Raw genomic sequence first — 56,044 nt, forward strand, 5'->3', positions numbered from 1 at the left:
GAAGACCACCCATCCACCCTGACCTCCCGCAACAACCTCGCCTACGCCTACGAGGCAGCCGGAGACCTGGGCCGCGCCATCCCGCTGCACGAGCAAACCCTCACCGACCGCATCCGGGTCCTGGGCGAAGACCACCCCGACACCCTGACCTCCCGCAACAACCTCGCAGCCGCCTACGATTCGGCCGGGGACCTGGGCCGCGCCATCCCGCTGCACGAGCAGAACCTCACCGACCGCACCCGGGTCCTGGGCGAAGACCACCCCGACACCCTGACCTCCCGCAACAACCTCGCCTACGCCTACAAGGCGGCCGGGGACCTGGGCCGCGCCATCCCGCTGCACGAGCAAACCCTCACCGACAGCATCCGGGTCCTGGGCGAGAACCACCCCGACACCCTGACCTCCCGCAACAACCTCGCAGCCGCCTACAAGGCGGCCGGGGACCTGGGCCGCGCCATCCCGCTGTACGAGCAAACCCTCACCGACCGCATCAGAATTCTCGGTGAAGATCACCCCACGACTGGCATCGTGCGGGACAACCTGCGTGTGGCACGTGCCGATCCAGACTGATACTGGCTCGTACAGCGCCCAACTCTGCCCAGCTGTCGAAACTTGTCTTCACTTACTCAAGGGCGCGCCTTGCGGCGCGCCGGGCGGTCTGGCCGCCCCGCCGGGCTGCGGCGTGGCCGCCGGTCCCGGCGGACGCCCACCGCCCACACCGCCAGCGCACGCGATCGCTCACCGAGAAGCCGACCGCCGTTCGGGGCGGGGACGTTGTGGCTGGGGCCGACGGCCTACGCGGTTTTTAGGCAGCCACCACGGGGCGAGCCTCCAAGAACAGGGGGCCGATCGGTCGCAAACGCGGGCAGGATCACAGACCCGCCCGATTCGCCGGGCCAGCGTAAGGCCCCCTGTTCTCTCGCCCCGTGGCAGCTCCCGCCCAAAAGCCGCTACGGCCGGCGGCGTGCCCACAGCGCACCACCCACGCACCGCACGCACCCCACCGGCCACCCCGATCACCCCGATCACCCCGCCCTGCCCAGCCGGGCCGCCGCCACCCGAGCCAGCATCGCCACCTCACGCGCCGACGCCGCCGACAACTCCAGCCGCACCGCCCCGGAGCCGTCCGCGCCCGAAGCGGCACACAGCCGCACCCCTGCCGTCTCCACGCCGACGAGCCGCAGCGCTTCGCCCAGCTCGACCGCAGCCTCCCGCGCGTCCCGCCAGCCGCTCAGGTAGTCCACTCCGCGCACCCATATCCCCGCCTCCAGGTCTGCCGCTTCTCCCTCGAACCCGTCGTCCCCTGGGCCGCACATTTGGTCAAGTCCCTTTCTCTGCAAGCCAACTGACAATCAACGACCGGGCCACGTCGAGCGGGAGCACGACGACGACCCCGGTACCATCGGCACCGGGGTTCGTGATCGATCCCCAGCCGGACCACCCCGAGCTGTCCAGGCGGAGGGGTGGTCCGGTGTTGCTTCTTCAGTTGTTGCGCGTGATTCCGTCCGAACCGACCTCAGTACTTGTGTCGGCCACCCGGGTAACGGACCGGCTTACGGCACTCCGGCGCGTCCTCGGGTGCAGGCTCGCCGCCGAGCGCGTAACACAAGGCGGCATGCAACTGCTCTGCCTCCGCCACCGTCAGCGCCAGCGGCGCAAGCGCGAGGTGCTTTCCACAGCGGGCCACCGCCAGAGGCAGCACAAGGTGGCCGTCCTTTTCACGGCGCAGACCCAGCCCCGGCACGGCACCGACGTGCCACTCCTTCGAGGCCCCGGGCAGAGCCCTACTCATTCGGCCTCCCACCCTCATGCGCAGAAGGGCCATCGGGGCGATCGTGCGACTCACCGTCAGATAAGGCAGGCAGCCGCCCGCCCCGACTCTCGGCGACCCTCAGTGTGTCCCGCAGCCCTTCACACAGGCGCTTGACCAAGAACCGCATCTCAACCTCGCCCGCTTTGGGGTCAGCAAGCAACATGCCCGCGCGGCCCAGTAGCTCGGATGCGGCGTGGAGTTGTACTGCCTCCATCTCGTCAGCGAGTTGCGACAGCGGACTGTCGCTGTCATCCGTCACCAGGTAACAGGGCCGCCCTGCCGTGTTCGGCCACGGCAGTAAACGGGGCCGCGTACTCATCGCGTGTTCACCTCGCCGGGTTTCCCTCACGTTCACGACATGGACCGCCGTCTCCGATCACATCTGCCGAGACCCTCCCGGCAGGGTGACCCGAGGTTGCACCCCACGTCCCGGCCGTCGCTCCCCCCTCTTGGGGACCCCCCTCGTGGGTACACTCGCGAGACGAGAGGGCACACAGATCAGAAGGAAGATCGGACCAGAAGAGACGTAGGTCAATCACGATGGGGAAGTGAGATGACCGAAGCTGCACCGACACCGGCAGCTCTGCCGCCTCATGTACTGGAGCGCGCGGACGTGCGGTCGGCGATCGCCAACCATGACTTCGGCGAAGTCTTCAGACTGGCCAAGATCCACGGAAACATCAGCTACGCCAAGATCGCCGAAGCCGTCGGCTACAAGCGCGAGCACATCGGCAAAATGGCCCGGCCCGAGACCGACGGCAAGGGCGTTCGCCCACGGATCACTCAGTTCCACAAGATCCTTGAAGTGGTGGACGGTCTGCGCATCCCCGGTCACCTCGCGGGAGTCGCCCCGCGTCCCTGGGAGCTGGCACGCCCCGCCAGAACCACTCAGCTGGAGGACCCGAGCACCCTGATCTCACAGGGTGGCGCTGGCCTCTGGGACATCGCGGAGATGCTGCGGCGCACGGAGATGTCCAGCATCAACAGCGCGGCCCTGGAGTCGATCGAGGAGGGCATTGACCAGTTGGCCCGTGCCTATCCCTACGCCGATGCCGACTACCTGCACGACCGCACCCGGAACGGCTTGCAGTACGTCACCAAGCAGCTCGAAGGGCGGATGACTCTCCGCCAGCACCGGGAATTGCTCGTGGACACCGGATGGCTGTTCCTGCTGAACGCGTGCGTCCAGTACGACCGGGGCCAGCGCGAGGCCGCCAATCTCAGCAAGGCCGCCGCGCTCCGGATTGGCGAGGAGGCAGGGCACAGCGAGATCAAGGCTTGGGCGTGGGAGATCGAAGCGTGGTTCGCCCTAACACAGAGCCGTTGGCAAGACATGCTCGGCGCCGTCGAGGCCGGGCATGTGGCGGACCAGACACACTCTGTCGGTGTCCAGCTCTACGCCCACAAGGCACGCGCCGCCGCGCGTATGGGAGACGCCCGACTCGTCCGCGAGTCCCTCGACGCCGGGCGTGCCAGGCTGGACCGACTTCCCAGGCCGGACCACCCCGAACATCACTTCATCATCGACCCGGACAAGTGGGACTTTTACGAGATGGACGCCTACCGTCTCCTCGGAGACGACGAGCGCGCCGCCTCCCACGCCCGCTCAGTGATTCGCATCAGCACCGGCCCCGACGGTACCGAGATCTCGCCCATGCGCGCCGCAGAAGCCCGCCTCACCCTCGGTGTCGCCGCCGCCCGCACGGGCGAGATCGAAGAAGCCATCGGCATGGGCACCACGGCCCTGGAAGCCGACCGCAAGTCCCTCCCGTCCCTGCTTTTAGTCGCCGACGAGTTGGACAAGGAACTGCGCGCAAGGTACCCGCGCGAAACCGCCGCACGAGACTTCCACGAACAGATCATGACCCTCAAGCGAGGCACATCCAGACCCGAGCTCCCGTTCTGAACCCAGCACACATGATCCGGGCCCTGCATCCTCTTGGAGCAGGGCCCGGATCAACTCCGCGAGGCGAATCCCTCAGCGTGCAGCGAGCAACTTTTCCACAGCCGTGCGGATCGACTCCTCCCGCTTGCAGAAAGAGAACCGGACGAGCCACTCCGGAGCGTCAGCGCTCTGGTAGAAGGCCGACGTCGGGATGGCCACCACGCCCGCCCGCTCAGGTAGTTCACGGCAGAACGTCATGCCGTCCGCGTAGTCCCACGGCCGTACGTCCGCTTGCAGGAAGTACCCGGCATCCGCCCGGTACGGGCGCAGTCCGGCCCGCGTCAGGCCATCGCTCAGCAAGTCCCGGTTGTGCCGCAGGGTCTCGCGCAGGGTCTCGGCCCACTCCTCCACCGAGCCAAGGGCATGCGCCAGCGCTTCCTGGTACGGCGTCCCCGACGCATAGGTGAGGAACTGTTTCGCGGAGGCGACCGCAGCGACGAGCGGAGCCGGACCGCAGACCCAACCGATCTTCCAACCCGTGACGCTGAACGTCTTGCCCGCCGAGGAGATCGTCAGCGTCCGCTCCCTCATGCCGGGCAGCGAGGCAATCGGGAGGTGATCCAGGCCGTTGTACACCAGGTGTTCGTACACCTCATCCGTGACGACCGTCAGCGAGTGCTCCCGCGCCACCTCGGCGATCATGGCCAGCTCATCGGCCGTGAACACCTTGCCCGTGGGATTGTGCGGCGTGTTCAGCAGCAGGACCCGCGTCCGCGCCGTCACAGCCTCGCGCAGCGCGTCCGCGTCAAGGGCGAAGCCGTCACCGTCGCTCACCAGAGGCACGGCTACCAGCCGAGCACCAGCCAGCCGAGCATCCGCCGCATACGCGTCGTAGCAGGGGTCAAAGGCCAGGACCTCGTCACCCGGGTCGCAGAGCGCCAGCAGAGCCGCAGCGAGTGCTTCCGTCGCGCCCGTAGTGATCAGCACCTCACCTTGGGGGCGGTAGTCGAGGCCGTACCGGCGTAGCTGATGTTCCGCGACAGCCTCACGCAGCGCCGGGAAACCGGCAGCGGGCGGGTACTGGTTGTTACCCGATATCACCGCTACGACAACGCCCTTGAGCAAGGTCTCAGGGCTGCCGAGTTCCGGTACACCCTGCCCGAGGTTCACCGCCCCCGTACGGCGCGCCAGCTCCGTCATCTCCGTGAAGATCGACGTGCCCATATCCCGCACCCGCGCCGCAGGAGCCCAGTCCGCCGTACCCACCCTGCCGCGTGCGTCAGTCGTCCCGCTCGTCCCCATGCGCCCCTGCTTCCCGTGCGTCCGTCCAGGAGGTTCGACCCTCACGATAGGCGCAGACGGCCGGGCACCGGGCCGCTGGTGGCCAACGCCAAGCCATCACCCGAGGTCAAAGGACATGCGCAAGGTGTGTGCGAACAGGGGTTGACCTGGATCACCGCCACCCCGGAGCTGATCACCGCGGTCCGCTCCGCCAAGCAGTACCTCACCTATGTCTCCGCGGGCCCCTTCCAATACGCGGTCGCCGAGGCCCTCCGCCTGCCGGAGACCTACTTCCACGGCCTCCGCGAGGACCTGCGCACCAAGCGCGACCTGCTGGCCGACGGCCTCACCGACGCGGGCTTCACCGTCTTCCGCCCGGCCGGCACCTACTTCATCACCACCGACATCCGCCCCCTGGGCACCTCCGACGGCTTCGCCTTCTGCCGCTCCCTCCCCGAACGCTGCGGCGTCGTGGCCGTCCCGAACGCCGTCTTCTACGACCACCAGTCCCAGGGCGCCCCCTTCGTCCGCTTCGCCTTCTGCAAGCGGAAGGACGTCCTCACCGACGCCGTGTCCCGCCTCAAGGCCCTCTCCGGCTGACCCGGGTGGAGGGGCGGGTCATTCGGCGGTGTTCAGGGCGGTGGCCGGGCCCTGGCGGAGGGCTATGCGGGTCGTCAGCACTCCGGTGACGAAGGCGAGCAGACCGGCGCCGCCCACGATGAGGGCGAGGGTGGCCGCCGGGAGGGCGGGGTAGGGGGAGCCGGTCAGGGCCTTGCTGAACACGGTCAGGACCATCCCCGCCACCGTCGCCCCGACCAGCAGCGCCGCGAGCACGGTCACGGCGTTCTCGGCCCGCATCATGCGGGCCACTTGGGTGCGGGTCGAGCCGACGAGCCGCAGCAGGGCGAACTCGCCCGTACGCTCCATGGTCGTCATCACCAGGGTGTTCACGACCGAGATCGACGTGAACACGGTCACGACGGTCAGCAGCAGGTAAGTGGCGGTCATCGAGGCGTCCTGCCGGCGCCGGGCCTCGGCCCGGTGGGCGAAGCGGTCCTGGACCTGCCAGGACGGCCGGTCCCTGGTCAGGGCCGCCAGTTGGGCGGCCACGTCGCGCTGCCGGCCCGGGAGGGCGCGTACGTACACCGTGTCCAGGCTGGGCGGTTCACCGGGCAGACGGTGGGCGGCGGCCATGCGGCGCGGGAGGATCACCTCCCCGAGGCCCCGGTCGCGGGTGTAGACCGCGGCCACCCGGGCGCGTTCGGTGCGGTCGTCGTCCAGGGCCAGCCACACCGTGTCGCCCACGGCGGCGTGGGCCCGGTGGGCCATGCTCCGGCTCAGCGCGATGTCGTGCGGTCCGAGCCGGTCGAGGCCACCCTGGGCGGGGGCCAGGTCGAGCACCTGGTCCAGCGGGCCGTCCGTGATCGCCTGGGCGATGCCGTCCGGGCCCTGGCCGTCCGGGTCGTCGCTGGTGAGCACGGTGGCGTGGGTGCCCAGGGTGCCGATGGCCGCGGCGACGCCCGGGAGGTCGCCGACCGCCCTCGCCGTCGAGTCGGGCAGGCCCTCCAGCTCCGTGGTCCCCACCAGGTAGTCGGCCAGCAGCCGTTCGCGGTCCTGCCGCTCCAGCTCGTGCCACTTCATCTGCGGTACGAACAGGGCCACGGCCGCGAAGGCGACGGTGAGCGCGAGCGGGGTGACGGCCGCGCCCAGCCGCCGGTGCCGAAGGCTCAGGTTCGCCCGGACCAGCGATCCGGTCGCCGGCAGCAGCACCAGGCACGCGACGCCGAACACCGCTCCGGCGAGTTTCCCGATCCACGGGCCGAGCAGCGACACCGCGATCATGAGCACCATGACCATGGCGACCGCCGAATTGGCGGCGTCGGAGCCGCCCCACTCGTCGATGGCCGCCAGTCCCCAGACGCCCCCGGCCAGCACCGCGAGGCCCAGGGAAGTGCGCACCACGCCCACCCGCCGGGGCGGCACCGCCGCCTCCCCCAGCGCCTGGGCGGCCCGGACCCGTGAGGCGCGCCTGCCGCTGCTCCGCACCGCGAGCTGGGCGGTCACGCAGCAGATCGCCACCGCGATCGCCAGGCTCCAGGGACCGAAGTCCAGGGGGAAGGCGTCCGGCACCCAGCCCTGGTGGATCAGCCAGGCCCGCAGCGCGGCGGCGAGGAGGACGCCCAGACCGCATCCGGGGACCGCCGCCGCGGCGGTGACCACGAACGCCTCGTACGCGATCATCCGGCGCACCTGACGCGGGGTCGCGCCGACGGCGCGCAGCAGGGCGACTTCCCGGGTGCGTTGCTGGACGGAGAGGGAGAAGGCGCCGGAGACGGCGAAGGCGGAGACGAACAGGCAGGTGAGGCCGAACGGTACGACGAAGGACATCACCTCTTCGCCGCCCTGGGCCGGTGCCGCCCTCGCGCCCGCGTCGAGAAGCACCGCGCACATCGCCACCAGGGCCTGGGCGCTCGCCATCGCCACGAAGGACCCGGCGAAGGAGACTTTCCGGTTGCGTACGGTCGACCAGGCCAGCCGGAGCAGCACCTCCTCATGCCTCCAGCCCGGCGCGCCGCCGTAATCGATCCGCTTCCGTTCCGGCGTGCTCGTTCATCCGCGGCCTTCCCGCCTCACGCAGTGGACATGGCAAGAGCCCGGCCGCGCGCCGTCGCCTTCAGGGGCGGCGCGCCGACCGGGCTCGGGGACTCTTTGGGCTCAGGCCTCGTCGTCGCCCGGCTTCTCGTCGTCGCCGGACTCGACGTCGGTCTCCAGACCGAGCTGCTCGACCAGCCAGCGGTCGAACTCGATCGAAGCCCGCACCCAGCTGACCGTGCTGGATACGAAGTGCTCCAGGCTGACGCCGGTGCCGATCAGCATCTGCGCTTCGCCGATCAACCGGACCGTGCCGTCGTCATTGGTGTGGCTGTAGACCTTGGGCCACAGGGTGCGGCGGTTCCAGTCGTCGGTCACCTCGAGCAGCTGCGGCTTCACTTCGATGCCGTGCGGCCGGTCGTAGAACGTCCGGACGGAGAAGACCTGCTGCTCCTCCTCACCGCGGAACATGAAGTACGTGCGGAACTGCTCCCACGGCGCCGCGAGGTCTCCCTCCTCGTCGACGACGTACTTCAGCTCCATCTGCTCCAGCAGCTGCTTGACCAGGTCCTGGTCGGGCAGCACGGGGCCGCTCGCACCCGCCGGTTCGGGCTCGGGCTGGCCCCCGAAATTCGGAATCGAGGACGGGTCGATGCTCACCGTGGATTTCCCTTCGTATGGATACCGCCATCCTCCCTCACACCGGCCCCCGACGTGCAACCCCGGACGCACCTTGGCGCGATCAAGTCCGCCCGGGGGGACGCATCACTGTGCCGGGCCCACCAGAAGGCCGTCGCCGACGCGGTCGACCCGGACCGTGTCGCCGTCCCGGACCTCGCCGGAGAGGATCTCCCGGGCCAGCCGGTCGCCGATCGCGGTCTGCACCAGGCGGCGCAGCGGGCGCGCCCCGTAGGCGGGGTCGTTGCCCTCCTCGGCGAGCCAGGCCAGGGCCTCCGGGGTGACCTCCAGGCTCAGCCGCCGCTCGGCGAGGCGCCGGGCGAGCGCGGCGATCTGCAGTTCGGCGATGCGGGCCAGCTCGTCCTGGCTGAGCGCGGAGAAGACCACCAGGTCGTCCAGCCGGTTCAGGAACTCGGGCTTGAAGGAGCTGCGCACGGTCTCCAGGACGCTCTGCTTCTTCTCCTCCTCGCCGAGCAGCGGGTCCATCAGGTACTGGCTGCCGAGGTTGGAGGTGAGGACCAGGATGGTGTTGCGGAAATCCACCGTCCGGCCCTGGCCGTCGGTGAGCCGCCCGTCGTCCAGGACCTGGAGCAGGATGTCGAAGACCTCGGGGTGGGCCTTCTCCACCTCGTCCAGCAGCACCACGCTGTACGGGCGGCGGCGCACCGCCTCGGTGAGCTGGCCGCCCTCCTCGTAGCCTACGTAGCCGGGCGGGGCGCCGACCAGCCGGGCGACGCTGTGCTTCTCGCCGTACTCGCTCATGTCGATGCGGACCATGGCCCGCTCGTCGTCGAAGAGGAAGTCGGCGAGCGCCTTGGCCAGCTCGGTCTTGCCGACGCCGGTGGGGCCGAGGAAGAGGAACGATCCGGTGGGCCGGTCCGGGTCGGCGATCCCGGCCCGGGTGCGGCGCACGGCGTCGGAGACGGCCCGTACGGCCTCGGTCTGGCCGATCAGCCGCTTGCCCAGCTCGTCCTCCATGCGCAGCAGCTTCTGGGTCTCGCCCTCCAGCAGCCGCCCCGCCGGGATGCCGGTCCAGGAGGCGACCACATCGGCCACGTCGTCCGGGCCGACCTCCTCCTTGACCATGGTGCCGCGGTCCTCGCGCTGCACCTCCTCCTCGGCCTCGGAGGCCTCGGCCAGCTCGCGCTCCAGGGCCGGGATCTCCCCGTACAGCAGCTTGGAGGCGGTGCCGAAGTCGCCGTCGCGCTGGGCGCGCTCGGCCTGGCCGCGCAGCTCGTCCAGCTTCTCCTTCAGCTCACCGACCCGGTTGAGGCCCTGCTTCTCCTTCTCCCAGCGGGCGGTCAGGCCACGCAGCTCCTCCTCCTTGTCGGCGAGGTCGCGGCGCAGCTTCTCCAGCCGCAGCTTGCTGGCCTCGTCCGTCTCCTTGGCGAGCGCCATCTCCTCCATCTTCATCCGGTCGACGGAGCGCTGCAGCTCGTCGATCTCCACGGGTGAGGAGTCGATCTCCATGCGGAGCCGGGAGGCGGCCTCGTCGACCAGGTCGATGGCCTTGTCGGGCAGGAAGCGGGAGGTGATGTACCGGTCGGAGAGGGTCGCGGCGGCCACCAGCGCGCCGTCCGCGATCTGCACCTTGTGGTGGGCCTCGTACCGGCCCTTGAGCCCGCGCAGGATCGCCACGGTGTCCTCGACGGTCGGCTCGGCGACCAGCACCTGCTGGAAGCGGCGCTCCAGCGCGGCGTCCTTCTCGATCCGCTCGCGGTACTCGTCGAGCGTGGTGGCGCCGACCATGCGCAGCTCGCCGCGGGCCAGCATGGGCTTGAGCATGTTGCCCGCGTCCATCGAGGAGTCCCCGCCGGCGCCCGCGCCGACCACGGTGTGCAGCTCGTCGATGAAGGTGATGATCTGGCCGTCGCTGGACTTGATCTCGGCGAGGACGGTCTTCAGCCGCTCCTCGAACTCGCCCCGGTACTTCGCGCCCGCGACCATCGCGCCGAGGTCGAGGGCGACCAACCGCTTGTCGCGCAGGCTCTCCGGCACGTCGCCCTTGACGATGCGCTGGGCCAGCCCCTCCACCACGGCGGTCTTGCCGACGCCCGGGTCGCCGATCAGCACCGGGTTGTTCTTCGTGCGCCGCGAGAGCACCTGCACCACGCGCCGGATCTCCTGGTCCCGGCCGATGACCGGGTCGAGCTTGCCCTCGCGGGCGGCGGCGGTGAAGTCGGTGCCGAACTTCTCCAGCGCCTTGTACGTGCCCTCCGGGTCGGGAGTCGTCACCCGCTGTCCACCCCTGGCCTTCTCGAACGCGGCGAGCAGCTTCTTGGCGCTCGCCCCCTGCTGGTCGAGCAGCTCCCCGGTCCGGCCGCCCTTGGCGGCGGTGCCGATCAGAAGGTGCTCGGTGGAGATGTAGTCGTCGCCGAGGTCCTTGGCGCGCTGCGCGGCGTCCACCAGGACGGCCTGCAGGTCGCGGCTGGCCTGCGGCGGGGCCACGGTGGAGCCCTGCACGCTGGGCAGGGCGGCGAGCAGCCGCTCGGCCCCGTTCCGCACGACGGCGGCGTCGGTGTCGACGGCGGCCAGCAGATCCATCACATTCTCGTTGTCCTGCCCTTCGAGCAGGGCGAGCAGCAGATGGGCCGGGGTCAGGTCGGCGTGCCCGGCGGACACCGCCCGGTCATTGGCGGCGCTCAGTGCCGCCCGGCTCTTGTTGGTCAGCTCGGCGTCCACGTTCTGTGCTCCTCCTCGTCACGCGGCGGCGGCCCACAATCCTGCCCTGCACAACATGCGTAAAGTTGAGTCTATTCCACTCAACTGTGCTTCCGCCAGCGTTCTGGCCATAGGTTCCCGTCCATGGCCCTCGATCCCCGTCACCCGGACCCCGCGTACCTCGCGTTCTGGCGCGAACGCCACGTGTGCACCCTCACCACCCTCCGCCCCGACGGCACCCCGCACGTCGTCCCGGTCGGCGTCACCTACGACCCCGGCGCCGGGCTCGCCCGCGTCATCGCGAGCGGCCACAGCCGCAAGGTCGCCCACGTCCGGGCGGCGGGCGAGGACGGCGCGCGGGTCGCCGTCTGCCAGATGGCGGGCAAGCGATGGGCCACGCTGGAGGGAACCGCGCGGGTACGCACCGAACCCGAGCTGATCGCCGACGCCGAACGCCGCTACGCCGAACGCTACGAGCGCACGCCCCGCCCCAACCCGCACCGCGTCCTGATCGAGATCACGATCACCCGTGCGATGGGCCGCGCCTGACCGGCCCCGGGCTCAGCGCTCCTCGTCGTACCGGTGGTACCCCCGGGGGTGGCGCACCCTGATCCAGATGTCGCGCGCCCTGCGCCCGGCCTCGGTGCGGCTCTCCGCCACCGCCGTACGGGCCTCCTCCTCGGTCTCCACCATCGGGCCCGAGCCGCGCAGCGGCTTCCCGGCCGTCTCGTACAGGAACAGGGCCGCGACCAGGCCCACCACACCGGCCGCCATCAGGTAGTACGCGGGCACCAGCGGATCGCCCGTCGACTCCACCAGCGACGACGCGATCAGCGGTGTCGTCCCGCCGAACAGCGACACGGAGATGTTGAACGAGATCGACAGCGCGCCGTAGCGCAGCCGGGTCGGGAACAGCGCCGGAAGCGTGGCGGCGCTCGTGCCCGCGAACGTGACCAGCAGCAGCCCCAGCACCAGGCAGCCGATCGCGGGCAGCAGGATGCCGCCCTCCTGGATCAGCAGGAAGGCGGGAATCGCCAGCAGGATCATGGCCCCGCTCCCGGCCATGAACATCGGACGCCGCCCCCAGCGGTCGGAGGACCGCCCGACCACGGTGATCGTCAGCGCCACGACCACCATGGTGCCCAGCACCAGCAGCTGGGCGGTGGTGGCGTTCTCGCCGAGCGTGGAGGTCATGTACGTCGGCAGATAGGACGTCACCATGTAGTTGGTGACGTTGTACAGCAGCACCAGACCCATGCAGATCAGCACGGCCTGCCAGTGCCGGGTGAAGATCTCCTTCAGCCGCCCCTTGCCGGACTGCCGCGCGTCCTCCACCGGTACGGTGCCCCCGCCGGCCGCCGCGGCCTTCGCCGCCTCGGCCGCCCGGTCGGCCTCCTGCTGGAACGCCGGGCTCTCCTCCAGCCGCAGCCGCATGTACAGACCGATCGCGCCCAGCGGCCCGGCGACCAGGAACGGAATCCGCCAACCCCAGTCCACCATGCCGTCGTCCCCGAGCACGGCGGTGAGCACCGTGACCAGGCCGGAGCCCAGCGAATAGCCGACGAACGTGCCGAAGTCGAGCCAGCTGCCCAGGAAGCCGCGCCGCCGGTCGGGCGCGAACTCCGCGATGTACGTGGTCGCCCCGGCGTACTCACCGCCGGTCGAGAAGCCCTGCAGCACCCGGCACAGGAGCAGCAGCAGCGGCGCGGCGAAGCCGATCGAGCCGTACCCCGGCAGCAGCCCCACCGCGAAGGTGCTGACCGCCATCATGATCATGGTGGTGGACAGCACCCGCCGTCGCCCGATGCGGTCGCCCAGCGGCCCGAAGACCAGCCCGCCGAGCGGACGCACCAGGAAGGCGACCGCGAAGGTGGCGAACGTCGACACCACCTGGGCGGCCGGGGAACTGGACGGAAAGAAGACCTTGCCGAGGGTGACCGCGACGTACGCGTAGACGCCGAAGTCGAACCACTCCATGGTGTTGCCGACCGCGGTCGCCGTCACCGCGCGCCGCAGCCGGGGCCGGTCGACGACGGTGACGTCCTCGTAAGCGAGCGACTTCTTGCGGCGGCGGAGCAGGGTCCGCAGCATGCGGTCGGTACGTGCGCTGCCGCCGCCTCTGGCCGGGCGGCCGCCCTGGTTCGGGGGTGTGGGGCCAGTGCTCATTTCTTACCTGTCGACGGATCCGGGCTGCTACGCGTTACCGGCACCGCGCCCCGCCAAACCCCGCGGATCAGGCTTCGGCCCGCTCCAGCCGCGCATAGGCCTCGGCCATCTCACCGCCGGTGTCGTACACCACCACCTGCTCGTCACCGACCACCCACGCGTCGTGACCGGGCGGCACCACGTACGCGTCGCCGGGACCCACCTCGGCCTCGGCCCCGTCGTCCATGCGCAGCCGCATCCGCCCCTTCATCACGATCCCGGCGTGGCGGACCTGGCAGCTCTCCGTCCCGGCCAGCGGCCGGATCGACTCCCGCCAGCGCCAGCCGGGCTCGAAGGTGCCCACGGCGAAGTCGAACCCGGTCAGGTGCAGCGTCTCCAGATGACCACCGGGAAAGTCCCGCCGCTCATCCGGCTTGTCCATCGTCTTGATCTCCAACATTGGCGGTACCTCCTCCCATACCTCCATGGTGCGCCACCCGGCCGCACCCCGGGCATACGAGCGGCCCGGCGGCCGGAGACCGGCCGCCGGGCCACCTGGGCACGCGATGAGGGACGCGCTATTCGCCGCGCCGCTTGGGCTTCGGACGCCAGACGACCAGCGCGCTGCCCTGGTGGACGTCCTGGTAGGGGACCAGGTCGCGGCGGTACGAGGCGTGGACCTGGGCCTCGCGCTGCTGCATCGCGGCGGCCGCGCCCTCGACGGCCGACTGCAACTCGGCCACGCGCGACTGGAGCGCGGCGACCTGGTTCTCCAGTTCGATGATGCGCTTGATCCCCGCGAGGTTGATGCCCTCGTCCTGGGACAGCTGCTGCACCTGGCGCAGCAGCTCGATGTCGCGCGCGGAATACCGCCGGCCGCGGCCGGGGGTGCGGTCCGGGGAGACCAGACCGAGGCGGTCGTACTGACGCAGGGTCTGCGGATGCAGGCCGGAGAGCTGAGCGGCGACCGAGATGACGTACACCGGCGATTCGTCGGTCAGCTCGTACGGATTGCGGGATCGGCCGGCTCCCCTGCCTCCAAGGCCCCCTCGGCCGTGCGTCTCCATCGGGTCATGCTCCCTTCGCGGCCTGGAACAGCTCCGCCCGCGGGTCCTCGCCCGCGGTCGCCTCCCGGTAGGACTCCAGCGCCTCACGAGCCGAGTCGCTGAGGTCCTTCGGCACCGTGACCTCCACGGTGACCAGCAGGTCGCCGCGGGTGCCGTCCTTGCGCACCGCGCCCTTGCCGCGGGCGCGCATCGTCCGGCCGCCCGGCGTGCCGGCCGGCAGCTTCAGGGTGACCGGCGGACCGCCCAGCGTCGGGACCTTGATCTCGCCGCCGAGCGCCGCCTCCGGAAGGGTGACGGGGACGGTGACGGTCAGGTTGTCGCCGCGGCGGCCGAAGACCGGATGAGGGTCCACGTGGACGATGACGTAGAGGTCACCGGCCGGACCGCCGGTCTCGCCCGGGGCGCCCTTGCCGCGCAGCCGGATCCGCTGGCCGTCGCTGACGCCCGCGGGGATGCGGACCTGCATGGTGCGGGCGGAACGGGCCCGTCCGCTGCCCTTGCAGGTCTCGCACGGGTCCTGCGCGATCAGACCGCGGCCCCGGCACTCCACGCACGGGTCGGTGAGCGAGAAGCCGCCCCCGCCGCCCCGGCTGACCTGCCCGGTGCCCACGCAGGTCGGGCAGACCCGCGGGGTGCCGTTCTTGTCGCCGGTGCCGGAGCACGTCTTGCACGGGGCCTGGCTGGACATCCGCAGCGGAACGGTGGCCCCTTCGACGGCCTCGGTGAAGCTGAGCGTCACCTCGGACTCGACGTCCTGGCCGCGCCGCGGCTGGGTACGGGTGGCCCCGCCGCGGTTGAAGAGCCCGCCGAACACGTCGCCGAGCCCGCCGCCGAAGCCGCCCGCGCCACCGGGGCCGCCCTGGGCGCCGCCGAAGAGGTCGCCCAGGTCGAAGTTGAAGCTTCCGGTGGAGCCCGCCCCGCCCGGCCCGGGGCGGAAGCCCCCGTTGCCGAACAGGGAGCGGGCCTCGTCGTACTCCTTGCGCCGCTTGGGGTCGCCGAGGATGTCGTTCGCCTCGGAGATCTCCTTGAAACGTTCCTCGGCCTTGGCGTCGCCCTTGTTGGCGTCCGGGTGATACTCGCGGGCGAGCTTCCGGTACGCCTTCTTGATCTCCGCCTCGGTCGCGTCCTTGGGGACGCCGAGAACCTTGTAGTAGTCCTTCTCGACGAAGTCCTTGGTGCTCATCCCCGACGTCCCTCCTCTCCTATGGATCCTTTTGGTCCTGCTGTCACCGTCGCGTCAGCCCTCTTCCGGGCCACCGCTCTCCTCGTCCGGCGCCGTGCCGTCGCCTTCGCCCGGGCCCTTGGGCGAGGCACCCGGCTGGGGCTCGGCGACCGCGACCCGCGCCGGGCGAATCGTTCGTTCGCCGATTCGATACCCCGGCTGGAGAATTTGCACGCACGTCGTCTCGGTGACGTCCGGCGCGTACGAGTGCATGAGCGCCTCGTGCACCAGCGGGTCGAAGGACTCGCCCTCCTTGCCGAACTGCTGCAGGCCCAGCTTCGCCGCCACCGTCTCCAGCGATTCGGCGACGGACTTGAAGCCGCCGACGAGCTCGCCGTGCTCCCGCGCCCGGCCGATGTCGTCGAGCACGGGAAGCAGCTCGGTCAGGAGGTTCGCGACCGCGACCTCCTTGACCTGCACCCGATCCCGCTCGACCCGGCGCCGGTAGTTCTGGTACTCGGCCTGAAGTCGCTGGAGGTCGGCGGTCCGCTCGTTGAGGGCGGTACGCACCTGGTCCAGCTGCGCCTGAATGGCTACCTGCTCGAGGTCCCCGGCCGGGGCACCCGGGCCCGCCTTGTCGGCGGACCCGGCGCCCTTCGCCGCGTCGTCGGGGGTCTGCGCGGCTTCGGAGGGGACGTCGGGCTGCTCCTCGAAGCCCGGGGTCTCCTCCGTCACGCGGCACCACCCTGGCCCTTGTCGGCCTTCTCGTCGTCGACGATCTCGGCGTCCACCACATCGTCATCGGCCTTGGCCTGGGCGCCCTCGCCACCGGCCGCACCGGCGGCACCGGCCTCGCCCGCACCGGCCTCGGTGTTGGCGTACATCGCCTGGCCCAGCTTCTGGCTGACCGCGGCGACCTTCTCGGTCGCGGTACGGATCTCGGCGGTGTCCTCGCCCTTGAGCTTCTCCTTGAGGTCGGTCACCGCTTCCTCGACCTCGGTCTTGACCTCGCCCGGGACCTTCTCCTCGTTGTCCTTGAGGAACTTCTCGGTCTGGTAGACCAGCTGCTCGGCCTGGTTGCGGGTCTCGGCGGCCTCGCGGCGCTTGTGGTCCTCCTCCGCGTACTGCTCGGCCTCGCGCATCATGCGGTCGATGTCGTCCTTCGGCAGCGCGGAGCCGCCGGTGACGGTCATCTTCTGCTCCTTGCCGGTGCCCAGGTCCTTCGCCGCGACGTGCATGATGCCGTTCGCGTCGATGTCGAAGGTGACCTCGATCTGCGGCACCCCGCGCGGGGCCGGCGGCAGGCCGGTCAGCTCGAACATCCCGAGCTTCTTGTTGTACGCGGCGATCTCACGCTCGCCCTGGTAGACCTGGATCTGCACGGACGGCTGGTTGTCCTCGGCCGTGGTGAAGATCTCCGAGCGCTTGGTCGGAATCGTCGTGTTGCGCTCGATCAGCTTGGTCATGATGCCGCCCTTGGTCTCGATGCCGAGGGACAGCGGGGTGACGTCCAGCAGCAGGACGTCCTTGACCTCACCCTTGAGGACACCGGCCTGGAGGGACGCGCCGATGGCGACGACCTCGTCCGGGTTGACGCCCTTGTTGGCGTCCTTGCCGCCGGTCAGCTCCTTGACCAGCTCGGCGACGGCGGGCATCCGGGTCGAGCCGCCGACCAGGACCACGTGGTCGATCTCGGACAGCGAGATGCCCGCGTCCTTGATGACGTTGTGGAACGGGGTCTTGCAGCGCTCCAGCAGGTCCGAGGTCAGCTGCTGGAACTGCGAGCGGCTGAGCTTCTCGTCCAGGTGCAGCGGGCCCTCGGCGGAGGCCGTGATGTAGGGCAGGTTGATGGTGGTCTCGGTCGAGCTGGACAGCTCGATCTTCGCCTTCTCAGCGGCCTCGCGGAGGCGCTGCAGGGCCATCTTGTCCTTGGACAGGTCCACGCCGTTGGCGTTGTTGAACTGCTTCACCAGGTAGTCGACGACACGCTGGTCCCAGTCGTCACCACCGAGGTGGTTGTCACCGTTGGTGGCCTTGACCTCCACCACGCCGTCGCCGATCTCCAGCAGCGAGACGTCGAAGGTGCCGCCACCGAGGTCGAAGACCAGGATGGTCTGGTCGTCCTTCTCCAGCCCGTAGGCGAGCGCGGCGGCGGTAGGCTCGTTGACGATACGCAGGACGTTGAGGCCCGCGATCTCACCGGCTTCCTTGGTCGCCTGGCGCTCGGCGTCGTTGAAGTACGCCGGGACGGTGATGACCGCGTCCGCGACCTTCTCGCCGAGGTACGCCTCCGCATCCCGCTTGAGCTTCTGCAGGATGAAGGCGCTCATCTGCTGCGGGTTGAAGTCCTTGCCGTCGAGGTTGACCTTCCAGTCAGTGCCCATGTGGCGCTTGACCGACCGGATGGTCCGGTCCACGTTCGTGACCGCCTGGCGCTTGGCCACCTCGCCGACCAGCACCTCGCCGTTCTTCGCGAAGGCGACGACGGAAGGCGTGGTCCTGGCGCCCTCGGCGTTGGTGATGACGGTGGGCTCACCGCCTTCGAGAACACTGACGACGGAGTTCGTCGTACCCAGGTCGATGCCGACCGCACGTGCCATTTCGCAATCCTCCAGCTACAGCATTGAGTGGAACAGACTCAAGCGTGCATGATCAACTTTCCGCTGTCAACAGACCTGAGTCGCGGCCGCTCAACTTTTATATGAGTCTTACGCCCAAGGGGACGCGCCGCGGGGCCGTCTGGCGACGCAAATCACCGGCCGGTCGACTACATGGGGGTGCACCCGGACGGGTAATGTCAGTCAAGACCAATTAAGTTACTGCTTAGTAATGCCCGCACTCGCAGGTTCGAGGAGCCTCCATGCAACTCGCCGCGATCATCGTGTCGCTGGTCCTCACCGCGGTCGGCGTTGCCCTGCTTGGCCGCGCCGTCGCGCAATTCGTACGGTTCTTCAGGCTCGGCGCGCCGGTCCCGGCGGGCACCCGGACCGACAACCCCTGGCAGCGCAGCGTGACGCTGGTCCGGGAGTTCCTCGCGCACACCCGGATGAACAAGTGGGGTGTCATCGGCATCGCCCACTGGTTCGTCGCGGTGGGCTTCCTGACCCTGCCCCCGACCATCATCAACGCCTACGGCCAGCTCTTCCAGGCCGACTGGACGCTGCCGGTCATCGGCGGCTTCCTCCCCTATGAGCTGTACATCGAGTTCATCGGCACGATGACCACCCTCGGCATCGCGACCCTGATCGTGATCCGGCTGCTGAACCTGCCCAGCCGGGCCGGCCGCAAGTCGCGGTTCACGGGCTCCACGGCCTGGCAGGCGTACTTCGTCGAGTACGTCATCCTCATCATCGGCCTGGCCATCATGGCGCTGCGCGGCCTGGAGGGCGCCCTGCACGGCGTCGACACGTACGAGCCGGCGTACTTCGCCTCGTACCCGCTGGTGGCGCTCTTCAAGGGCCTCAGCCTGGGCACGCTGCAGAACCTGACCTACCTCTTCGCGATGATCAAGCTCGGCACGACCATGATCTGGATGATCGTGGTCAGCACGAACATCGACATGAGCATCGCCTGGCACCGCTTCCTGGCCTTCCCGAACATCTGGTTCAAGCGCGAGGCCTCGGGCGAGGTGGCGCTCGGCGCGCTCCAGCCGATGACCTCCGGCGGCGAGCCCATCGACTTCGAGGACCCGGACGAGGACGCCCAGTTCGGCGTCTCGCAGATCGAGCACTTCTCCTGGAAGGGCATCCTCGACTTCTCCACCTGCACCGAATGCGGCCGCTGCCAGTCGCAGTGCCCGGCCTGGAACACCGGCAAGCCGCTCTCGCCGAAGCTGCTGGTCATGGCGCTGCGCGACCACTCGCACGCCAAGGCCCCTTACCTCCTCGCGGGCGGCGGCAAGGACGCCGAGGGCGAGGAGAAGGCGAGCGCCGAGCAGCTCGCCGGGGTTCCGCAGTCCGCGCTCGCGGAGGCCGAGCGCCCGCTGATCGGCACCCTGGAGGAGAACGGGGTCATCGACCCGGACGTGCTGTGGTCCTGCACCACCTGCGGCGCCTGCGTCGAGCAGTGCCCCGTCGACATCGAGCACGTCGACCACATCGTCGACATGCGCCGCTACCAGGTCATGATCGAGTCGTCGTTCCCGAGCGAGGCCGGGACGATGCTCAAGAACCTGGAGAAGAAGGGCAACCCCTGGGGGCTGGCGAAGAAGCAGCGGCTGGCGTGGACCAAGGAGGTCGAGTTCGAGGTCCCGGTCGTCGGCAAGGACGTCGAGGACCTGACCGAGGTCGACTACCTGTACTGGGTCGGCTGCGCCGGCGCCCTGGAGGACCGCGCCAAGAAGACCACCAAGGCCTTCGCGGAGCTGCTGCACATCGCGGGCGTCAAGTTCGCGATCATGGGCGGCGACGAGGCGTGCACCGGTGACTCCGCCCGCCGCCTGGGCAACGAGTTCCTGTTCCAGCAGCTCGGCCAGCAGAACGTCGAGATGCTGAACATGGCCTTCGGCGAAGATGCCGATGAGGGCGTCGTGGTCGAGAAGGCGAAGAAGAAGATCGTCGCGACCTGCCCCCACTGCTTCAACACCATCGCGAACGAATACCCGCAGCTGGGCGGCCACTTCGAGGTCATCCACCACACCCAGCTGCTCCAGCACCTCATCGACGAGGGCAAGCTGATCCCCGTCACCCCGGTCGAGGGTCTGATCACCTACCACGACCCCTGCTACCTGGGCCGCCACAACAAGGTCTACACACCGCCGCGCGAGATCATCGCCAAGGTGCCGGGCCTGCGGAACGAGGAGATGCACCGCCACAAGGAGCGCGGCTTCTGCTGCGGCGCGGGCGGCGCCCGCATGTGGATGGAGGAGCGGATCGGCAAGCGCATCAACAACGAGCGCGTCGACGAGGCCCTGTCGCTCAACCCCGACATCGTCTCCACCGCCTGCCCGTTCTGCCTGGTCATGCTGACCGACTCGGTCAACGGCAAGAAGAACGACGGCAAGGTCGCCGAATCGCTCCAGGTCGTGGACGTGGCGCAGCTGCTGCTCGACTCGGTGAAGACCCCTGCCGAGCCGGAGGGCGACGGCACGTCGGCCGAGGCCCCGGAGCCCGCCCCGGTGAAGTGACGCCCCCGCGTCGGCCATGACGAGGCCCGCCCGCGCACCGCGTGGGCGGGCCTCGTCTATGCCCGCGGCTTGCCGTTCTTCGGTAACGGCAGCGTCTGCTCCGTCCAGATGACCTTGCCCTCCGCCGTGTACCGCGTGCCCCACCGGTCGGCGAACTGGGAGACCAGGAACAGCCCGCGGCCGCCCTCGTCCGTCGTCGCCGCGTACCGCAGATGCGGTGAGGTGCTGCTGGTGTCGGACACCTCGCAGATCAGGCTGCGGTCGCACAGCAGCCGCACCCGGATCGGGCCGGTGGCGTAGCGGATCGCGTTGGTGATCAGCTCGCTGAGGATCAGCTCGGTCGTGAACGCCACCTCCCCCAGCTCCCACTCCGCGAGCTGCCGGGCCACCGCCGCCCGCACCTCGGCGACCTGCGCCGGGTCGGACGGCACCTCCCAGTCGGCGATCCGCTCCGGCTCCAGCACCCTCGTACGGGCGACGATCAGCGCGATGTCGTCGCTGGGGCGCTCGGGCAGCAGCGCGTCCAGCACCGCCGTACAGGTCTCCTCCGGGGTGCGCCCGGGGTGGGACAGGGCGTCGCCCAGCATCTCCAGGCCCGTTTCGATGTCCCGGTCGCGCTTCTCGATCAGCCCGTCCGTGTAGAGCACCAGGTGGCTGCCCTCGGGCAGCTCCAGCTCGTCCGTCTCGAACGGCAGCCCGCCCAGGCCCAGCGGCGGGCCCACGGGCAGGTCCTCCAGGAACTCCACCGAGCCGTCCGGGCTCACCACCGCGGGCGGCGGATGCCCGGCGCGGGCCATGGTGCAGCGCCGCGTCACCGGGTCGTAGATCGCGTACAGGCAGGTGGCCCCGATGATCACCTCACCGCCGCCGTCGCCGTCCGCCAGGGCGCTGTGGCCCTCGTCGTGGTCGATGCGGGCGATCAGGTCGTCCAGGTGGGACAGGATCTCGTCCGGTGGCAGATCGAGCGTGGAGAAGTTGTGCACCGCCGTCCGCAGCCGCCCCATCGTGGCCGCCGCGTGCAGCCCGTGGCCGACGACGTCGCCCACCACCAGCGCCACCCGCGCGCCCGGCAGCGGGATGACGTCGAACCAGTCGCCGCCGACGCCCGACTCGGCCGGCAGATAGCGGTACGCCACGTCCAGCGCGTTCTGCTCGGGCAGCACCCGGGGCAGCAGGCTGCGCTGCAGCGTCACCGCCATGGTGTGCTCGCGGGTGTAACGGCGGGCGTTGTCGATGCTGACGGCGGCCCGGGTGACCAGCTCCTCGGCGAGCGAGACGTCGTCCTCCTCGAACGGCTCGGGCTTCTCCGCCCGCATGAAGCTTGCCACGCCCAGCACCACGCCCCGGGCCCGCAGCGGGACCGTGATCATCGAGTGGATGCCGGAGTCGACGATCTTCCGGGCCTGGTCGGGATCCTGCTCCTGCCAGCCCCCGTGATCGCTCAGCACGGGGACGACCGTGACGGTGCCGGTGCGGAAGCCGCGGGCCTGGGGCGCGTTCGGCGTGAACCGGATCAGCTTGCCCAGCGGGTAGAGCGGCACGTCGTCGCGGATGCCGCTGAGCGCCGTACGCCGCAGGGGCGTGGGGCGGCCGTCCGCGCCGCCCCCGCCGCCCGCCGTACCGGCGGCGCCCTCCTGCGGCTCCTCGCCGCGCAGGACCGAGTCCGCGAGGTCGACGGAGACGTAGTCGGCGAACCGGGCCACCGCGTACTCCGCCAGCTCCTGCGCGGTGCGCACCACGTCCAGCGTGGTGCCGATCGACACGCCCGCGTCGTACAGCAGCTTCAGGCGGTTGCGGGCCAGGTCGACCTTGCCGGTCAGCGCGCGCAGCTCGGTGGTGTCGCGCAGGGTCGCGACGCTGCCGGGCGGGCCTCCGTTGCGGTCGGTGGGGCGGTGGCTGACCGACAGCAGCCGCTCCCCGGCCGTGTGCACCTCATCGGTGGCCGGGCGGCCCGACACCAGCAGCTCGGTCGTGTACGGATCGAAGCCCAGCTCGGCGACGAGACGGCCCTCCGCGTCCGGCGGCAGGGCGAAGAGGCGGCGCGCCTCGTCGTTGGCCAGCACCAGGCGTCCGTCGCCGCTGACGATCAGCACGCCCTCCCGCACGGCGTGCAGCACCGCGTCGTGGTGCTCGTACATCCGCGTCATCTCGGCCGGGTCCAGACCGTGGGTCTGGCGCCGCAGCCGCCTGCTGACCAGGGCGGTGCCGCCGGTGGCCAGGGCGAGCGAGGCAGCGGCGGCGATGACCAGCAGCGGCAGCTGGTGGTTGGCCGCGCCGCTCACCTTCTTGATCGTGATCCCGGCCGACACCAGCCCCACGACCTTGCCGTGGCTGTCGAAGACGGGCACCACGGACCGCACGGACAGGCCGAGCGTGCCGGTGAAGGTCTCCGTGACCGTGCGGCCCCGCACCGCGCCCTCGATGCTGCCCATGAAGTGCTTCCCGATCCGGTCCGGATTGGGGTGGGTGTAGCGGATCCCGTGCGGCGACATGGCCACGACGAAGTCGACGCCCGCGCCCTTGCGGGCCCGCTCGGCGAGCGGCTGCAGCGCGGCGGCCGGATCGGGGCCGCGCATCGCGGCGGCCATCCCCGGGGCGTTCGCGAAGCTCTCGGCGACGGCCATCGAGCGGTTACGGGCCTCGCGCTCGCTGTCGTACCGCGACTGCAGGACGAGCGCCACCACGGCGGCGACGACGAGCAGCAGCACGACGCCCACCTGGAGGACGAACACCTGGCCCGCGACCGTACGCACGCCACGGCCCGGGAGGCGGCGCGACCGCCCGCCCCGGAGGCCCCGGAGGCCCTGCCCCCCGTACCCCTCGTGCCCCTCGCGGGTCCGCAGCGCCTGGCGCGGCCCGCTCGTCAGGCGCCCCTCGGCCCCGTGCGCCGCGGGGTCACGCACCGCGGGGTCGTGCCCGTTCGGCTCGGGGGCATTCCGCTCGCGGGCATTCCGCTGACGGCGGGGGCCCTGATGGCCGCGCTGATTCCGCCACTCGGTCACGGCCCGCGCCAGGGGGACCCGTGCTCGACCGAAAAGTCCGGCCATGTCGCTATTTCTAGCACCCTCGTACTCTGGCGGGCGAGCGGCATCCGCCGCTGCCGGCCGGCCACTCCCGTCCGACATCGCGCCTACACCCCGCTCGCACCCTCCATGGGTCTCGGTGCCTCACCCGTCACTGACGCATCGTGCGATACGCACATGGCAGCCCCCGCTCGCCCGCTTCGAACATGAACCGATCCTGGCCGTGAAGTATCCCTTCTCACAACAAGGTTGTGGATCCCTGTGGATCCCCGTGGATTCTCACAGGATCATGCCCCACCCAAGGGTGGGTAAATGTCCTGGACGGCCCTTGTGCTCCAAAGGTCATCTTTACAGTCAAGCGGACTGATGGCTCCCAGAACCGCCGTACCCCCTTGGTTGCCGCGACCGTGCCGCATGGGTTAGGGGTGACCGATGACGCCCGCGCCTCCGCCCACTCCCCCCACGCGCTCCCCCGCCCGCACCGCCCTCGCCACCTGCGCGGCGTGGGCCGGTGTGCTCGCGCTGCTCACCGGATGCGGCGCGGGGGCCTCCGCCGACGGGCCACGGGCCCAGCGCCCCTCCCACGCCTCCGCGGCCTCCGCGGGCGCCGGGTCCACCGCGACCGCCCCCGTCCCGCGCGGCAAGGGCAGCAAGCTGCCCGACGACGTCAACGGCGACCGCTACCCGGACCTGCAGCTTCCGGTCCCGCCCCGCAAACGCGGCCTGCCCAGCCGGATCGCCTTCGTCCACGGCTCGCACGACGGCCTCCACCCCGCCACCCGCACCGTCCTGCGCCGGGCCGACCTGGGCCTGCCCGACGGCGACGTCGCCGTCGCGGGCGCGACCGAGGTGGCCACCGCCGACCTCGACGGCGACGGCTACGCCGACGTCACCACCACCGGCGGCGAACGGCTCGGCGCCGCCGAGGCCAAGCGCACCCACACCACGGTCCGGACCGTCCCGTACATCGCCTGGGGCAGCGCGGGCGGCCCGCCGCACGCCCGCTCCGCCGCCCGCGTCCAGCTCACCGGCCCCTCCGACTCCGTCGACCCGGCGCGCCCGACCGTCGGCGACTTCAACGGCGACGGCCACCACGACCTGGCGGTGGTCCGCGCCGACCGGCGCTCGTTCCTCGTCCTGTACGGGCCGTTCGACCGCGCGGGCCGGGCCGCCCGGACCGTGCCGTACCGCAGCCCGTTCCACGGCGGCGGCGCCGAGATCGGCGACCTCGTCGCCGACCGGATCCACGGCGACCGCCCCACCGACCTGGTCGTGCACGGGATCAGCGCCGCCACCCAGTCCGGCTCCGCCCTGCTGTCCGCCGGACCGCGCGGGCTGGGCCACACCGGGCGCCCGCTGCGCAAGGGCAACTCGATCACCTTCGGCGACTTCGACGGGGACGGCCGCCGGGACGTCGCGGTCGGCGCCAGCGGCACCCGCGCCGACGAGGGCGGCGACGCGACGGAGAAGCCGGACATCGGCCGCACGGTGAGCGTCTACTACGGCACCCCCGCCGGCCGCGTCGTCCGCTCCTCCCCGTCGATCCCGGTGCCCGGCATGTCAGGGACGATGATGGCCGCCGACACCGACGGCGACGGCGCCGACGAGCTGGCCGTCCCGCTCGGCTCCGGCGGCGCCCGGCTGCTGGCCCCCCGCCCCGGACGTACCGCCCTCGCCCGCCACACCCTCACCCGCACCGTCCCGGCCCGGGTGGACGGCAAGGCCGTACGCCGGGACGAGCGCGCCGCCCGGCTCTACGGCGCGGCCGACTTCGATCACGACGGCAAGGACGAGATCGTGCTCGCCTGGGGCCCCGGCATCGCGTTCTCCCTGTACGGCGAGCGGCCCGAGCGGTGGTGGATCACCAACGGCGCCTCCGACGAGACCACCTTCTCCAGCCGGCCCTTCGCCGCGACCTCCTAGGGGGTGTCTTGCCGATCATGCCGGGCTCCCGACGCCTGGCCCGATCGACAAGACACCCCCTAGCACCAACTGGCCCTCGAGCGGGGGGTTGACCCCCCAGGGTCCCCCTAAGGGATGTCACAGCTCGGCAGCAATGCCGGGCCTGTCCCCCCGCTCCGGCTCCCCACCCTCCGCGACCGGGTACGTTCGAATGGTGGCTGGATTCAGGATCGGACGCGGACGGGACTCCCACTCCGCGCAACAAGGGCAGCAGCAGCGACCGCAGCAGCCGCCGCACGGGTCGCAGGACCCGTACGGCCGCACGCAGCCGCAGTGGCAGCAGCCCGCTACACAGGGAGAGCCGGAGTACTTCGGCGGCCAGGACCCGTACTACGGACCCGGCGGCGGGCCCGGCGGCGGACCGGGCCCGGACCAGGGCTACGGCCAGGGCGGCGGGCACAGACCGGGCCCCGGGGGCCCCGGCGGGTACGCCGACAACAACTCCGGGCACACGCAGGCGTTCAGCGTGGGCGAGGCGCCCGACGCGTACGACCCGTACGGCCAGGGCCCCGGTTCGTACGACGACGGCAGCACCTACCGCGCCGGCTCCTCCACCGCCCCGCCCGCCGGCCCCCGGCTGCACTGGAAGCAGCTGCTGAGCGGCATCGTGCTGCGCCCGGCGCCCACCTTCTGGCAGATGCGCGACTACACGGTGTGGGGCCCGGCCCTCATCGTGACCTTCGTCTACGGCCTGCTGGCGGTCTTCGGCTTCGACGACGCCCGTAAGGACGTCCTGAACGCCCCGATGGCCAACAGCATCCCGTGGATCCTCAGCGCGGGCGTCGCCGTCACGATCAGCGCCCTGGTGCTCGGCGCGGTCACCCACACCCTCGCCCGCCAGCTCGGCGGCGACGGCACCTGGGGACCGACCATCGGCCTCTCGATGCTGATCATGTCGATCACCGACGCGCCGAGGCTGCTGTTCGCGCTCTTCCTGGGCGGCGACAGCTCCCTGGTGCAGGTGCTGGGCTGGGCGACCTGGCTGGCCTCGGGCGCGCTGTTCACGTCCATGGTGAGCAAGTCGCACGACCTGCCGTGGCAGAAGGCGCTGGGCGCGTCGGCGATCCAGCTGATCGCGCTGCTGTCGCTGGTGAAGCTCGGAACCCTGTAGGAAAGGGGCCCGCAAGGGCCCCTCGTACCCTCCTACGCGTCGAGGACCTGCCCGTCACGCCGCACGACGGGCGGCTCGACGCTCCAGGGGAAGTTGATCCACTGCTCGGTGCGCTTCCACACGTACTCGCACTTCACCAGCGACTGCGACTTCTCGTAGATCACGGCGCTGCGCACCTCGGCGACCGTCCCGAGGCAGAAGTCGCGCACCAGCTTCAGCGTCTTGCCGGTGTCCGCGACGTCGTCGGCGATCAGCACCTTCTTGTCGGAGAAGTCGATCGCGTTGGGCACGGGCGCGAGCATCACCGGCATGTCGAGGGTGGTCCCCACCCCCGTGTAGAACTCCACGTTCACCAGGTGGATGTTCTTGCAGTCCAGCGCGTACGCCAGCCCTCCCGCGACGAAGACCCCGCCGCGGGCTATGGACAGCACGACGTCCGGCTCGTACCCGTCGTCCGCGATCTCCTGCGCCAGCTCGCGGACCGCCGCGCCGAACCGCTCGTACGAAAGATTCTCGCGCTCCTCAGCCACCGCTGCTCACACCTTCGTCCGATGGAAGTTCTGGAACGAACGCGAAGGCGTCGGCCCACGCTGCCCCTGGTAGCGGGAGCCGTACCGCGCCGAGCCGTACGGATGCTCGGCGGGCGAGGTCAGCCGGAACATGCACAGCTGCCCGATCTTCATCCCCGGCCACAGCTTGATCGGCAGCGTCGCCACGTTCGACAGCTCGAGCGTCACATGCCCCGAGAACCCCGGGTCGATGAAACCGGCCGTCGAATGCGTCAGCAGCCCCAGCCGGCCCAGGCTCGACTTCCCCTCCAGCCGCGAGGCGAGGTCCACCGGCAGCGTGACCACCTCGTACGTGGAGGCGAGCACGAACTCCCCCGGATGCAGGATGAACGCCTCATCCCCCTCCGGCTCCACCAGCCGCGTCAGATCCGGCTGCTCGACCGCCGGATCGATATGCGGATAGCGGTGGTTCTCGAAAACCCGGAAGAACCGGTCCAACCTGACGTCGATGCTCGACGGCTGCACCATCGCCGGGTCATACGGATCGATCCGCACCCGTCCGGCGTCGATCTCCGTCCGGATGTCCTTGTCTGAGAGAAGCACGGAACGAGGATACGCAAACCACCCCCACCCCATGGCGCGGGCCCGGTCCACCGGACCGGGCCCGCGCCCACGATCTTCGTTCGACTACCGCAACTACCCGCTGCTGCTACGGCTCCTACGGCGCCTACCGCTCTTCGCGCGCCACCGGCACCGCATGCCGGAGCCTGGCGCAACGCGGACACCGCAGCAGCCGCCCGGGACCGATGCGGTCGACCGTAAGGTGCCGCATCGGGAACGAAGCGGTGCTGAACACATGCCCTTCGGCACAACGGACGACGGTGCGCTCCATTGAGTCCCTTCCCCATGAACGTGGACGACGCGGACGACAAAAGCCACATTAGGGGATCAACCGCACGCCGCTCCAAGCGGCACTCCGCCCCCCACGGTACGCCCCAACTCCCCCACCCCAGGAGCACCTTCCCCCACTCCCCCCTCCCCGGCCGGGCGCCTCCCGCACCCGGAAAACGCGAAAACCCCACAGCGCATGCACCGGGGGTCAGCCATGAGGTAAAGTGAGCGACGATGCGGCACCGAGAGATCGGCGCCTCACTCGCGGGTGTAGTTTAATGGTAGAACATGAGCTTCCCAAGCTCAGAGCGCGAGTTCGATTCTCGTCACCCGCTCCAGCACAAAGCCCCAGGCCAGCGGCCTGGGGCTTCTTTGTTGTCTAGACCTCTCCGGGGTCACCGTGCCCTCCGGGTGCCCGTTGCGTGCCAGATGACCGTCTGGCGTCCGGGGCACGCCGAACCTATGAGCAAGCCCACGAGGCCAAGTCATGTGGCGACCTCAACACTCACTTGAACGCGCGACTCGGCGAGTGCGACGCCAGACGTCAAGAGGGGGTGAACTCGTACTGCAGCTCGTAGAGGTGACCCGCCTTGGCCATGACCGTGGCCTCGATGGGCTGCTCGTCGTCGCTGTACACCACCCGCAGCGTCCGCAGCACGGGCAGATTTCCGGGAAGCCCGAGCACGGTGTACTGCTCCTGGGTCGGCACGCGGGCGGACACCTTGTCGACACTGAGGCGGGGCGGGTAGCCCAGCTCTGCCAGGAGGGCCGGGGTGCCACCCTTGATCTTGCGGCGGTCCATCATCGCCGTCCCGCGCGCCAGTTCCAGCGGGTAGTACGACTTCACCAGCTCCACCGGCTCGTCATCCATCAGCAGCACCTGTGCCCGGAGCAAGGCCGTGTCGTCCGCCGGGAGCCGCAGCGCCTCAGCGACATCGGCGGGCGGCCGAACCTCGGCCACGTCCAGGAGACGGCTGCTTCCGCGCGTCTGATGACTGGCGGCCTCGCTGATCCACCGATACGGCTCACCGGATGCGGCCGGGGCCATGTACGAAGCGGGCCGCATGGTGCGCTGCCGGTGCTCCCGTACGGTGACGGCCGCTCCGGCGCGGCCCACCGCCAGGCCCTCGTCCTTCAGTAGCTGCAACGCCTTCTGCACGGTCGCGTTCGACGCTGAGAACCGCTCCTTGAGCTGCGCGGTCGACGGAAGATTCGCGCCGGGGCGAAGGTCGCCCGACATGATCTCGTCCCGCAGATCGGCGGCGATCCGCTCGTGCAGCGACCGCCGGTCGACGGCGTCCTGTTCGGCCTTGGGCACGGTCATCCCATCGTGAGTTCGTAGCGGAGGCGCTGCCGGTGGGCGGGCATGGTGATCAGGTCGGCCTGGATGGCCCGCTGGCCCCCGTCCAAGATCGCCCGCTCCAGTCGCAGCACGGGTTCGTCGACGCCGGTCCGCAACAGCCCCCGCTCTTCCTCGTCCGGCATCCGAGCCGTCACGTCCTCCCGCACGCGCCGCCCCACGTAACCCAGTTCGGCGAGCAGAGCCACCGCCCCGCCACGGATCTTCGCGGTGCCCGCGAGGGCGGTCCCCGCCGCGATCCGGGCCGGGTAGTAGGAGTCGGTCAGCTCGCACGGCTGCTCGTCCAGGTACATGATCCGCCGCCGGACAACGACTTGATCCCCCTCCGCAAGCCCCAGCAGCCGGGCCACGACATCCGATGCGGGCACCTCCCCCGCCCCCACGATCCGTTGAGTGCCCCGACGCCCACGCGCCGCGGCCTCCTGCCCCCACACGTCGCCCTGCCCTCCAACAACCGGCTGCAGGTAAGGCATCGAGGTGCTGATCCACGCGTCGCCGGGCATCGAACCCCTCCTCAAGCTTGATCGGACTCGCCAACCTTGCCGCTTTACACAGTAAGCGACCCCATGGCCACCGCTCAGACCCTACCTTGCCACCTTTCATGAATAGCAATAAGGTGAATCAATCTCACAGCACGCTATGAGGCGGTGACCGACCGTGCGCCTGACGCGCCAACAGCTGTTCACGCGACGCAAGCCATCCATCCGGGCCAGCAGACAGTTCGTGACCCGAACACTCACCGAGTGGGGCTACGACGACTGCTTAGACGAGATCCAGCTCTGCGTATCGGAGCTGGCGACCAACGCACTCCTCCACGGCGTGCCGCCCGGCCGGCTGTTCCGGGTGCTCATCAAGGCATCCGAGGAACGGATCCGCATCGAGGTACGCGACTCCGGCCCCGGCCACCCCGTCTCCCAAGCCCCGCACCCCGACAGCGAACACGGCTGCGGCCTGCTCCTCGTCACCGAACTCACGGATGCCTGGGGCGAGATCGAGCACACCGTGGGCAAGACGGTCTGGTTCACCATGAAGTCGACGCCGACGGCGGAGCAGGCCGAGTGACACTCCGCTCCCAGCGCCACGACGGCTGGGACCGGGACCAGCTCCACCGTGACGAGATCGCCGTGACGATGAACTCCAGTCCGCCTTCCACTGGCACGTGCTCGACAAGGGCATTGCCCACACCTACATCAAGCCCCGCACACCGCGGCTGAACGGCAAGGTTGAACGCTCCCACCGCATCGACGCCGAGGAGTTCTACCGCCTGCTCGACGGCGTCGTCATCGACGACGCCGAGGTCTTCAACGACAAGCTGCGCGAGTGGGAGGACTACTACAACTACCATCGCCCTCACGGCGGCCTCGGCGGCCACACCCCCTACGCACGCCTCAAGCAGAAGACCACGACCCAGGCGTAATCGCTGATCGTCAGTGGCACACCGGCGCGGCCGCCGACGTCACCGTCGGAGGCGTGTCTCTGCTCGTACATCGACTCCGGGCTCTGCTACGTCACCGGCATACATGGCCGCCCGGACATCCCGGGCACGGTCGACGTCACCGCCCGGCAGGCCGTCGCACACGCGGCGGCAGGAGCCGACATCGTGGGGCCGGCCTCCATGGTGCTCGGCACCACGCAAGGCGCCCGCACCGCGCTAGTTCATCGACGCGGCACTCCAGCTCGTCCAAGAGGGCGCCGGCATGCTCCTGCTGGAGCCCGCCATGTACCGCCGCGTGCTCACCCGCCTGGGGCGGGGGCACGGCCGGCGAACGTTTGGCGGTAGACGGAGGGAGACACGCCGAGGACCTGCCTGAGGTGTTCGCGCAGGGATCGGGGAGATCCGAAGCCGGTGGCCGCCGCGATGTGGTCGATGGTCAGGGTGGTGGTCTCCAGCAGAGCGCGGGCGCGGTCGACGCGTTGCAGGGTGATCCATTGTCCGGGTGTCGTGCCGGTCTCCATGCGGAACCGTCGGTTGAAGGTACGAACGCTCATGCTGGCGCGCCGGGCGAGTTCATCCAGCGGCAGGGGCCGGTGGAGCTGGGTGAGTGCCCACGCGCGCGCGGCGGCGGTGGAGGCGCCGTCATCGGCGGGGACGACTGCTTGGACGTACTGGGCCTGGCCGCCCTCGCGCCAGGGCGGCACGACGCAGGCGCGGGCCACGTCATTGGCGACGGACGCGCCGTGATCGCGGCGTACGAGGTGAAGGCAGAGGTCGATGCCGGCGGCGACTCCGGCGGAGGTGAGCACGTCACCGTCATCGACGAAGAGCACATCGCGGTCGAGCCGGACGTCGGGGAACGAGACGCGGAAGTCCTCGGCTTCCCGCCAGTGCGTGGTGGCCGGGCGGCCGTCGAGCAGACCCGCGGTGGCGAGAGCGAAGGCCGCAGCGCACAGGCCCACGACCCGCGTACCCGAGCGCAAACCGGTGAGTAGGGGGAGCACGTCGGCGGGGATCCCGTCGCGCCCCCGGTCACGCATGGCGAGGGTGGGAGCGACGACGACGGTGTCCGCGTCCCGCAGGATCTCGGCGCCGTGTTCGATGGCGATGGAGAAGCCCGCGTCGCTGGTCACGGGCCGGGCGCCGAGCGAGCACACCCGCACCTCGTACAGCGGAGAGCCGTCCGGGGCGTTGGCCGCGCCCAGGATGCGGGTCGGGATGACGAGTTCAAACGCGCGTACGCCGTCAAGTGCGAGAACGGCCACTTTGTGCATGGCCAGATCCTGCCACAAGGTGGCATCCATGCCACTGTCGAGGTGAGAAGGGCCGGCGGAGCATGGGGATCACGGGCAGAACGAGCCCGTTGCTCCTCCTCGGAAAGGCCACATGTCATGCACTCCGGCACTCCCCACCAGCGCCTGGTCGGCTCCTGGCGGCTCGTCTCCTATCGGCTCACCGGCTCCGACGCCGCGTACCCGTTGGGCAAGGACGCGCACGGACTGATCATCTACACCGATGACGGCCACATGTCCGTTCAGATCAGCGCCCCGGACCGGTCTGCGTACACCGATGGCGAAGTGCACGGTGGCACCGGCGCCGAGCAGGCCGAGGCGGCACGCGGCTACCTCGCTTACGCGGGCACCTACACCGTCACCGACGACATCGTCGAGCACCACGTCGAGCACAGTCTCTTCCCGAACTGGGAGAACACCGTCCTGTCCCGGCACGCCACCCTGGACGAGAACCACCGGCTCCACCTGGAACTCGTCAAGCCGGTCATCGTTGACGGACAGGAGCGCGGCGGCGTCCTGACCTGGGAACGCTGAGTTCACCCGGGCACACGGGTGACCCGCCTGTCCTGCCAGGTTCTCTGCGGGCGTCAGGTGCCCGCGGGCGATGAGCGCGCCGATGCGGATCAGCGCGATGCCCAATTGGCCGGCCGCGTCGGGCTGGGACAGCCACGCAGCCTGGCGCCCCCAGTCGACGAGGGGCACGTCCGGTCCAAGGGCCTGGCTGTCCACGCCGACGCCACCGTCATCAGCTCTGTCTTCACGGACGAACTGCGGCGCACTGCTGACGCCCGGCCCATCTCCGGGCACACGGCGAACGTGGTGTGCCCGGTTGCGTGTGCAAGGCCAGCCTCCGCCTATGGGTGGCGCGCACGCGCAGACCTCCACTGGCAGGTGGAACCGGCGGGCATCCGCGACACCGGATGCCGTCGTACCCCATCCATGCCCTCCAAGGCGGTAAGCAGCGGTCATCGGCGGGGCGGCCAGACCGATCTCCAAAGCCTCTGCCGCAGCGTTTTGCCAGGTCAGCGGCACACAGCCACCGCAAGCGCCGTTGATTCCCAAGCTCGGAGCGCGAGTTCGATTCTCGTCACCCGCTCCAGCACAAAGCCCCAGGCCGGCGGCCCGGGGCTTCTTTGTTGTCCAGACCTCTCAGGGGTCGCCGCGCCCTCCGCATGCCCCAATTGAGGCACGAACCACCACCGAAGACCCCTTCACGACCTCACCCGCAGCGACACAGGCATGGCAATCTCACAGAGTGAGACGCATTTCCCGTGGCCTGCGCCACTCCCTGGCGCGTAAGCATGTTGTTGCGGCCGCGAGGCGCCAGCAAATGTGGCAGAGCTCCCGCCCGTCGTCGTGAGCGACTGGCGTCCACATCAACAAGGCGAATGCCTGGGCGGATATCCGCAAGACAGCTGGGCTGGTTACCTCGCGCCTGAGCGGACGCTCCCATCCCGAGCCTGCGGCGAGGCCAGCCCTGACAGCCGCAGCCCCGCCTCGGTGTTCACCCGGCGGCTGGGGTCCGTGCCGGGTCTCACCCGGTGGCATCGCGGAGGACGGTGTCGACGGTGCGGTGGGCGAAGGCCGTCAGTTCTTCCGGATCCTGCTCTCCGAAGGTGGCGGTCCACAGAGCGAAGCGGCCGAAGAGGGCCGACCAGAGGGTGATGGCTGCGTGTTCGACGCCATCCGGCCAGCGCCGGCCTTCGTTCTCGCAGGCATGGAGGGCGTCGAGCCACTGCTGCCACAGAGCGAGAGCGGGATGGGCATCGCGCGGTATTCCGAAGGCGGTGGCGTCGTAGCCGAACATGAGGCGGTAAACGCCACGTTGGGTGCGGGCGAAGGTGTAGTAGGCGTCGGCTTGGGCGTGCAGCCGCTCGCGGGCTCCGGTTCCGCGGTCGACCGCTTCGGCGTCGGCGTCGCGCATGGCGGCGACGAGGCGCTCGTAGCCGTCTTCGGTGACCGCACGGGCCAGTTCGTCCTTGTCGGCGAAGTGCAGATACATGCTCTGGGCGGCGATGCCGACTTCGCGCGCGACCTCGCGGAGGGAGACGGGAAGGGCGTCGTTCGCCACCTTCTCGTCGAGCAGGCGGCCGACGGCCGCGAGGATGTCCTGGCGCAGCCGCTCGCCCTGGCCTCGGGCGTTGCGCCTGCGTACGGTGGCGGATGGCTGGTCGTTCACCTTTCTCATTGTGGTCCATGAGCTGGTGGGGAGGTTGGCTCGGCCGGGCCAACCTCCCGAAGCGGCTACGCCTGCCCGAGGGCACGCGTGGCCGTGGCCATCGCCTGGCCGGCTGCTGGGTATCCGATGTACGGGACGGTGTGGAGTACGGCTTCCAGGATCTCCTCCGGGCTGAGTCCGTTCGCCCGGCCTGCCACGACGTGGTTGCTGATCTCTGTCTGGTGTCCCTGTGCCATCAGGACGCCGAGGGTGATCAGGCTGCGGTCGCGCCGGGCGAGCCCCGGACGGGTCCAGATGTCCCCGAAGACGTGCTCCAGGGCCAGTCGGCCCATGCTGGGCACGGCGCCTCCTCCCTCGGGAGTGGCCTTCATGTTCGCGGTCAGGAAGTCCTCGCCCAGCATCTCCTGTACGACGCGTTCCCCGGCCGCTCGGCGCATACTCGCCGTGCGCTGTGCGTCCGCGCCCTTGATCTCCTCGGTCCGGCTCATGGCTGTTCTCCGTTTTCGGGTGCGGTCAGGCGGGACAACATGCCCAGGCCGGTGGCGGTGGTGGTCCCGGCGTCCACGGGGAGTACCGTGCCGGTGATCCAGCGTGACTCCGGACCGGCCATGAAGAGCGCGGCCCAGGCCAGGTCCCAGGCGGTGCCCTCCAGGCCGAGCAGATTGGCCTTGCGGCGCATCTCGCGGCCCGCGGCGCCGCCCTGGTCCCCCATGGGGGTGTACAGGTGCCCGGGGACCAGGCAGTTGACACGGATGTGGTCCGGTCCCCAGGCGTGGGCGAGGTCGATGGTCAGGGACTGCAGGGCGCCCTTGCTGGCGCCGTAGGCGCCAGTGCTGAAGCCGCGCAGGCCGGCGATGGACGAGACATTGACGATCGAGCCCCCACCGCTGCGGATGAGATGCGGGTAGGCGGCGCGGGCCACCAGCATGGGGGCGGTCGCGTTGACGGCGAAGACTCGGTCCCAGTCTGCGCGGGTCGCCGTCTTGATGTCCCCCTCGGGGGTGATGGCCGCGTTGTTGACGACCGTGTCGAGTCGGCCCGCCGTGAACGCGAAGGAGTCCATGGCGTCACGGACGGCGTCCTCGTCGGTGATGTCGCCCACCAGTGTGACGGCCTTCCCGCCGGTGTCCTCGATACGCGTACTTGTGTGCGCGGCGCGCTCCTCGCTGACGTCGAGAATCCCGACGGTGGCGCCCTGCGCGGCGAGCAGTAGTGCGGTCGCGGCTCCCGTTCCGAGGAAGTTTCCGCTGCTGCCGGCACCGGTGATCAGCGCAGCCGTTCCCTCCATACGCCTGCCGCGGCCGTCGAGGTAGCCTCCGACGGTGAACGCGTCGGCGCTCACCAGGTCACCGGCAGGGACTTCAGGCCGTACACGGCCGTCTCGCTCTTGAAGTCGAGCTCGTCCTCGGCGACGGCCAGCCGCAGCCCGGGGATCCGTTCGAAGAGGCGGGGCCAGGCCACCTCCATCTCGACGCGGGCAAGGTTCTGGCCCAGGCACTGGTGGGTGCCGAAGCCGAAGGCCACGTGGTTACGAGGATTGCGGCCGATGTCGAGCCGGTCGGCGGGGCACTCGTCCGTGTCGAAGACGCGCGGGTCGTGGTTGCCGGCGACCAGCGAGACGATGACACCCTCACCCTCACGGACCAGCTGCCCGCCGATCTCCACGTCTTCGAGAGCGACACGGCGCGGGTTCACGGCGACGATGCTCCAGTAGCGCAGCATCTCCTCCACGGTGCTGGCCGCCAGCTCGGGGTGGGCGACCAGCCGTTCACGCTGGTCGAGGTTGACGAGCAACGCGGTCAGGCCCAGACCCAGCATGTTCGCGGTGGTCTCGTGTCCTGCTCCGGTCAGGATCGCGACCAGACCGGGCATGGTCTCGGGCGGGAATCCGTCCGGCCCGGAGTGGTCCGCGAGGAGACGGCTGATCATGTCGTCGCCGGGCTCGCGGCGCTTACGCTCGATGAGATCCGTGTAGTACGCGATCGCCTCCCGCTGTCCCTGGACGCGCTCCTCGTGCGTAGCGGTCAGGTCGGTGCCGAGATCCGCGTGCTCCTGGAAGACATCCCGGTCCTCGTAGGGGACGCCCAGGATGAGGCAGATGGCCCGGGACGGCAGGGCGAGCGCGAACTCCTGGACGAAGTCGACGGGACCGTCCTTGGCGAGCATGGCGTCGATCAGCTCGTCCGTGATCCGCAGGAGCTCCTCGCGCATGGCCCGGGTGCGCTTGACGCTGAACTCCCGGGTGAGCATCTGCCGCAGCCGGGCGTGCTCGGGGTCGTCGAGGCGCAGGAAGAGGCCGCCCTGCTCCTCGCGCTGGGTGGACCAGTCGAGCGGGTAGTCGGGGTGGCGCACGTCGGCGCTGAAGGACTGGCTGCCCAGGACGGCACGGATGTCGTCGTGCCGGGTGGCGAGCCAGTGCTGCGAGCCGTCCCAGATGGTGACCTTGTGCAGACCGCCGGCCTCACGGAACTCGGCGTGCTGCGGCGGCGCGCTGAAGGGACAGGTCCGCGCGGCCGGGAAGAAGGGTGCTTCGCTCCCGGGTACCGGGGCGGGGGGTGCGGAGGTGGTCATGTCGCCTTGCCTTCCTTCGGACATCATTGGTCGTAGGTGAGTGGTGAATACGTGGGGCGTCGGCGCCTATACGGCGGACGGAGCAGCTACGGGCCATGCGGCCCGGTCGAGTACGGCCCGCCTCCAGGCGCGCAGGGAGCGAGCCATGCCGTTGCCCAGTACGCCGTCCACGGTGCGCGGCAGGCCGTCGCTGTCGCGATGGCCGTAGACGCCGATGAACCTGCCTGTGGAGAGCGAGCCCTCCACGACCGTGAAGGCCATGTCCCGGCCGGTTGTGCCGTAGGACTGGAGCTTCAGGTCGTACTGATCGGACCAGAAGTACGGCAGTGACGGCGCCGGGAGATCCGCGCCCAGCAGGGCGGCTGCGACGGTCCGACCCTCCTCCGTCGCGGCGAGCCGGTGCTCGCCGCGTTGGTGGCGCCCGCTCGCCGGGTCGAACCAGGCCGCCACGTCACCCGCGGCCCAGATGCCCTCGCCCACTCGTCCGGCCTTGTCGCACAACACGCCTTCGACGCCGAGGCGCTTCCGATCGCCGAGTGGCACACCAGAGTCCGCGAGCCAGCCCACGGCCGGGCGAGCGCCAACGGCGACCAGCACGTTCGTCGCGTTGACGACGCTGCCGTCGTCCAGGGCCACGCCCGTGGTCCGGCCGGCCTCGGAGAGCGCCTCGGTGACGCCGACACCGCACCGCAGGTCCACTCCGGCGGCGCGATGGCGTTCGGCGAGCATCTGCGCCACCTCCTCACCCAGCACGCCGACCATGGGGAGCGGCAGCGGGTCGATCATCGTCACCGGCAGTCCCATGTCCCGGGCGACGGCCGCCGCCTCGGCCCCGACGAATCCGGCGCCGACCACGACCAGCCGACCGCCTTGGGCGAGTGCGCTACGAAGCCGGAGCGCGTCCGGGAGGCTGCGCAGCACCTGGCTGCCGGCCAGTCCGGCGCCCAGCGAGACGGGATGCACCGCGGCCGCTCCGGTAGCGATCACCAGCGCGTCGTACTCGCAGGTCGCGCCGTTGACCAGACGCACCAAGCGGGCCTGCGTGTCGAGCCCCCCGGCCGCCGTGCCGGGCAAGTACGTGACGCCGAGCGCTTCCCACTGTTCACCCGGCCGCAGCAGCAACCGGTCCGTCTCCCATTCACCTGCCAGCAGCTGCTTCGACAGGGGCGGGCGGTCGTACGGCAGACCCGGCTCGTCACCGATCAAGGTCACCTCACCGGTGAACCCGCGCCGCCGCACCTCCTCCACCACCGCCAGACCCGCGGCCGACGCACCGACCACGACGAGCCGCCGCGGTTCCGGGGCGGCCGTCATGTCAGCCCTTCTCGATCAGAATTGCCGCAGCCGGACACACCTGCGCGGCCTCTTGCACAGCGGCTTCCTGCTCCGTCCCGGGCTCCGGGTCGAGCAGCACCACGATGCCGTCCTCGTCCCGCTGATCGAACGCCTCCGGGGCCACGAGCACGCACTGCCCGGCAGCGCAGCATTTGTCTTCATCGACCGTGATCTTCATCCAACTGCCTTTCGTGTGAGCACGGTGCAGGCCCTCCCACCCCAGCCCCGTGGCCTGACATGCGTCACCTTACGACTGTCAGGTTATGGTTGACAAGAGATCGTGAAGGGGCATGCGGAGCACCCGCTTCCGTGGCGCGCCATCGACCAGCGAACGCACGAAGGCAGAGGGGTGTGGGGTGACGGTGACAACGCATCGCGCCATGCCGCTACGGCGCGGAGGCGGGCCCTGCGCCACTTACGGCCGAAGGAGCCGGAACGGGGCGCCCTTCTCGCCGACGAACAACAGGCCGTTGAGTCCACCGTGCGCCGGCCGACCAGAACACTGGTGGCCAAGCCGTGGCTCATGGCCGGCACATGCGCGGCCTCAACAGCGGCGTCGAGGTCGGCGGCCAGCTCGCCATCGGCCTGTGCCTGCCGCAGCACGTCCGCGAGCTGCCGCTCCAGGCGGTTGCACCGCGTACGACGTCCACACCAAGTGAAAGGCACGACTGGGCTCGTCGCTGGGCAGCGCCTCGGCGCAAAAGCCTCGATGAAGGCGTGCGCGGTCGGTGGATGCGGCAGACCCGTCAATCAGGCGGTGGCATCCGGCGATGCCAACGTCCTCGACGACGGCGGCCACGAGGCCCTTGACCGGCAGCTTGCTCAACCCCGGCCCTCTGCGAGCGCCCCCGGCAGGGCTCCACCCTTCAGAGACCGGGCACCGGGAAGCACTCCCCGGCCGGCTGCACACCTTCAACCACCATCGCGGCCAACCGACTGACGGGCCGCTACATCGCCTGCCGCGCCCCCAACTCCGCACGGCAGCCCGGGCGGGTGAGCCTCCAGGGGCAATGGCGCGCTCGCACCGTCGGCCATGCCGGAGACCTTGCCCCCCCCCCGACAGGCCGGTGATTTCCTGCGGCCCGCGGTCCGCCACCGCCTCCCTGATCAGCTGGTGGTCGTCAAGGCCGCGCGCGCGGCGGTGAGGATCTCCTCGGAGAGCGGGGAGTCCTTGGTCGCCCGGGCCAGGATCAGTGCGCCGAGCATGGTGCACAGCCGGGCGATGCCGTCCTGGTCCTCGGTGGCGAGCCACTCGGCGAACTCGCCGACTCCCTCGGTGTAGACGCGGCGGGCCTCGCGATCTCCGGGTTCGCGTGCCATGTCGGCGGCGAGCGCGGCAGCGGGACACCCATCCGCCGCGCTGTCGCGGTGCTCGACGGACAGGTAGGTGTCGATCAGCTCCTGCTGAGCGGCGCCGAGCTGCCCGCCGTGCCGCTTGAGGCCCTCATCGCGGAGCCGGGTGAGTCCGCCGAACGCGTGGGCGGTGGCTTCGTCGACGAGCGCTTCTTTGGAGACGAACTGCTTGTAGAAGCCGCCGTGGGTCAGGCCGGCCGCCTTCATGAGGTCGGTGACGCTGACCTGGGTGCCCTGTTCCCGGAACAGCCGGGAGGCGGTTTCCACGACCCGCCTGCGGTTCTCCTCCGCTTGCGCCTTCGATACGCGGCCCATCAGCCACCTCCCCGATTGGATGCCGGTTGACATCTATTCTAGGTGAGGTTTTAGATTACTCTCATCATCTAATTAACGCGGGTCGGGTCGATCGGCCCCGCAACGCTGGGAGCACACATGGATCTGACGAACGCGGTCGCGGTGGTCACCGGCGCCAACCGGGGACTGGGCCGCCACCTGGCCGTCCAGCTCGTGGAGCGCGGAGCGAAGGTCTACGCGGCGGCCCGCCGCCCCGAGACGGTGGATCTTCCGGGCGTCACGCCGCTGCGGTTGGATGTGACGGACGGGGAGTCGATCCGGGCCGCGGCCCGCACCGCATCCGACGTGACGTTGCTGGTGAACAACGCGGGCATCTCCACCGCCACGCCGCTGATCGCGGGCGGCCTGGACGCGGTGCGCCTGGAGATGGAGACGAACTTCTTCGGTCCGCTCGCCGTGACACGGGCTTTCACCCCGGTCATCGAGGGCAACGGCGGCGGCGCGGTGCTCAACGTCCTGTCCGTGCTGTCCTGGCTGCACCCGGCCGGCCTCGGGTCCTACGCGGCGGCCAAGGCCGCGGCATGGGCGCTGACCGACGCGGCCCGGGAGGAGCTGGCACCCCGCGGCATCGCCGTCTCGGCACTGCACGTCGGATACATGGACACCGACATGGCCGCAGGCGTTCCCGCCGACCAGAAGGCCGACCCCGTCGAGGTCGCCGCGCAGGCCCTGCACGGCATCGAGACGGGCCTGCCCGAGATCCTCGCCGATGAGACCACCCGGTACGTCAAGCAGACCCTGGCCGCTTCGCCGGATGCGGCCTGAGGCGCCCCGCCACGCCCCTCCCTCCCCCTATCGACCTTTGATCTTGAGTAAGGACACCTGATGCGCTACACGACCTTCGGAAACCGCACTGGGCTGCGCGTGTCCGAGTACGCGCTCGGCACGGCGAACTTCGGCACCGGCTGGGGTGCCGGCGCCGAGCCGGACGAGGCGCGCCGGATCTTCGACCGGTTCGCCGAAGCCGGGGGCACTTTCCTCGACACTGCGGACACCTACCAGTTCGGCGAGTCGGAAGAGCTGACGGGCACGTTCGTCTCTGCCGATCGGGACCACTTCGTCCTGGCCACCAAGTTCACTCTCGGCGCCGCTCCTCAGCCGGGCATCTCCGCCACGGGCAACAGCCGCAAGAACATGGTCGCCTCGGTGGAGTCCAGTCTGAAGCGCCTGGGCACCGACTACATCGATCTGCTCTGGGTGCACTTCCCCGACCAGCTCACCCCCATGGAGGAGATCCTGCGGGGGCTGGACGATCTGGTGAGTTCCGGCAAGATCCATCACGCCGCCCTGTCCAACTTCCCCGCCTGGCGGGTCTCCCGCGCCGTGACCCTCGCGGACCTGAAGGACTGGTCGCCCATCGTGGGCATCCAGAACGAATACAGCCTCGTCGAGCGGACCGCCGACCGCGAGCTGCTGCCGATGGCCGAGAGCCTCGGACTCGGCGCCGCCCTGTGGTCCCCGCTCGGGGGCGGACTGCTCACCGGAAAGTACCGGCTCAGCACCGAGGGGCGGCTGAGTGACCTGGGGGCGGTCATCCACACGGAGAGCACCGGCCAGAAGACCGCCGTCGTCGACACCGTCCTGGCCATCTCGGAGGAGCTCGGCGTGACGCCCGCGCAGGTGTCGGTTGCCTGGGTGCGGGAGCGGGCCGCCCGGTCCGCGACCTCACTCGTCCCGATCATCGGGCCGCGCAACCTCACCCAGCTCGACAGCTACCTGGGCGCCCTCGACGTCCAGCTGCACCCCGAGCAGTTCGCCCGCCTCTCGGACGTCAGCGCGGCGCCGCTCGGCGTTCCTCACGAGGCGATCGCCGCATCCCTGGACCGCATCCAGGGCGGCGACTCCAGCCGCGTCATCGCCCCAGCTTCAACCGTGGCCTGACACACGAAGGCATGAACGAGACGGAGACGACGATGAAGACGTTCATGGTCGAGCGGTACGGCGACGGGGTGCGCGCCGGTGACATGCCCGACCCACGGGTGGGCGCGGACGATGTCCTGGTCCGGATTCACGCGGCGAGCGTCAACCCGCTCGACGTCAAGCTCCAAGACGGGGACTTCAAGGCGATCCTGCCGTACCGTCTCCCGCTCATCCTGGGCAACGACCTCGCCGGGGTGGTCGTCCGGGTCGGATCGGCCGTCACGGGATTCGCGGTGGGCGATGAGGTCTACGCGCGGCCCGACAAGGACCGCATCGGCACGTTCGCCGAACTCATCGCCGTTCACCAGGACGACGTGGCGATCAAACCGGCCACGCTCACCATGGCCGAGGCCGCATCCCTTCCCCTGGTCGCCCTGACCTCATGGCAGGCGCTGGTCGAGCGGGCACAGGTACGGCCAGGGCAGAAGATCTTGATCCACGCGGGCTCCGGCGGCGTCGGCACCATCGCCATCCAGCTGGCCGAACACCTGGGCGCCCATGTGGCCACCACCGTGAGCACGGCCAAGGTCGACCTGGTCAAGCAGCTGGGCGCGGACATCGTCGTCGACTACAAGAAGCAGGCTTTCGAGACGGTCCTCGACGGCTACGACGTCGTCCTGGACACCCTCGGCGGTGAGACGCTGGAGAAGTCCCTGAGGGTGCTCAAACCCGGTGGGAAGGTCATCGGCATCGCAGGCCCTCCCGACGCGGCCTTCGCACGTGAGCTGGGCGCGAACGCGTTCCTCCGGCTGGCGATGAGCGCGCTGAGCTTCACCACCCGGCGCCGCGCCAAGCGCCGGGGCGTGACGTACTCATTCCTGTTCATGAAGGCCAGCGGCGACCAGCTGCGCGAACTCACCCCGCTCGTCGACGCCGGGAAGATCCGCCCCGTCGTCGATCGTGTCTTCCCGTTCGAGGAGACCCGGGAGGCCATGGCGTATGTCGAGAAGGGACGCGCCAAGGCCGGCAAGGTCGTCGTCACGATGACATGAGCGGATGTCTCCCGACCGGTTGCTGAGCGCAGCGTCGGCACCAGGCGCTGCTGCCGATCTTCGACAGCGACATCAGCGAATACGTCAGCCCCAGGCGCTTGGCCAGCGAGTCCAGACGCTTCAAGCTCACCGCCGCGTCAGGGCGGGCCGAACGGGGCGGCAACGTTGTTCGACTCGCTCGGAAGGGCGCACAGCGCGGCCGGCCGTTCATCAGAGAGAGTGGTGTCGGTGTCCTTCCGGACATCGGCGGGCTGAAGCCGCGGCGGCTGTGGTCGCGCCGGGATGAGGCGTCAGGGCGTGCAGCGGCCCGGGCCTGTCCGCGGGCCTGCCTCGATGATCGGGCCGGCTCGGCCGGTGCCGGTGTCGATGAGGATCTGCTGGGCCTGCGCGATGTTGTCGACGCGGACGGCCTGGGCCATCGCGGTGCGTGCCGCGTCGGGCGTCGCGTGCGGTGGGACCACCAGCAGGGAGAAGTGGTCCTGATCGCCTCGGGTGATGAGGATGGTGCCGTCGCCCACAGGGAACGAGTCGATATGCACGATGCGGTCGTCGACGATCAGTCGTGTCGGCAGTTCCTCCCAGGCGTCGGCGTCCAGGCCGACGCGCGTGACGGGTCCGAGGTGCTCGGTCAATGCGGTGATCAGGGCGGGAAGTTCCGCGCCTATGTCGCGGGAACGCGGCCACCACGCACCGTCGAGAATGCCCTCGCGGGTATGTGTCGTCGCCAACCGCAACAGGGCCGTTCCAGGTTTCACGGCATGGTGGATCGCGTCCGGCAGAAGTTTGGCTTCACGCGGGATGTCGGCGTCGGACATGGCTGCTCGCCCCCTTACGGGGTTCGGTGGCCCGCCGGTTTCACGGTACTCCGAGAGCCCACGCCCAGGCCCATCGGCGCCCCGCGCACCCGGGCCCGGGCTCTTGAAGAAGGCGCTGATCATACGGGGCACAGCGGGGCAAAGCCCCGGAGTACGGTGAAGACACCGGGAGCACTTCGCACACCGGCTTCCACGCCGGTGTCGTTCTCGGGGAGCGACAACGCCGGGACGTCGAAGACGCGTCCGGGGACAGGTCCGCGCCATGACCGTGACCATCGACCGTACGACCGCCCATGAGCGCGTGCCATCGCCACCGATTCGCCCGGTTCGCTTGTCACTGACTCCGATCGGCCCGGTTCCGGGTCTTCTGGACGGTGCGTGGTGGCCTCGCTCCCGCGATCTCCTCCATGAGCTGCCCGCCCTGACGGACGTGCTGGACGCGCGCTGGGGCCGGATCACTCGCGTCTCCGTGAACCCGGCCCACTGGCCCGTGATCCCGCGCAAGGTACCTGCGACCGGGCACACGGTGCACGTCGGCCGGTTCACCGACGAGCAGGACCCGCACAAGCTGATTCTGCTCTCCTACACCGCAGGCCGCTGGGACCTGCTGGTGATCCCACCGGAGACGAGTGCGGCAGCCGCCTCCCGGCTGATGGGCGCCGCGGCCACCCCCGGCAGCCTCCTCACCGCCAGCAGTCTGATGGCGAACGAGACCGCCACCCGTGATGCCCGGGAGGATCTCAGCCGGGAGGCGGAGTGGGAGACCGATGGCGGGCCTGCCTCCATGGCGGCCGGAAGCCGAAGCCGACCGGCCGGACGTCCGGACTCCGCCCAAGGGAGGTGGGAACACTCCTGTTCATGCGAAGTCGCCGCCGCGCAAGGGAAAGTAGCGGACCGTCAGAGAAGAGCGCTGACTGAGCCGGCAACCACGATCACCACACCACGTCGCCCGCACAGCGACGGGCCCGAAGGGAACCGAGCCCGTCTCGTTTGACCGCTACGCCGAGCCGACCCCCACCTGTACCTGGCGCCTTGGCCCTGATCGGCACCCCAGGCAGGAGGATATGGCGGTGGCACCATAACCATATGGCGCTGAAGAAGACGACCGTCATGGTCGATGAAGAGGATCTCGCGCTGATCAAGGCGGCCGCCGCGCGAGAGGGCCGATCGGAGTCGGAGTATGTCCGGGAGGCGTTCCACGTCGCGGCCCTGCGCACCCAGCGCTGGGACGAGGACTGGGACATTCCCCGCCTTGATTTCGGCGGCCCGGTCACCGCCGAGAAGATCAACCGGGCGGTCTCGGACGGCGTGGCGGACGCCGAGTGATCGTCGTCGGCGACGCTTCCGGCCTGGTCGCCGCTCTCAACACCTCGGGCCCCGAGCACAAGGCCGCCCGCACCGCCATGCGGCAGGCCGCCGCTCACCGTGGTCTCGCCTCTGGTGATCCTTGAGATCGAACACATCACCACCCGCAACGTCGATCGCCGCGCGGCCCACGCAGTAAACGACTGGCTCCTGGCACAGGAACACACCGGACGCGTGGCCGTGCCCAAGTTGTCCGCCGACACCCCGCGCAAGGCTCGCAAGATCCAGGACCGCTACGCCGCCCTGCGACTCGATCTGACCCATGCCGTGAATGTCGTCCTGGCTGAGGCATACGACACAGAGATCATCCTGACCCTCGATCGCCGGGACTTCAGAGCCATCACCCCACTCACCGGCAGCCACGCCTTCCGGCTGCTGCCCGACGACCTCTAGCCGCTCACGCCTTCGTGCCACTACTCACCTCCGACACCGAACGACATGGCGAAGCTCTGCGGTGACCGCGTGCGGCTGATCTCCGTTTGAGGTGCGCGCCTCGTAAGGCAGGCAGGTCCGCGAAGGCCGGACGCACCAGATGTGCACCAGACAGGGCGGTTGAACGGCGGTCGACGACGGGTACTGCCGCAGGCCCGGCGGCTTGTTGTCAGTGCTCGTTTGGGCTGTCAACCGCGTGCCCCGTGTCGACCACCCCGTGACGGGTCGGCCTTCAAGGTCTTGCGGGCAGGACTTCAGAGGGGTAGATCGTCAGGCAGGACGCGAAACGCCTCGTGATGCCGCAGAGATGGCGAGGTCTTCCGGGTCCGCGTAAACGCTGGTGCGCTTCATGGACATGTACTTGGAGTTCGGTCCCGATGCCGGGGTCACACAGCGTGTACCGCGGCGTGCAGCGCCGCGGCCATGCGGCGGGTGTCGGCTTCGGTGGTCTGCCAGTTGCTGAAGGCGGCGCGCAGTGCGGGCACGCCGTCGAGGACGGTGGGGGTGAGGAAGACCTCGTCGGCGAGTCGGTCCGTGAGGGCGGTGAGGCGTTCGGCGGTGGGGGTGTCGGCGAGGGTGAAGCAGACGACGTTCAGCCGGACCGGTGCCAGCAGCCGGAGGCCGGGCATGCTGTCGATGGCGGTGCCCAGGGCGCGTGCGCAGGCGATGCACCGCTCGGTGATCTCGCGGTGGCCGTCCCGCCCGTAGGCCCGCAGGGTGAACCAGGCGGCGAGGGCCCGCAGGCGGTGGGAGTTCTCCGGGGTGAGGTGGGCCAGGTCAGGGGTGTCTCCGAGCGGGCCCAGGTAGGCCGCCGCGTTCTGGAAGACGGCCGTTTGCAGATCGGGCCGCCGGGTGAACTGCACGGCGCTGTCGTAGGGGACGTTCAGCCACTTGTGCAGGTCGACGCAGATCGAGTCGGCCAGGTCGAGGCCACCGACCAGGTGCGCGTGATCGGGTGACAGTGCGGCGAAGGCGCCGAAGGCGGCGTCCACGTGCAGCCAGAACGCGTAGCGTTCGCGCAACGCGGCGATGGCGCGCAGATCGTCGAAGTCGGCGGTGTTGACGGTGCCGGCGTTGGCGACCACGACGCACGGGCCGTCGGGCTCGGCCTCGCGAAGCGCCTGTTCCAGGGCCGTCACATCGACGGCTTCCCGGCCGGGCAGGGTCGGCACGGGGAGGAGGGCCCGGCGTCCCAGGCCGAGCATCGACAGCGCTTTGGGCACGCTCGAATGCGCTGATCCCGACAGCACCTGTGCCGCGCCGAGTACGCCCGCCCCGTGCTCCGCGGGTGAGACGCCCAGCTGCTCTCCGAGCCATTCGCGGGCGATGGCGAGGCCGACGGTGTTGGACATGGTGGCGCCGCTGACGAAGGTTCCGTGGTGCTCGTCGGACAGGCCGAACAGACTCCGCAGCCAGGCGATCGTCTCGCGCTCCAGGCCCTGTCCCGCCCCGTCCAATGACGAGAAGGCGTTCAGATCCCAGGTCGTGGTCATCCAGTCGCCCGCCAGCGCGGCCGGCGTCGTCCCGCCGGTGACGAACCCGAGGTAGCGCGGCCCGGCGCTCGCCGACAGTACCGGCTCCCAGCAGGCGATGAACTCCTCCAGCGCCGCCCGCGCTCCCACCCCCTCCTCGGTCAGGGGATCCGGCTCCGGAACCGGCGCCGCGGGGACGACGTCCCGCTCGGCGACCTGCCCGAGCACGTCGGCGGCGTGCTGCCGGACGGTCTCCAGCAGGTGCGGCAGCCCGTCGCGGTCGGCGGCGAGTCGTGGGTGCATGCCATGTCTCCGTTCGTATCGGGTGGCCACGACCGTAGGCAGCACACCGGCCCGGCGCCTGGTCCAATCATGGAAAACTGGATCAGTGCGGATGAGGGACGACTACCTGGTGCAGGCGCTGGGGCCCTGGCGGAACACCAAGGCGCCCCTCAGCGCGGCGCTGGCCAGGGCGCTGCGGGAAGCGCTGCTCGACGGCCGGATACGTGCCGGGAGCGAGCTGCCCGCCGAGCGCCGCCTCGCCGTCGCTCTCGGAGTGAGCCGTGGCACGGTGACAGCCGCCCTGGAGCGGCTGCGCGACGCCGGATGGGTCCGTACCCGGCACGGCAGCGCCAGCACGGTGCGACTCCCCGAGGCCGCCGCGGAACGGCTCGCTCCCCTCTCGGCGACCGGGGAGGCCGGCTCCCTCATCGACCTGCGCCGGGCCGTACCCGCCGCACCGCGGGAGCTCTACCTGGAGGCGACCCGACGCGCCACCGAACGAGCAGGGCCCTTGCTGGCCGAGCACGGCGAACCAGGTCCGGGCATCGCGGAGCTGCGCGCGGCGATCGCCGCGCGGTACAGCCGCGAAGGCACCGCGACACGGCCCGAGCAGATCCTCGTCACCAGCGGGGCCCGGGCCGCGCTGACCCTGATCGCGGCCCACTTCTCGCCTCGCGTGGCCATGGTGGAGACCCCCACGTACTTCGACGCGCTTCAGGTGCTGCGTCATGCGGGAGCAAGGCTGGTGGGCTGCCGGGTCACCGCCGACGGCTGGGACCTGGACCAACTGCGCGATGCCTTCGCCGCCGCGCGCGGCCACCTCGCCTACCTGGTGCCCGACTTCCACAACCCGACGGGAGCGCTGATGCCCCCGCACACCCGCCGGACCGTGACCCAGCTCGCCGCCCAGCACCAGGTCACCCTCGTGGTGGATGAGACCATGCGCGAGCTCGACCTGCGCGACCAGCCGGAGCCCATGCCCCGTATACCCGGCGCGGTGCTGATCGGCTCCACCAGCAAGTCCATCTGGGGCGGGCTGCGCATCGGCTGGATCCGGGCCCGTGCCTCGCTCGTCCGGGCACTGCGAAACCACCCACTGGCCGGGCCGCTGTCCGCGCCCCCGGTACAGCAGCTCGTCGCGGTCGAACTGCTCCGGGACCTGGAACCGGTGCTCGGAAGACGTCGGCACGAGCTGCGGCAGCAGCGCGACCACCTCGGCAACCTGCTCGCCGGCGACGCGCGTTGGCACTTCACCCTCCCACCCGGCGGACTCACCCTGTGGCTGCGGCTGACGACCACCCTCGCCGACACCGTCGTCGAACGGGCCGACAGGAACGGGGTCGCACTCGCGGCGGGCCCGCGCTTCGCGGTCGACGCCACCGTCACCCGCTATCTGCGTGTGCCCTTCACCCCGCCGCGCCCCGTACTCGAGCAGATCGCCGACGTCCTCGACGAAGCCTGCTGAGGCATGAGAGGGCGAGTGTTCCTCACTTACGCCCGTCGCTCCTCAACAGAGGATCACTGCGCGCGGGCAGCGCGTCGGAGGACCGGCCGCTCATGCGCAGCCGCTCGACGAGGAGGGGCAGCCCGACGACGACGATCAACCACACCTGCACGTAGAGCCTGTCGCCCTCCATCGCCACCGGGTGGGCCGCGGCCGTCAGCAGACCCGCACCGCCCACGGCGATCAGGCACAACGCGATGGGCACCGACCGGCTCATCGCGCCCCAGGCGCCCAGCGCCAGGAGAAAGAGCAAGGAGGGAGCCAATGCCTCTCTCTGCAGCCACTGCCACCAGTAGTTGACATCGAGCCGGGCCAGCAGCCGCCATGGGTGGGTGACTTCGGCATACGTCCAGTGGAGGGAGAAGGTGTCCTGGAGCGAGGCCTCCAATCCGGGCAACCGGAGCGCCCTGCTCATCGCGAAGGCGGCCAGGGACTCGAAGAGCGAGACGACGAGCAGGCAGTGCGTGCCCCGGTGCCGGGCCTGTGGGACGAGCATCAGCGCCAGGGCACTCGCCGCCACCAGGCATGGCGCCACCAGGACGAAGCTTGAGTACTTGACCGCGAAACCCAGCGCGAAGGCTCCTACGGAGAGCAGTGCCCCCGCGGCCCACCGCCCCTGGTACAGCCACACCGCGGCGAGCAGCATGGCCACCATGAGGGCGAGGACCGGCCCTTCCGTCATGGGCCGGCCGCCCCACAGCCCTATGGGCGTGACGTAGTACAGGCACTGACCGAGCCATGCCACCGAAGGCGGTGCGCGCAGCGCGCGCAAGAGGACCAGGACCAGCAGTCCTCCGAGCGCCGTGAAGGCCAGGGCTACGGTCGTCAGCCCCGCCTTGGCCCCCAGGAGCCGGACGAACGGCGCGGCCAGCAGTGGATAGGCGGGGCGCGCGTGAAAGAGCGCCTCGTACCGCGGGTTGCTGGGGTTGAGGCCCTTCGCGTACTGAGTCAGGCACTCCTGGAACTCATGGGGGCGCACCGGGGCCCGGAAGTCGATCTGATGCAGCATGCGGTTTCGCTGGAGCATGGCCGCGGTGTCCGCGCAGTAGGCCCGCAGCGCCTTGTCCTGGGCTTCCTGGTGGGAGGCGCCCAGGAACTCGTACGCCGAGCGGGCGTAGCGGTATGAGTCATTGGCGAAGCGCGTGCCTGGATAGGCGAAGACGTGCAATAACACGAAGACGACGACCGTCAGTGACGGGGCGATCTTGTGTATCCGACGCATGATGCCCACCCTAAATGCGGACAAACGGGGCAACATCTCGGATCGTCCACCAGGGTCGTCCCTCAGCGGATGGTGCGCTCGCTCAGCCCGCGGTCAGCCCGCCCAGACGTCCTCGACGTAGCGGCCCGACTCGGTCATCGCCGTCAGCCACCCGGCGGCGGCTTCGTCGTCGGCGCCGGTGTGCTCGCGGTAGACGTCCTGGAACGCCTCCCGCACTCCCGGGGCCATCCGGCGGCCGTCGCCGCAGACGAACACCCGGGCCCCGGCCCGCAGCAGGGCCCACACCTCCTCGCCCTCCCGGGCGATGCGCTCCTGCACCAACCGGACGCCGTCCCGCGGAGCGTGCAGGAAGGTGGGCCGCAGGCTGACCGCCCCGGCGGCTTCGGCCTTTTCGAGTTCGCCGCGGTGGAGGTAGTCCACGTCGGGGTGGTCGCAGCCGAAGTAGCACAGCAGCTTCCCGGTGGACCCGGCGTGCAGACGGTCCAGGACGGCGCCCCGGAAAGGCGCGAGCCCGGTACCGGCGCTGACCAGGATGACGGGGACGGTGGTATCCGCGGGCAGCCGGAAGGCGTCCCGGCACGGCAGCACTCGCGCCCGCACGGTGTCCCCGGCCCCGACGGTCGCCAGATAGCGCGAGGCGATGCCGCCGAAGGTGCCCGGATCGCCGCGGTGCGGTGCCTCCAGCAGCGACACCATCAGGTCGACCTCGCCGGGGCTCGCGGCGGCCGAGGAGGAGATGGAGTAGTGCCGCGGCCGCAGCACCGGCAGCATCTCCAGGAACCGCTCGAAGGGCAGCTCGCACGCCGGGTACCGCTCCAGCAGGTCCAGCACGCTGATCCCACGGTCGGTGATCTGCTCGCCGAACGCGTCCGCCCGGGCGGAGGCGAGTCCGGCCAGCGGACGGTGCTCGGGCGGGCAGGTGGTGTGGGCCGCCAGCGTGCCGGCCTGCTCCTGGGTGGCCGCATCCTGCAGCTCGACGAAGTCGGTGAGCAGGCGGCGCAGCGTCAGCGGCCGGTCGACGGGCAGGGCATGGCGGCTGCGGCGGCGCGCGGACAGCCGCACGGTGCGGTCCAGGTCCAGGCCGAACCGTGCGGCGACCCGCTGGACGAGGCTTTCCGGGTTGCGGGGGAGCACGGCCAGGTGGTCGCCCGTGCGGTAGCCGGTGCCCTCGGGCAGGCGCAGCTTGACGAAGCGCTTGGAGCGGCCGAGAGGGTGGTCCAGGTCGACCAGTTCGTACGCGTCGAGCACCTCCATGGGCTGTACGCCGTGTCGTGCGGCGAGTTCGCCGGTGACCGATTCCGCCGCCTCCCGCAGCTCGTACAGCCCGAGGCCGGGGTCCGGCTCCTCGGCGGGGGCCGCCCCCACCGCCGTGCCGTACTTCTCCAGCAGAGCGGTCCACAGGTCGTCGGTCCACTGACGCACGGTGCCGTCGAAGTCTCCTGCCGCGTCCGCCGCGCCACGCTTCAGCAGCGGGGTGGCTCCCGCGGCGGCCAGGCGCTCGTCGACGAGGGTGGGAACGCGCTGGTAGGTGGCGGCCCAGTTGCGGTCGCCGATGCCGAGCACGGCGTAGGTGAGGCCGTCGAGGGAACCAGGCCGGAGCTCTTCCAGCCACGCGACGAACGCGGCGGCGTCGTCGGTCGGCCTGCCGTTGTAGGAGGCGGCGACGATCACCACTGGGCCGTCGGCGCGCAGCTTGCCGACCGCGTCGTCGAGGGGCTCGACGGTGGCGGAGAAGCCGTGCTCGTCGCCGTCCGCCGCCAGATCGCGGGCGATTCCCGCCCCGGTGCCCAGGTTGGAGCCGTGCAACACGGTCAGCGCGGTGCCGGCCGCGGAACGGGAGGCGGAGGATGCGCCGACGGCGGGGGCGGCCGAAGCGGGCGCCGTACGGGCGGGCAGGCGACGATCGGACGCTCCACGACGGACCAGGCCCACCTGGAAGTCAGTGGGCTTGATGGTGAGCGTCCGCTGCATCTTCAGCTGGTAGTCGGTGTGGTCGAGCAGCCGGTAGCGGTGCACGAGCAGGCCGAGCACCAGCGTCGCCTCGTGCAGGGCGAACTGCCGTCCGATGCAGGCGCGTTCGCCGTTCCCGAACGGTTTGAAAGCGTGCACGGGCCGGTCCTCCACGCGCTCGGGCGAGAATCGGTCCGGGTCGAACAGGTCGACGTTGTCGCCCCAGACGGGATCCCGGTGCAGCGCGGAGCTGACCACGGTCAGCGTCTCCCCCTTGCGCACCGCGTACCTGCCCGCGAGGACCGTGTCCTCGACCGGCGTCAGGTTGAACGCGCCCGCGGTCGGCCACAGCCGCAGACTCTCGTTGAGCACCTGGCGGAGGTAACTCAGCTTGCCGATGTCGTTGTACGTCGGCTCCGGCTCGTCGGTGTCGCCCCACAGGGCGTCCACCTCCGCCTGGGCGCGTGCCAGCACCGCGGGGTGCTTCAGGAGGTAGTAGAGGGCGAAGGACAGAGCGCCGCTGGTGGTCTCGTGTCCGGCGATGAGGAACGTGAGCACCTGGAGGCGGATGTTCTCGTCGTCCAGCGGGGTGCCGGTCGCCTCGTCGCGGGTGTGCAGCATCCGGCCCAGCAGATCGTCGGTGCTCGTGTCGCCGGATGCCCTGCGGCGCCGGATGACCTCGTCGACCAGATCCGTCATCAGGGCGCGATCCTGGTCGAACTGGTCGGTCGGCAGTTCGGCACCCCGCGGTCCCTCGACCATGGCCTCGACGTACAGCAAGGTCCGGGCCATGGCGTTCACGAAGGGGTGCGGATCCTCGCGGCGGAAGGACTCCAAGTCGTAGCCGAAGCCGCACAGCCCGATGGTGTCGAACGTCAACCGGGTCATGTCACGGGGGACATCCACCGGCTCCTTCTCCTCCGCTGCGCGGTCCCACTGCGCGAGCAGCTCATGGGCGACCCGGAGCATCGTGCCGTGGTAGCCGCGCATGGCGCCCAGGGAGAAGGCGGGCATCAGGATGTCGTGCGCCTTGCGCCAGTTCGGCTCGTCGCTGTGCGCCGTGAACAGCCCGTCCTTCAGGAAGAGGCGTACCGCCTCCAGCGTGGCCTCGATCGTCTTGCGGAACCGGCTCTCGTCGGACAGCTCCGTCATCACATCCAGCCCGGAGACGATGATGCTCTCCTGGCCGAACGCCCGGATCCGGTAAATCGGCCCGAGCTCCCTGGCCTGCCGCATCAGATACAGCAGTACGTCGGCGCCGGAGGGAGCGTCGCCGCCGGCGGGCAGCGCCGACGGTTCGGGGATGGGCTCGATCGCCTGCGCGGTCGCATGGGTCATGAGGGAGGAAGCCCTTTCGATCACGTCGGATCACGCTGAGGGGCGGGCCGGTATCGGGCGGCCGGGCAGGGTCCGGCCGCCGGTTGGCATCCGCTTCAGGTGCTGTCGTCACGATCACCGTAGGGCCGCACCGGCAGACGATGAATGCTTGAAAGTCTGTGATACTTGCGCGTTAGTCTGACGGCATGAGCGCTGACCCGCTGTCCGACGCCCTCGCCGTCGCGGATGCCCGCTGTGTCTTCACCGGCGGCATCACGGCCGGCGGCGACTGGGCCCTCAGGCTTCCCGCCGGGGACAGGCTCCGGGTGCACGCGGTGGTGAAGGGGACCTGTCTGCTGGTCCTCGACGAGGGCGAGAGCCTCCGCCTGGAGGTGGGGGACGTCGTCGTCATCGACGGCACACGCGAGGTCGTGGTGTGCGGCGGCGCGGGCCTGGAGCCGGTCGACGTCGACGGAATTCCCATGGATCCCGAGACCCGCATGGCCCATCTCGGAGACGAGGACGACGTCGTCGCCATCTCCGGCCACATCGACCTCAGCCGGGACTACGGCGAACTGCTGCGCGAAGCCCTCCCCCCGCTGATCCTCGTCCGGTCCGGCGCGGCAGAGGCGACGACGCTGAGCCGGCTGGTCGGGCAACTGCTGGAGGAGATGGCGGCAGACCGGGTCGGCGCCGAATTCATCTCGACTCACCTCGCCCAGGTGCTGTTCATGCAGGTCCTACGGGTCTGCCTCACCCGGGCCGACGTGCTCCCCACCGGCTGGCTCCGCGTCCTCGCCGACGAGCGCCTGGCCCCGGCCCTGCGCCTGATGCATCAAGACCCGTCTCACGCCTGGCAGCTCGCCGAACTGGCCCGCGCGGCGGCCATGTCCCGGGCCACCTTCGCACTCCGCTTCAAGGAGGCAGCGGGCGTACCGCCCCTTACCTACCTCCTCAACTGGCGCATGCGCCTGGCGGCCCGCGACCTGAGGCAGGAGGAGACACCGGTCGCCGTCGTCGCCCAACAGGTCGGCTACACCTCCGAGAGCGCCTTCAGCAACGCCTTCAAACGCACGATGGGGATCTCACCTCGGCGGTACCGCGACAAGGCCCGGGCCACGGCGCCGGGCTGAGCCGCGCCGCGTCCGCGACAGGCACGGAACACACGTCCCGACGCGACGGTCACGGCGGCCAGGACGCCGATGCCCTGTTCACTTCGCGCCCAGGAGTTCGAGGACCTTGTTGACGGCCTCGACGATCGGTACGCCGAGCGCGCCGACGGTCGCGGCGATGCCCGCGACGGCGAGCAGGGCGCGGTGGCGCTCCTGGGGTGGGACGTCGGCGTCGGCCCGGAGTGCGGGCAGCGAGTCGTCGAGGGCGCCGGAGCTGACCGGCGGCACCTGGGGGCGTAGCTCCTGGATCAGGACGAGGAGTTCGCGGAGGGCCCTTTGGACGTCCTGGGGCAGCTCCGGGGCCGGGGTGACCCGCTTGTCGATGCCGATGTTGCCCGAGCCGCCGTGCATGGTGACGTGGTCGCCGCTGCCGAAGTAGTAGTGCTGGTCTCCCGCGCTCATCAGCTCGCCATCCCTACGTTGCCGGTGCCGCCGTACATGTTGACGTTGTCCCCGAAGTAGTAGTGCGTGGGGCTGACCGTGATGGTGTCCACCCGCACCTCGAACTCTGCCGTCGGGTTCTCGATCGCGTCGGCGATCTGGTGGGCGACCCACCGCAGTTGGTCCGGGTGGGGGCTGGTCACCACGGCGGTGGAGAGGCCGGAGGTCTCCACGGCCAGGACGAAGTGCGAGGGTGCGCTGAGCACCTTGATCATCTCCATGAGGGAGTAGATCAGCGCCGCGGCCGCGACGATCAGGACGAGCGCGGTGAGGCCGGGAGACCCTCCGCCGTCGTTGCTTCCGAAGCCGCCGGACGAATCGATCGCGGCAGCGAGCAGACCGAGGAATATCATCACCGCCCCGATGAGCAGCAGCCGCTTCACGAAGAGGGCGACGGCTTCCTTGCGCCGGGGGTGGATGGTGAGCGTGTGCACCCGGGCGATGTTCTGGATCGGGTAGTAGGCCTCGCCGACCCACAGCAGCCGTCTGCTGACCCGCAGGTTGACCCCGATGATGGGCTGGGCCGCCGCCGGTGCCACATCGGGGTGCGGATCGGCGGCCGGCGGCGGGCCGGCCGATGGCTGCGGCGGGGCGGTGGGCGGCGGGGGCGGGGCGGTGGGCGGTGGGCCCCCGGCGGCTGATGCGGCGCCGGACGGCGTGTCCCACGCCTTTCCGGCTGAGTCTGCGGATGTCACGCGAGCCCCCCTGTGGTCGGCCTAACCCGGTGAAGTCCATTCACCGGGTGAAGCCTCGTTGACGCAAGTGTGTTTCACCACGCCTTCGCCTCCCACTCGATGCGGTGGAAGTGGAGCGGGCGGAGGAACTCCTCGGGGCTGGGGAACGCCGACGCGCGAGCGTCGCTCTTGCCGGACTTGACCTTGTTGACGGCCGCGGCGTTGCGGCCGATCACCTCCACACGTGGGCGGCGCAGGGCCTCGTAGGCGGCGAAGGCCTCGCCCGGTGTGGGCAGATCGCGCAGGCAGCGGGCCAGTTCGACCGCGCTTTCGATGGCGAGCGAGGCACCCTGTCCGGAGCTGGAGGACGGGGCGTGCACCGAGTCTCCGACCAGCACCATCCGGCCGCGGTACCAGTGCGGCACGGGCGGCATGCGCTCCATCCGGCCGACCACCATCAGTTCGTCGGGGCCGGTGTGCCGCAGCAGCCGCTCACCGGGGACATGACCGGCGTACAGATCACGTAGCCGTCTCAGCCACTCGGCGTGGGGCACTCGCGCGAAGTCGGCCGGGCTCGGCGGGGTGTCCATGGGCAGGCCGGCGAACCAGATCACACGCCCGTCCGGGCCCTGCCAGTAGCCCATGAAGGCGCGGCCGAACGCGAAGTACATGGTGCCCGGTTCAGCCCCGGCCTCACTGCCC

The 56,044-nt window shown here is 70.3% G+C and carries 49 protein-coding genes, 1 tRNA gene and 3 pseudogenes (1 of these 53 cut by a window edge); 20 read left to right on the forward strand and 33 right to left on the reverse strand.

Annotated elements, in window-relative coordinates; translation table 11 throughout:
• On the forward strand, window positions 1–570 hold a 570-nt coding region (locus tag ABZ562_RS32760; protein ID WP_361486665.1), incomplete at its 5' end, for a tetratricopeptide repeat protein.
• 455 nt (window positions 571–1,025) lie between these two features.
• Here ABZ562_RS32760 and ABZ562_RS32765 read toward each other — a convergent pair.
• Together ABZ562_RS32765 and ABZ562_RS32770 are read right to left on the reverse strand one after the other, a co-directional pair.
• The gene (locus ABZ562_RS32765) at window positions 1,026–1,316 is read right to left on the reverse strand and encodes a hypothetical protein (RefSeq protein ID WP_361486668.1); all 291 of its coding nucleotides are present in this window, start codon (window positions 1,314–1,316) and stop codon (window positions 1,026–1,028) included.
• Between the two features lie 200 nt (window positions 1,317–1,516).
• Window positions 1,517–1,792 carry a hypothetical protein gene (locus ABZ562_RS32770; protein ID WP_361486670.1) on the reverse strand — a complete coding sequence of 92 codons (276 nt, stop codon included), beginning with the start codon at window positions 1,790–1,792 and terminating at the stop codon, window positions 1,517–1,519.
• A gap of 574 nt (window positions 1,793–2,366) precedes the next feature.
• Between ABZ562_RS32770 and ABZ562_RS32775 the strand changes: the two genes are divergently transcribed.
• A complete protein-coding gene (locus ABZ562_RS32775; protein ID WP_361486673.1) occupies window positions 2,367–3,719 on the forward strand; it encodes a tetratricopeptide repeat protein in 1,353 nt (450 codons plus the stop codon).
• 72 nt (window positions 3,720–3,791) lie between these two features.
• On the opposite strand, the gene ABZ562_RS32780 is transcribed toward ABZ562_RS32775, so the two are convergent.
• Window positions 3,792–4,922 (reverse strand): aminotransferase class I/II-fold pyridoxal phosphate-dependent enzyme, encoded by a 1,131-nt coding sequence (locus ABZ562_RS32780; RefSeq protein ID WP_361486676.1) that lies wholly within the window; start codon window positions 4,920–4,922, stop codon window positions 3,792–3,794.
• Window positions 4,923–5,147: 225 nt separating this feature from the next.
• Here ABZ562_RS32780 and ABZ562_RS32785 point away from each other — a divergent pair.
• Window positions 5,148–5,579: pseudogene (locus ABZ562_RS32785) on the forward strand (aminotransferase class I/II-fold pyridoxal phosphate-dependent enzyme); the annotation flags it as partial.
• A gap of 18 nt (window positions 5,580–5,597) precedes the next feature.
• Here the strand turns inward: ABZ562_RS32785 and ABZ562_RS32790 are convergent.
• The 3 genes from ABZ562_RS32790 to clpB form a co-directional block, all read right to left on the reverse strand.
• A complete protein-coding gene (locus tag ABZ562_RS32790; RefSeq protein WP_361486678.1) occupies window positions 5,598–7,526 on the reverse strand; it encodes an ABC transporter permease in 1,929 nt (642 codons plus the stop codon).
• A 168-nt stretch (window positions 7,527–7,694) separates the two neighbouring features.
• A complete protein-coding gene (locus ABZ562_RS32795; RefSeq protein ID WP_361486681.1) occupies window positions 7,695–8,231 on the reverse strand; it encodes a YbjN domain-containing protein in 537 nt (178 codons plus the stop codon).
• Between the two features lie 105 nt (window positions 8,232–8,336).
• Window positions 8,337–10,931, reverse strand: coding sequence for an ATP-dependent chaperone ClpB (gene clpB / locus ABZ562_RS32800; protein WP_361486684.1), 2,595 nt, complete (start codon window positions 10,929–10,931; stop codon window positions 8,337–8,339).
• Window positions 10,932–11,054: 123 nt separating this feature from the next.
• Between clpB and ABZ562_RS32805 the strand changes: the two genes are divergently transcribed.
• Window positions 11,055–11,459 carry a TIGR03618 family F420-dependent PPOX class oxidoreductase gene (locus ABZ562_RS32805; protein WP_361486686.1) on the forward strand — a complete coding sequence of 135 codons (405 nt, stop codon included), beginning with the start codon at window positions 11,055–11,057 and terminating at the stop codon, window positions 11,457–11,459.
• 12 nt (window positions 11,460–11,471) lie between these two features.
• On the opposite strand, the gene proP is transcribed toward ABZ562_RS32805, so the two are convergent.
• The 6 genes from proP to dnaK form a co-directional block, all read right to left on the reverse strand.
• A complete protein-coding gene (gene proP / locus ABZ562_RS32810) occupies window positions 11,472–13,001 on the reverse strand; it encodes a glycine betaine/L-proline transporter ProP (RefSeq protein ID WP_361486842.1) in 1,530 nt (509 codons plus the stop codon).
• A 142-nt stretch (window positions 13,002–13,143) separates the two neighbouring features.
• Window positions 13,144–13,515, reverse strand: a complete 372-nt coding sequence (locus ABZ562_RS32815) for a cupin domain-containing protein (protein WP_361486688.1) — start codon at window positions 13,513–13,515, stop codon at window positions 13,144–13,146.
• Between the two features lie 118 nt (window positions 13,516–13,633).
• Complete coding sequence (locus ABZ562_RS32820) at window positions 13,634–14,122, reverse strand: helix-turn-helix domain-containing protein (RefSeq protein WP_361486691.1); 489 nt, start codon at window positions 14,120–14,122, stop codon at window positions 13,634–13,636.
• A gap of 4 nt (window positions 14,123–14,126) precedes the next feature.
• Entirely contained in the window at window positions 14,127–15,305 is a 1,179-nt protein-coding gene (gene dnaJ / locus ABZ562_RS32825) for a molecular chaperone DnaJ (RefSeq protein ID WP_055545638.1), read from the reverse strand.
• A 54-nt stretch (window positions 15,306–15,359) separates the two neighbouring features.
• Window positions 15,360–16,019 carry a nucleotide exchange factor GrpE gene (gene grpE, locus ABZ562_RS32830; protein WP_361486693.1) on the reverse strand — a complete coding sequence of 220 codons (660 nt, stop codon included), beginning with the start codon at window positions 16,017–16,019 and terminating at the stop codon, window positions 15,360–15,362.
• Window positions 16,016–17,884, reverse strand: coding sequence for a molecular chaperone DnaK (dnaK, locus tag ABZ562_RS32835; RefSeq protein WP_361486696.1), 1,869 nt, complete (start codon window positions 17,882–17,884; stop codon window positions 16,016–16,018). Before dnaK ends, grpE begins: the two co-directional genes overlap by 4 nt.
• Window positions 17,885–18,144: 260 nt before the next feature.
• On the opposite strand from dnaK, the gene ABZ562_RS32840 reads away from it, so the two are divergent.
• The gene (locus tag ABZ562_RS32840) at window positions 18,145–20,409 is read left to right on the forward strand and encodes a (Fe-S)-binding protein (RefSeq protein ID WP_361486699.1); all 2,265 of its coding nucleotides are present in this window, start codon (window positions 18,145–18,147) and stop codon (window positions 20,407–20,409) included.
• Window positions 20,410–20,465: 56 nt separating this feature from the next.
• Here the strand turns inward: ABZ562_RS32840 and ABZ562_RS32845 are convergent, their stop codons facing one another.
• On the reverse strand, window positions 20,466–23,456 hold the full coding sequence (locus ABZ562_RS32845) for a SpoIIE family protein phosphatase (protein WP_361486702.1): 2,991 nt from the start codon (window positions 23,454–23,456) through the stop codon (window positions 20,466–20,468).
• Between the two features lie 408 nt (window positions 23,457–23,864).
• Here ABZ562_RS32845 and ABZ562_RS32850 point away from each other — a divergent pair, with 408 nt between their 5' ends.
• The gene (locus tag ABZ562_RS32850) at window positions 23,865–25,355 is read left to right on the forward strand and encodes an FG-GAP and VCBS repeat-containing protein (RefSeq protein WP_361486705.1); all 1,491 of its coding nucleotides are present in this window, start codon (window positions 23,865–23,867) and stop codon (window positions 25,353–25,355) included.
• A gap of 190 nt (window positions 25,356–25,545) precedes the next feature.
• Window positions 25,546–26,505, forward strand: coding sequence for a Yip1 family protein (locus ABZ562_RS32855; RefSeq protein WP_361486707.1), 960 nt, complete (start codon window positions 25,546–25,548; stop codon window positions 26,503–26,505).
• A gap of 32 nt (window positions 26,506–26,537) precedes the next feature.
• Here the strand turns inward: ABZ562_RS32855 and ABZ562_RS32860 are convergent, their stop codons facing one another.
• Both ABZ562_RS32860 and dcd read right to left on the reverse strand, forming a co-directional pair.
• Window positions 26,538–27,035: a phosphoribosyltransferase gene (locus ABZ562_RS32860; protein WP_361486710.1), complete on the reverse strand. Its 498-nt coding sequence runs from the start codon at window positions 27,033–27,035 to the stop codon at window positions 26,538–26,540.
• 6 nt (window positions 27,036–27,041) lie between these two features.
• Window positions 27,042–27,617: a dCTP deaminase gene (gene dcd / locus ABZ562_RS32865; protein WP_361486713.1), complete on the reverse strand. Its 576-nt coding sequence runs from the start codon at window positions 27,615–27,617 to the stop codon at window positions 27,042–27,044.
• A gap of 552 nt (window positions 27,618–28,169) precedes the next feature.
• Here dcd and ABZ562_RS32870 point away from each other — a divergent pair.
• Window positions 28,170–28,243: transfer RNA gene (locus ABZ562_RS32870), tRNA-Gly, on the forward strand.
• 206 nt (window positions 28,244–28,449) lie between these two features.
• On the opposite strand, the gene ABZ562_RS32875 is transcribed toward ABZ562_RS32870, so the two are convergent.
• Window positions 28,450–29,229, reverse strand: coding sequence for a GntR family transcriptional regulator (locus ABZ562_RS32875; protein WP_361486715.1), 780 nt, complete (start codon window positions 29,227–29,229; stop codon window positions 28,450–28,452).
• Window positions 29,226–29,768: a UTRA domain-containing protein gene (locus tag ABZ562_RS32880; protein WP_361486718.1), complete on the reverse strand. Its 543-nt coding sequence runs from the start codon at window positions 29,766–29,768 to the stop codon at window positions 29,226–29,228. Before ABZ562_RS32880 ends, ABZ562_RS32875 begins: the two co-directional genes overlap by 4 nt.
• A 154-nt stretch (window positions 29,769–29,922) precedes the next feature.
• On the opposite strand from ABZ562_RS32880, the gene ABZ562_RS32885 reads away from it, so the two are divergent.
• The 3 genes and pseudogenes from ABZ562_RS32885 (at window position 29,923) to ABZ562_RS32895 (ending at window position 31,045) form a co-directional block, all read left to right on the forward strand.
• Window positions 29,923–30,327 (forward strand): ATP-binding protein, encoded by a 405-nt coding sequence (locus ABZ562_RS32885; RefSeq protein WP_361486720.1) that lies wholly within the window; start codon window positions 29,923–29,925, stop codon window positions 30,325–30,327.
• Between the two features lie 70 nt (window positions 30,328–30,397).
• Window positions 30,398–30,682 (forward strand): annotated as a pseudogene (locus ABZ562_RS32890) (integrase core domain-containing protein); the annotation flags it as partial.
• 6 nt (window positions 30,683–30,688) lie between these two features.
• Window positions 30,689–31,045: a hypothetical protein gene (locus ABZ562_RS32895; RefSeq protein WP_361486845.1), complete on the forward strand. Its 357-nt coding sequence runs from the start codon at window positions 30,689–30,691 to the stop codon at window positions 31,043–31,045.
• Here the strand turns inward: ABZ562_RS32895 and ABZ562_RS32900 are convergent.
• On the reverse strand, window positions 31,000–32,004 hold the full coding sequence (locus ABZ562_RS32900) for a helix-turn-helix domain-containing protein (RefSeq protein ID WP_361486722.1): 1,005 nt from the start codon (window positions 32,002–32,004) through the stop codon (window positions 31,000–31,002). The genes ABZ562_RS32895 and ABZ562_RS32900 overlap by 46 nt on opposite strands.
• Before the next feature lie 87 nt (window positions 32,005–32,091).
• On the opposite strand from ABZ562_RS32900, the gene ABZ562_RS32905 reads away from it, so the two are divergent.
• Window positions 32,092–32,526, forward strand: coding sequence for a lipocalin-like domain-containing protein (locus ABZ562_RS32905; protein WP_361486724.1), 435 nt, complete (start codon window positions 32,092–32,094; stop codon window positions 32,524–32,526).
• A gap of 1,000 nt (window positions 32,527–33,526) precedes the next feature.
• On the opposite strand, the gene ABZ562_RS32910 is transcribed toward ABZ562_RS32905, so the two are convergent.
• The 8 genes from ABZ562_RS32910 to ABZ562_RS32945 all read right to left on the reverse strand — a co-directional run bounded on the left by ABZ562_RS32910 (window position 33,527) and on the right by ABZ562_RS32945 (window position 39,745).
• Window positions 33,527–34,180: a TetR/AcrR family transcriptional regulator gene (locus ABZ562_RS32910; RefSeq protein WP_361486727.1), complete on the reverse strand. Its 654-nt coding sequence runs from the start codon at window positions 34,178–34,180 to the stop codon at window positions 33,527–33,529.
• A 56-nt stretch (window positions 34,181–34,236) separates the two neighbouring features.
• Entirely contained in the window at window positions 34,237–34,659 is a 423-nt protein-coding gene (locus ABZ562_RS32915) for a carboxymuconolactone decarboxylase family protein (protein ID WP_361486730.1), read from the reverse strand.
• Window positions 34,656–35,513, reverse strand: a complete 858-nt coding sequence (locus tag ABZ562_RS32920) for an SDR family oxidoreductase (protein ID WP_361486733.1) — start codon at window positions 35,511–35,513, stop codon at window positions 34,656–34,658. The genes ABZ562_RS32915 and ABZ562_RS32920 overlap by 4 nt, the downstream gene beginning before the upstream one ends.
• Window positions 35,510–36,742 carry a cytochrome P450 gene (locus ABZ562_RS32925; protein WP_361486735.1) on the reverse strand — a complete coding sequence of 411 codons (1,233 nt, stop codon included), beginning with the start codon at window positions 36,740–36,742 and terminating at the stop codon, window positions 35,510–35,512. Before ABZ562_RS32925 ends, ABZ562_RS32920 begins: the two co-directional genes overlap by 4 nt.
• 66 nt (window positions 36,743–36,808) lie before the next feature.
• On the reverse strand, window positions 36,809–38,056 hold the full coding sequence (locus ABZ562_RS32930; protein ID WP_361486738.1) for an FAD/NAD(P)-binding oxidoreductase: 1,248 nt from the start codon (window positions 38,054–38,056) through the stop codon (window positions 36,809–36,811).
• Between the two features lies 1 nt (window position 38,057).
• Complete coding sequence (locus ABZ562_RS32935) at window positions 38,058–38,255, reverse strand: ferredoxin (protein ID WP_361486740.1); 198 nt, start codon at window positions 38,253–38,255, stop codon at window positions 38,058–38,060.
• Window positions 38,256–38,338: 83 nt separating this feature from the next.
• Window positions 38,339–38,743 carry a TetR family transcriptional regulator C-terminal domain-containing protein gene (locus ABZ562_RS32940; protein WP_361486743.1) on the reverse strand — a complete coding sequence of 135 codons (405 nt, stop codon included), beginning with the start codon at window positions 38,741–38,743 and terminating at the stop codon, window positions 38,339–38,341.
• Between the two features lie 441 nt (window positions 38,744–39,184).
• Window positions 39,185–39,745, reverse strand: a complete 561-nt coding sequence (locus ABZ562_RS32945; protein WP_361486745.1) for a TetR/AcrR family transcriptional regulator — start codon at window positions 39,743–39,745, stop codon at window positions 39,185–39,187.
• A gap of 117 nt (window positions 39,746–39,862) precedes the next feature.
• Here ABZ562_RS32945 and ABZ562_RS32950 point away from each other — a divergent pair, with 117 nt between their 5' ends.
• From ABZ562_RS32950 to ABZ562_RS32960, 3 genes are read left to right on the forward strand one after another with little or no spacing between them, the layout of a single operon-like run.
• Window positions 39,863–40,549 carry an SDR family oxidoreductase gene (locus tag ABZ562_RS32950; RefSeq protein ID WP_361486748.1) on the forward strand — a complete coding sequence of 229 codons (687 nt, stop codon included), beginning with the start codon at window positions 39,863–39,865 and terminating at the stop codon, window positions 40,547–40,549.
• A gap of 60 nt (window positions 40,550–40,609) precedes the next feature.
• On the forward strand, window positions 40,610–41,665 hold the full coding sequence (locus ABZ562_RS32955; protein WP_361486750.1) for an aldo/keto reductase: 1,056 nt from the start codon (window positions 40,610–40,612) through the stop codon (window positions 41,663–41,665).
• A gap of 32 nt (window positions 41,666–41,697) precedes the next feature.
• Window positions 41,698–42,696 carry an NADP-dependent oxidoreductase gene (locus ABZ562_RS32960; protein ID WP_361486847.1) on the forward strand — a complete coding sequence of 333 codons (999 nt, stop codon included), beginning with the start codon at window positions 41,698–41,700 and terminating at the stop codon, window positions 42,694–42,696.
• A gap of 290 nt (window positions 42,697–42,986) precedes the next feature.
• Here the strand turns inward: ABZ562_RS32960 and ABZ562_RS32965 are convergent, their stop codons facing one another.
• Window positions 42,987–43,511 carry a DUF5994 family protein gene (locus ABZ562_RS32965; protein WP_361486753.1) on the reverse strand — a complete coding sequence of 175 codons (525 nt, stop codon included), beginning with the start codon at window positions 43,509–43,511 and terminating at the stop codon, window positions 42,987–42,989.
• Between the two features lie 262 nt (window positions 43,512–43,773).
• Here ABZ562_RS32965 and ABZ562_RS32970 point away from each other — a divergent pair.
• The 3 genes and pseudogenes from ABZ562_RS32970 to ABZ562_RS32980 form a co-directional block, all read left to right on the forward strand.
• A pseudogene (locus ABZ562_RS32970) lies at window positions 43,774–44,301 on the forward strand (DUF5994 family protein); the annotation flags it as partial.
• A 296-nt stretch (window positions 44,302–44,597) separates the two neighbouring features.
• Entirely contained in the window at window positions 44,598–44,837 is a 240-nt protein-coding gene (locus ABZ562_RS32975) for a CopG family transcriptional regulator (protein WP_361486755.1), read from the forward strand.
• Between the two features lie 114 nt (window positions 44,838–44,951).
• A complete protein-coding gene (locus ABZ562_RS32980; protein ID WP_361486757.1) occupies window positions 44,952–45,269 on the forward strand; it encodes a VapC toxin family PIN domain ribonuclease in 318 nt (105 codons plus the stop codon).
• A 425-nt stretch (window positions 45,270–45,694) separates the two neighbouring features.
• On the opposite strand, the gene ABZ562_RS32985 is transcribed toward ABZ562_RS32980, so the two are convergent.
• Window positions 45,695–47,083: an aminotransferase class I/II-fold pyridoxal phosphate-dependent enzyme gene (locus tag ABZ562_RS32985; protein ID WP_361486760.1), complete on the reverse strand. Its 1,389-nt coding sequence runs from the start codon at window positions 47,081–47,083 to the stop codon at window positions 45,695–45,697.
• A gap of 91 nt (window positions 47,084–47,174) precedes the next feature.
• Here ABZ562_RS32985 and ABZ562_RS32990 point away from each other — a divergent pair, with 91 nt between their 5' ends.
• Entirely contained in the window at window positions 47,175–48,527 is a 1,353-nt protein-coding gene (locus ABZ562_RS32990; protein ID WP_361486762.1) for a PLP-dependent aminotransferase family protein, read from the forward strand.
• A gap of 22 nt (window positions 48,528–48,549) precedes the next feature.
• Here ABZ562_RS32990 and ABZ562_RS32995 read toward each other — a convergent pair whose 3' ends face one another.
• Entirely contained in the window at window positions 48,550–49,788 is a 1,239-nt protein-coding gene (locus ABZ562_RS32995; protein WP_361486765.1) for a hypothetical protein, read from the reverse strand.
• Window positions 49,789–49,881: 93 nt separating this feature from the next.
• Window positions 49,882–53,076 carry a cytochrome P450 gene (locus ABZ562_RS33000; RefSeq protein WP_361486768.1) on the reverse strand — a complete coding sequence of 1,065 codons (3,195 nt, stop codon included), beginning with the start codon at window positions 53,074–53,076 and terminating at the stop codon, window positions 49,882–49,884.
• A gap of 185 nt (window positions 53,077–53,261) precedes the next feature.
• Between ABZ562_RS33000 and ABZ562_RS33005 the strand changes: the two genes are divergently transcribed.
• Entirely contained in the window at window positions 53,262–54,188 is a 927-nt protein-coding gene (locus ABZ562_RS33005) for an AraC family transcriptional regulator (RefSeq protein WP_361486771.1), read from the forward strand.
• A 78-nt stretch (window positions 54,189–54,266) separates the two neighbouring features.
• Here the strand turns inward: ABZ562_RS33005 and ABZ562_RS33010 are convergent, their stop codons facing one another.
• The 3 genes from ABZ562_RS33010 to ABZ562_RS33020 form a co-directional block, all read right to left on the reverse strand.
• The gene (locus ABZ562_RS33010) at window positions 54,267–54,629 is read right to left on the reverse strand and encodes a hypothetical protein (protein WP_361486774.1); all 363 of its coding nucleotides are present in this window, start codon (window positions 54,627–54,629) and stop codon (window positions 54,267–54,269) included.
• On the reverse strand, window positions 54,629–55,363 hold the full coding sequence (locus ABZ562_RS33015) for a DUF6232 family protein (protein ID WP_361486777.1): 735 nt from the start codon (window positions 55,361–55,363) through the stop codon (window positions 54,629–54,631). Before ABZ562_RS33015 ends, ABZ562_RS33010 begins: the two co-directional genes overlap by 1 nt.
• 74 nt (window positions 55,364–55,437) lie before the next feature.
• Window positions 55,438–56,044, reverse strand: partial view of an FAD-dependent monooxygenase gene (locus ABZ562_RS33020; protein ID WP_361486779.1) — the 3' portion only. 581 nt of this gene lie beyond the right edge of the window; 607 of the gene's 1,188 nt are visible here — the last part of the coding sequence; the start codon falls outside the window, past its right edge; it ends in the stop codon at window positions 55,438–55,440.

Source organism: Streptomyces sp. NPDC019937, from assembly GCF_040631655.1.
Classification (GTDB): Bacteria; Actinomycetota; Actinomycetes; order Streptomycetales; family Streptomycetaceae; genus Streptomyces.

Excerpts from the sequence above, each read along its gene's own strand:
- ABZ562_RS32975 (WP_361486755.1), top strand. The coding sequence starts at position 44,598 with ATGGCGCTGAAGAAGACGACCGTCATGGTCGATGAAGAGGATCTCGCG.
- ABZ562_RS32770 (WP_361486670.1), bottom strand. The coding sequence starts at position 1,792 with ATGAGTAGGGCTCTGCCCGGGGCCTCGAAGGAGTGGCACGTCGGTGCC.
- ABZ562_RS32820 (WP_361486691.1), bottom strand. The coding sequence starts at position 14,122 with ATGGAGACGCACGGCCGAGGGGGCCTTGGAGGCAGGGGAGCCGGCCGA.
- ABZ562_RS32955 (WP_361486750.1), top strand. The coding sequence starts at position 40,610 with ATGCGCTACACGACCTTCGGAAACCGCACTGGGCTGCGCGTGTCCGAG.
- ABZ562_RS33000 (WP_361486768.1), bottom strand. The coding sequence starts at position 53,076 with ATGACCCATGCGACCGCGCAGGCGATCGAGCCCATCCCCGAACCGTCG.
- ABZ562_RS32915 (WP_361486730.1), bottom strand. The coding sequence starts at position 34,659 with ATGAGCCGGACCGAGGAGATCAAGGGCGCGGACGCACAGCGCACGGCG.
- dnaK (WP_361486696.1), bottom strand. The coding sequence starts at position 17,884 with ATGGCACGTGCGGTCGGCATCGACCTGGGTACGACGAACTCCGTCGTC.
- ABZ562_RS32960 (WP_361486847.1), top strand. The coding sequence starts at position 41,698 with ATGAAGACGTTCATGGTCGAGCGGTACGGCGACGGGGTGCGCGCCGGT.
- ABZ562_RS32945 (WP_361486745.1), bottom strand. The coding sequence starts at position 39,745 with ATGGGCCGCGTATCGAAGGCGCAAGCGGAGGAGAACCGCAGGCGGGTC.
- ABZ562_RS32995 (WP_361486765.1), bottom strand. The coding sequence starts at position 49,788 with ATGCGTCGGATACACAAGATCGCCCCGTCACTGACGGTCGTCGTCTTC.
- ABZ562_RS32985 (WP_361486760.1), bottom strand. The coding sequence starts at position 47,083 with ATGCACCCACGACTCGCCGCCGACCGCGACGGGCTGCCGCACCTGCTG.
- ABZ562_RS32905 (WP_361486724.1), top strand. The coding sequence starts at position 32,092 with ATGCACTCCGGCACTCCCCACCAGCGCCTGGTCGGCTCCTGGCGGCTC.
- ABZ562_RS33005 (WP_361486771.1), top strand. The coding sequence starts at position 53,262 with ATGAGCGCTGACCCGCTGTCCGACGCCCTCGCCGTCGCGGATGCCCGC.
- ABZ562_RS32930 (WP_361486738.1), bottom strand. The coding sequence starts at position 38,056 with ATGACGGCCGCCCCGGAACCGCGGCGGCTCGTCGTGGTCGGTGCGTCG.
- ABZ562_RS32805 (WP_361486686.1), top strand. The coding sequence starts at position 11,055 with ATGGCCCTCGATCCCCGTCACCCGGACCCCGCGTACCTCGCGTTCTGG.
- ABZ562_RS32900 (WP_361486722.1), bottom strand. The coding sequence starts at position 32,004 with ATGGATGCCACCTTGTGGCAGGATCTGGCCATGCACAAAGTGGCCGTT.
- ABZ562_RS32875 (WP_361486715.1), bottom strand. The coding sequence starts at position 29,229 with ATGACCGTGCCCAAGGCCGAACAGGACGCCGTCGACCGGCGGTCGCTG.
- ABZ562_RS32965 (WP_361486753.1), bottom strand. The coding sequence starts at position 43,511 with ATGTCCGACGCCGACATCCCGCGTGAAGCCAAACTTCTGCCGGACGCG.
- proP (WP_361486842.1), bottom strand. The coding sequence starts at position 13,001 with ATGCTGCGGACCCTGCTCCGCCGCCGCAAGAAGTCGCTCGCTTACGAG.
- ABZ562_RS32850 (WP_361486705.1), top strand. The coding sequence starts at position 23,865 with ATGACGCCCGCGCCTCCGCCCACTCCCCCCACGCGCTCCCCCGCCCGC.
- ABZ562_RS32925 (WP_361486735.1), bottom strand. The coding sequence starts at position 36,742 with ATGACCACCTCCGCACCCCCCGCCCCGGTACCCGGGAGCGAAGCACCC.
- ABZ562_RS32950 (WP_361486748.1), top strand. The coding sequence starts at position 39,863 with ATGGATCTGACGAACGCGGTCGCGGTGGTCACCGGCGCCAACCGGGGA.
- ABZ562_RS32775 (WP_361486673.1), top strand. The coding sequence starts at position 2,367 with ATGACCGAAGCTGCACCGACACCGGCAGCTCTGCCGCCTCATGTACTG.
- dnaJ (WP_055545638.1), bottom strand. The coding sequence starts at position 15,305 with ATGAGCACCAAGGACTTCGTCGAGAAGGACTACTACAAGGTTCTCGGC.
- ABZ562_RS32765 (WP_361486668.1), bottom strand. The coding sequence starts at position 1,316 with ATGTGCGGCCCAGGGGACGACGGGTTCGAGGGAGAAGCGGCAGACCTG.
- ABZ562_RS32845 (WP_361486702.1), bottom strand. The coding sequence starts at position 23,456 with ATGGCCGGACTTTTCGGTCGAGCACGGGTCCCCCTGGCGCGGGCCGTG.
- ABZ562_RS32935 (WP_361486740.1), bottom strand. The coding sequence starts at position 38,255 with ATGAAGATCACGGTCGATGAAGACAAATGCTGCGCTGCCGGGCAGTGC.
- ABZ562_RS32840 (WP_361486699.1), top strand. The coding sequence starts at position 18,145 with ATGCAACTCGCCGCGATCATCGTGTCGCTGGTCCTCACCGCGGTCGGC.
- ABZ562_RS32815 (WP_361486688.1), bottom strand. The coding sequence starts at position 13,515 with ATGTTGGAGATCAAGACGATGGACAAGCCGGATGAGCGGCGGGACTTT.
- ABZ562_RS32880 (WP_361486718.1), bottom strand. The coding sequence starts at position 29,768 with ATGCCCGGCGACGCGTGGATCAGCACCTCGATGCCTTACCTGCAGCCG.
- ABZ562_RS32910 (WP_361486727.1), bottom strand. The coding sequence starts at position 34,180 with ATGAGAAAGGTGAACGACCAGCCATCCGCCACCGTACGCAGGCGCAAC.
- ABZ562_RS33010 (WP_361486774.1), bottom strand. The coding sequence starts at position 54,629 with ATGAGCGCGGGAGACCAGCACTACTACTTCGGCAGCGGCGACCACGTC.
- ABZ562_RS32855 (WP_361486707.1), top strand. The coding sequence starts at position 25,546 with ATGGTGGCTGGATTCAGGATCGGACGCGGACGGGACTCCCACTCCGCG.
- ABZ562_RS32990 (WP_361486762.1), top strand. The coding sequence starts at position 47,175 with ATGAGGGACGACTACCTGGTGCAGGCGCTGGGGCCCTGGCGGAACACC.
- ABZ562_RS32780 (WP_361486676.1), bottom strand. The coding sequence starts at position 4,922 with ATGGGCACGTCGATCTTCACGGAGATGACGGAGCTGGCGCGCCGTACG.